The 41,901-nt window shown below is 74.0% G+C and carries 48 protein-coding genes, 1 tRNA gene and 1 pseudogene (1 of these 50 cut by a window edge); 39 read left to right on the top strand and 11 right to left on the bottom strand.

The genetic code is table 11. The features are described 5' to 3' along the window. The 36 genes and pseudogenes from AC067J_RS07670 to AC067J_RS07845 form a co-directional block, all read left to right on the top strand. Positions 1 to 23 carry the final stretch of a hypothetical protein gene (locus AC067J_RS07670; protein ID WP_478297035.1) on the top strand. Its footprint begins 454 nt before the window's first position, so 23 of the gene's 477 nt are visible here — the last part of the coding sequence; its start codon lies off the left edge, out of view; its stop codon occupies positions 21 to 23. Further along, positions 20 to 694, top strand: a complete 675-nt coding sequence (locus tag AC067J_RS07675; RefSeq protein WP_478297036.1) for a hypothetical protein — start codon at positions 20 to 22, stop codon at positions 692 to 694. The genes AC067J_RS07670 and AC067J_RS07675 overlap by 4 nt, the downstream gene beginning before the upstream one ends. Then, a complete protein-coding gene (locus AC067J_RS07680; protein ID WP_401002324.1) occupies positions 691 to 1,530 on the top strand; it encodes a hypothetical protein in 840 nt (279 codons plus the stop codon). The genes AC067J_RS07675 and AC067J_RS07680 overlap by 4 nt, the downstream gene beginning before the upstream one ends. Before the next feature lie 17 nt (positions 1,531 to 1,547). Further along, a complete protein-coding gene (locus AC067J_RS07685; protein WP_401002325.1) occupies positions 1,548 to 1,949 on the top strand; it encodes a hypothetical protein in 402 nt (133 codons plus the stop codon). Positions 1,950 to 2,042: 93 nt separating this feature from the next. Then, positions 2,043 to 2,597, top strand: coding sequence for a hypothetical protein (locus AC067J_RS07690; RefSeq protein WP_401002326.1), 555 nt, complete (start codon positions 2,043 to 2,045; stop codon positions 2,595 to 2,597). A 139-nt stretch (positions 2,598 to 2,736) separates the two neighbouring features. Beyond that, positions 2,737 to 4,503 (top strand): type IV secretory system conjugative DNA transfer family protein, encoded by a 1,767-nt coding sequence (locus AC067J_RS07695; protein ID WP_478297375.1) that lies wholly within the window; start codon positions 2,737 to 2,739, stop codon positions 4,501 to 4,503. Next, positions 4,500 to 4,910 carry an XF1762 family protein gene (locus tag AC067J_RS07700; RefSeq protein ID WP_401002327.1) on the top strand — a complete coding sequence of 137 codons (411 nt, stop codon included), beginning with the start codon at positions 4,500 to 4,502 and terminating at the stop codon, positions 4,908 to 4,910. The genes AC067J_RS07695 and AC067J_RS07700 overlap by 4 nt, the downstream gene beginning before the upstream one ends. Positions 4,911 to 4,975: 65 nt before the next feature. Next, complete coding sequence (locus tag AC067J_RS07705; protein WP_401002370.1) at positions 4,976 to 5,809, top strand: adenine nucleotide alpha hydrolase family protein; 834 nt, start codon at positions 4,976 to 4,978, stop codon at positions 5,807 to 5,809. Between the two features lie 238 nt (positions 5,810 to 6,047). Further along, a complete protein-coding gene (locus AC067J_RS07710; protein ID WP_478297037.1) occupies positions 6,048 to 7,406 on the top strand; it encodes a DNA cytosine methyltransferase in 1,359 nt (452 codons plus the stop codon). Between the two features lie 74 nt (positions 7,407 to 7,480). Continuing rightward, complete coding sequence (locus AC067J_RS07715) at positions 7,481 to 8,305, top strand: hypothetical protein (protein WP_401002330.1); 825 nt, start codon at positions 7,481 to 7,483, stop codon at positions 8,303 to 8,305. Between the two features lie 4 nt (positions 8,306 to 8,309). After that, positions 8,310 to 9,467: a DnaB-like helicase N-terminal domain-containing protein gene (locus AC067J_RS07720; protein WP_478297038.1), complete on the top strand. Its 1,158-nt coding sequence runs from the start codon at positions 8,310 to 8,312 to the stop codon at positions 9,465 to 9,467. 43 nt (positions 9,468 to 9,510) lie between these two features. Next, positions 9,511 to 10,116, top strand: coding sequence for a hypothetical protein (locus tag AC067J_RS07725; protein WP_478297039.1), 606 nt, complete (start codon positions 9,511 to 9,513; stop codon positions 10,114 to 10,116). Positions 10,117 to 10,184: 68 nt separating this feature from the next. Beyond that, positions 10,185 to 10,721 carry a hypothetical protein gene (locus AC067J_RS07730; protein WP_478297040.1) on the top strand — a complete coding sequence of 179 codons (537 nt, stop codon included), beginning with the start codon at positions 10,185 to 10,187 and terminating at the stop codon, positions 10,719 to 10,721. Beyond that, entirely contained in the window at positions 10,718 to 11,410 is a 693-nt protein-coding gene (locus tag AC067J_RS07735; RefSeq protein WP_478297041.1) for a hypothetical protein, read from the top strand. Before AC067J_RS07730 ends, AC067J_RS07735 begins: the two co-directional genes overlap by 4 nt. After that, positions 11,407 to 11,994, top strand: coding sequence for a hypothetical protein (locus AC067J_RS07740; RefSeq protein ID WP_478297042.1), 588 nt, complete (start codon positions 11,407 to 11,409; stop codon positions 11,992 to 11,994). The genes AC067J_RS07735 and AC067J_RS07740 overlap by 4 nt, the downstream gene beginning before the upstream one ends. A 64-nt stretch (positions 11,995 to 12,058) precedes the next feature. Next, positions 12,059 to 12,598, top strand: coding sequence for a hypothetical protein (locus AC067J_RS07745; RefSeq protein ID WP_401002336.1), 540 nt, complete (start codon positions 12,059 to 12,061; stop codon positions 12,596 to 12,598). Positions 12,599 to 12,780: 182 nt separating this feature from the next. Continuing rightward, positions 12,781 to 13,296, top strand: a pseudogene (locus tag AC067J_RS07750) (DNA cytosine methyltransferase); the annotation flags it as partial. Between the two features lie 124 nt (positions 13,297 to 13,420). Then, positions 13,421 to 13,753, top strand: coding sequence for a hypothetical protein (locus tag AC067J_RS07755; protein ID WP_401002371.1), 333 nt, complete (start codon positions 13,421 to 13,423; stop codon positions 13,751 to 13,753). 381 nt (positions 13,754 to 14,134) lie between these two features. Next, positions 14,135 to 14,743 (top strand): DUF4913 domain-containing protein, encoded by a 609-nt coding sequence (locus tag AC067J_RS07760; protein WP_478297043.1) that lies wholly within the window; start codon positions 14,135 to 14,137, stop codon positions 14,741 to 14,743. A gap of 17 nt (positions 14,744 to 14,760) precedes the next feature. Further along, positions 14,761 to 15,120 carry a hypothetical protein gene (locus AC067J_RS07765; RefSeq protein WP_401002338.1) on the top strand — a complete coding sequence of 120 codons (360 nt, stop codon included), beginning with the start codon at positions 14,761 to 14,763 and terminating at the stop codon, positions 15,118 to 15,120. Positions 15,121 to 15,169: 49 nt separating this feature from the next. Further along, positions 15,170 to 16,096: a winged helix-turn-helix transcriptional regulator gene (locus tag AC067J_RS07770; RefSeq protein ID WP_478297044.1), complete on the top strand. Its 927-nt coding sequence runs from the start codon at positions 15,170 to 15,172 to the stop codon at positions 16,094 to 16,096. A gap of 8 nt (positions 16,097 to 16,104) precedes the next feature. Further along, on the top strand, positions 16,105 to 16,953 hold the full coding sequence (locus AC067J_RS07775; RefSeq protein ID WP_478297045.1) for a hypothetical protein: 849 nt from the start codon (positions 16,105 to 16,107) through the stop codon (positions 16,951 to 16,953). Further along, on the top strand, positions 16,950 to 17,399 hold the full coding sequence (locus AC067J_RS07780) for a hypothetical protein (RefSeq protein WP_401002341.1): 450 nt from the start codon (positions 16,950 to 16,952) through the stop codon (positions 17,397 to 17,399). The genes AC067J_RS07775 and AC067J_RS07780 overlap by 4 nt, the downstream gene beginning before the upstream one ends. Positions 17,400 to 17,444: 45 nt before the next feature. Next, positions 17,445 to 18,668, top strand: a complete 1,224-nt coding sequence (locus AC067J_RS07785) for an MFS transporter (RefSeq protein WP_478297046.1) — start codon at positions 17,445 to 17,447, stop codon at positions 18,666 to 18,668. Further along, positions 18,665 to 19,354, top strand: a complete 690-nt coding sequence (locus AC067J_RS07790; RefSeq protein WP_478297047.1) for an HAD family hydrolase — start codon at positions 18,665 to 18,667, stop codon at positions 19,352 to 19,354. The genes AC067J_RS07785 and AC067J_RS07790 overlap by 4 nt, the downstream gene beginning before the upstream one ends. A 68-nt stretch (positions 19,355 to 19,422) precedes the next feature. Further along, positions 19,423 to 20,154 carry a hypothetical protein gene (locus AC067J_RS07795; protein WP_478297048.1) on the top strand — a complete coding sequence of 244 codons (732 nt, stop codon included), beginning with the start codon at positions 19,423 to 19,425 and terminating at the stop codon, positions 20,152 to 20,154. Next, entirely contained in the window at positions 20,151 to 20,693 is a 543-nt protein-coding gene (locus tag AC067J_RS07800) for a hypothetical protein (protein ID WP_478297049.1), read from the top strand. The genes AC067J_RS07795 and AC067J_RS07800 overlap by 4 nt, the downstream gene beginning before the upstream one ends. A gap of 34 nt (positions 20,694 to 20,727) precedes the next feature. Further along, positions 20,728 to 21,657, top strand: coding sequence for a DUF4259 domain-containing protein (locus AC067J_RS07805; protein WP_478297050.1), 930 nt, complete (start codon positions 20,728 to 20,730; stop codon positions 21,655 to 21,657). A 218-nt stretch (positions 21,658 to 21,875) separates the two neighbouring features. After that, on the top strand, positions 21,876 to 22,430 hold the full coding sequence (locus AC067J_RS07810; RefSeq protein ID WP_478297051.1) for a hypothetical protein: 555 nt from the start codon (positions 21,876 to 21,878) through the stop codon (positions 22,428 to 22,430). Further along, positions 22,427 to 22,834, top strand: coding sequence for a hypothetical protein (locus AC067J_RS07815; RefSeq protein WP_478297052.1), 408 nt, complete (start codon positions 22,427 to 22,429; stop codon positions 22,832 to 22,834). Before AC067J_RS07810 ends, AC067J_RS07815 begins: the two co-directional genes overlap by 4 nt. Before the next feature lie 209 nt (positions 22,835 to 23,043). Then, entirely contained in the window at positions 23,044 to 23,634 is a 591-nt protein-coding gene (locus AC067J_RS07820) for a hypothetical protein (RefSeq protein WP_478297053.1), read from the top strand. Between the two features lie 39 nt (positions 23,635 to 23,673). After that, a complete protein-coding gene (locus AC067J_RS07825; protein ID WP_478297054.1) occupies positions 23,674 to 24,594 on the top strand; it encodes a hypothetical protein in 921 nt (306 codons plus the stop codon). A 29-nt stretch (positions 24,595 to 24,623) separates the two neighbouring features. Beyond that, positions 24,624 to 26,099, top strand: coding sequence for a DUF317 domain-containing protein (locus AC067J_RS07830; protein WP_478297055.1), 1,476 nt, complete (start codon positions 24,624 to 24,626; stop codon positions 26,097 to 26,099). 373 nt (positions 26,100 to 26,472) lie between these two features. Beyond that, on the top strand, positions 26,473 to 27,258 hold the full coding sequence (locus tag AC067J_RS07835) for a DUF317 domain-containing protein (RefSeq protein ID WP_401002352.1): 786 nt from the start codon (positions 26,473 to 26,475) through the stop codon (positions 27,256 to 27,258). Positions 27,259 to 27,285: 27 nt separating this feature from the next. Next, on the top strand, positions 27,286 to 27,858 hold the full coding sequence (locus AC067J_RS07840) for a hypothetical protein (RefSeq protein WP_478297056.1): 573 nt from the start codon (positions 27,286 to 27,288) through the stop codon (positions 27,856 to 27,858). A 38-nt stretch (positions 27,859 to 27,896) separates the two neighbouring features. Then, positions 27,897 to 28,715, top strand: coding sequence for an SPDY domain-containing protein (locus AC067J_RS07845; RefSeq protein ID WP_478297057.1), 819 nt, complete (start codon positions 27,897 to 27,899; stop codon positions 28,713 to 28,715). A 104-nt stretch (positions 28,716 to 28,819) separates the two neighbouring features. On the opposite strand, the gene AC067J_RS07850 is transcribed toward AC067J_RS07845, so the two are convergent. Continuing rightward, positions 28,820 to 29,842 carry an HNH endonuclease gene (locus AC067J_RS07850; RefSeq protein WP_478297058.1) on the bottom strand — a complete coding sequence of 341 codons (1,023 nt, stop codon included), beginning with the start codon at positions 29,840 to 29,842 and terminating at the stop codon, positions 28,820 to 28,822. A 211-nt stretch (positions 29,843 to 30,053) separates the two neighbouring features. Here AC067J_RS07850 and AC067J_RS07855 point away from each other — a divergent pair, with 211 nt between their 5' ends. Beyond that, the gene (locus AC067J_RS07855; RefSeq protein ID WP_401002356.1) at positions 30,054 to 30,431 is read left to right on the top strand and encodes an SPDY domain-containing protein; all 378 of its coding nucleotides are present in this window, start codon (positions 30,054 to 30,056) and stop codon (positions 30,429 to 30,431) included. Positions 30,432 to 30,801: 370 nt separating this feature from the next. Next, positions 30,802 to 31,197, top strand: a complete 396-nt coding sequence (locus tag AC067J_RS07860) for a hypothetical protein (protein ID WP_401002357.1) — start codon at positions 30,802 to 30,804, stop codon at positions 31,195 to 31,197. A gap of 96 nt (positions 31,198 to 31,293) precedes the next feature. On the opposite strand, the gene AC067J_RS07865 is transcribed toward AC067J_RS07860, so the two are convergent. From AC067J_RS07865 to AC067J_RS07875, 3 genes are all read right to left on the bottom strand, one after another. Then, on the bottom strand, positions 31,294 to 31,473 hold the full coding sequence (locus tag AC067J_RS07865; protein WP_401002358.1) for a hypothetical protein: 180 nt from the start codon (positions 31,471 to 31,473) through the stop codon (positions 31,294 to 31,296). A 238-nt stretch (positions 31,474 to 31,711) separates the two neighbouring features. After that, positions 31,712 to 32,266 carry a hypothetical protein gene (locus AC067J_RS07870; RefSeq protein WP_401002359.1) on the bottom strand — a complete coding sequence of 185 codons (555 nt, stop codon included), beginning with the start codon at positions 32,264 to 32,266 and terminating at the stop codon, positions 31,712 to 31,714. A 343-nt stretch (positions 32,267 to 32,609) separates the two neighbouring features. Beyond that, positions 32,610 to 32,975, bottom strand: a complete 366-nt coding sequence (locus AC067J_RS07875; protein WP_401002360.1) for a hypothetical protein — start codon at positions 32,973 to 32,975, stop codon at positions 32,610 to 32,612. A 592-nt stretch (positions 32,976 to 33,567) separates the two neighbouring features. Here AC067J_RS07875 and AC067J_RS07880 point away from each other — a divergent pair. Continuing rightward, positions 33,568 to 33,641: transfer RNA gene (locus tag AC067J_RS07880), tRNA-Met, on the top strand. 54 nt (positions 33,642 to 33,695) lie between these two features. Here AC067J_RS07880 and AC067J_RS07885 read toward each other — a convergent pair. The 7 genes from AC067J_RS07885 to AC067J_RS07915 all read right to left on the bottom strand — a co-directional run bounded on the left by AC067J_RS07885 (position 33,696) and on the right by AC067J_RS07915 (position 41,559). Beyond that, the gene (locus tag AC067J_RS07885) at positions 33,696 to 34,817 is read right to left on the bottom strand and encodes an ATP-grasp domain-containing protein (protein ID WP_401002361.1); all 1,122 of its coding nucleotides are present in this window, start codon (positions 34,815 to 34,817) and stop codon (positions 33,696 to 33,698) included. A 150-nt stretch (positions 34,818 to 34,967) separates the two neighbouring features. After that, positions 34,968 to 35,891, bottom strand: a complete 924-nt coding sequence (locus AC067J_RS07890; RefSeq protein ID WP_401002362.1) for a GNAT family N-acetyltransferase — start codon at positions 35,889 to 35,891, stop codon at positions 34,968 to 34,970. A 264-nt stretch (positions 35,892 to 36,155) separates the two neighbouring features. Beyond that, positions 36,156 to 37,442 carry an MFS transporter gene (locus tag AC067J_RS07895; protein WP_478297059.1) on the bottom strand — a complete coding sequence of 429 codons (1,287 nt, stop codon included), beginning with the start codon at positions 37,440 to 37,442 and terminating at the stop codon, positions 36,156 to 36,158. A gap of 171 nt (positions 37,443 to 37,613) precedes the next feature. Further along, positions 37,614 to 38,819: a hypothetical protein gene (locus AC067J_RS07900; RefSeq protein ID WP_478297060.1), complete on the bottom strand. Its 1,206-nt coding sequence runs from the start codon at positions 38,817 to 38,819 to the stop codon at positions 37,614 to 37,616. A 115-nt stretch (positions 38,820 to 38,934) separates the two neighbouring features. Then, positions 38,935 to 40,659 (bottom strand): relaxase/mobilization nuclease domain-containing protein, encoded by a 1,725-nt coding sequence (locus AC067J_RS07905; protein WP_478297061.1) that lies wholly within the window; start codon positions 40,657 to 40,659, stop codon positions 38,935 to 38,937. A gap of 4 nt (positions 40,660 to 40,663) precedes the next feature. Beyond that, positions 40,664 to 41,086, bottom strand: a complete 423-nt coding sequence (gene mobC / locus AC067J_RS07910) for a plasmid mobilization relaxosome protein MobC (protein WP_478297062.1) — start codon at positions 41,084 to 41,086, stop codon at positions 40,664 to 40,666. A 242-nt stretch (positions 41,087 to 41,328) separates the two neighbouring features. Next, positions 41,329 to 41,559 carry a hypothetical protein gene (locus AC067J_RS07915; RefSeq protein WP_401002367.1) on the bottom strand — a complete coding sequence of 77 codons (231 nt, stop codon included), beginning with the start codon at positions 41,557 to 41,559 and terminating at the stop codon, positions 41,329 to 41,331. Between the last annotated feature and the right edge of the window lie 342 nt (positions 41,560 to 41,901).

The following is a 41,901-nucleotide window of genomic DNA, read 5'->3' on the forward strand; positions in this document are numbered from 1 at the left end:
CGGTCCGCGCCGTTGCCCGTTGAGCGAGCCGGTCCGCATCGCACCGGGCTCCTTCGGCGCCGCCGAGGCGACCGGAGCCGACCAGCGGGCCCGTAACGTCCTGGCCCGGCTCGGCTTCGCCCCGCCGCACGACGCCGAGCACCCTCTCGCCCTGCAGGGCACGGACGGGCCGCTCGTGCTGCGGGCGTTGGTGGGCGAAGGCGCGCGGCTGCTGGAGCGCGCCGGCTACCGGGTCGAGGTCGACCCCGAGCTCCGACTGGCCCCCGCAGGCGAGCAGGCCCTGGAGGTCCTGGCCGAGATCGCCGCCCGCCTGGGGGAGCTGACCGCCCTCGTCGAGTCCATGGACGACGTGCGCGACCTCGCCGACGTCGGCGCGCAGATGGTCACCGGCCCGTACAGCACGACGGACGCACTGCACGCCCTGTTCACCTCCGGGGCCCGGACTTCCCTGCGCGCCGGCGGCTCCCTGCACGAGCGGGCCGACCTTCAGGCCTGGCATCTGGACGGCGCCGCCCACACGCGCGCCATCGCGACGGCGGCAGCTGCCACCGGATATCCCTCGCCCGCCGCGACGGAGCCGCGGGTGCGCGCCGCGCGGACCCGCTCGCCCGCCGCCCGCGCCTCCACCGCCGTCCCCGTCACCTCGGCGACGGCCACCGAACCCGCCCCCAGCCCACGAAGGACCCGCGTATGAGCAAGCCCACCACCGTCGCCTCCTACGCCCAGCGGCTGCGCGCCCTCGCCGACCAGCTGGACTCCCAGCAGCGCACTCCCAGCCAGGCCCTGCTCCAGACCCTCCTCGCCGACAAGGGCCTGCTGGCACTCGCCTCCTCCATGGCCGTCACCGTCCGTGCCGATCTCGACGGCCTGGAGCACACCCACCGCTCCGACCCAGCGGCCGAGGACCTGTACGAACTCGGCCACCTCGCCGCCGACGCCGGGGAGGCCATCGACGAAGCGCTGGGGAAGTCCGGCCCCCACCTCGCGGCCTCGCTGAAACTTCTCACCCAGGACCTCAGCCCGGCCGAAGCCGCGGCCAACCGCCACGCCATCGAGCAGGCCCTGTGGACCGGACCCGCAACGGCCGACGGCGAACGGGTCTACCTGTTCTGGCCGGAAGGCTCCACCCACCTCCCGGTCCCGGCCCTCGCCACCCCCAGCGCCGGCTACGTCGACCCGTACGGCAACGCACTGTTCACCCGCAGCGGAGCCGAGCAGATCGTCGCCGACCTGCTCAAGGACGACTGCGGGATGACCGCCGCGTTCGAGGCCGACGGCACCCTGCAGTTCTCCTGGCCCAAGGAGTACGACGGCGAGGGCGGTCACGAGCAGGTCGCCGCCGACGCGCGCGGCCTGTACGCCATCGGCGGCCACTGGCCGTGGGACTACCGCAGGCCCCTCGCGTCCGACCTGAGTACCCGCGCGCAGGCCGCCCGGGTGGCCACCCTCCCGTCCACGGCGCCGTCCGCGACCTCCTCCGAGCCGGCGCACCACCCCGTTCCGCAGCCCTCGGCGGGCAAGGCCCGCTGACCGCCCCGAAGGAGACCATGCCCCCCACGACCCAGCCGTCCCCCGCGGTCCGGGCCACCGAGGCGCTGCGGCTCGTCTGCGAGCACCTGCGCAACGCCTCCGGTCCCGCCGAGGTCGCCGACCTGGTCGAGGCGATCACCCGCGACGGCGGCACCCTCGAAGCGCTCTCCGACGCCCTCGCCACCGCCAGCCGATGGGTCAAGGACGCGCCCGGCGGCAACTACCTGTGGCAGCCGCTCGCCCTCGCCGCCGACGAGATCTGGCAGGCCGGTACCGACATCACCGACACACCCGAGCGCCTGCGCTCCGCGGCCGCCCGCCCCGCCCGGATCCGTTCGAGCGCCGCACGGCCCGTGGCCCCGCCGGCACCGGCCCCGACCCAGCCGCCCGGCACAGGACCCGCCCCGCGCAGACGCTGAACCACCCACCCCTGGAGAAACGTTTCCCTGATCCCGTCCATCACCCGCTACGCCAGCACCCGCGACCTGCTCGTCGCCGCCCAGCACCACGCCGTGCGCCTGCCGGGCACCCCCCGGGTCACCGTCCTCGACGCCTGGCGGCCGATCGCCGGACTGCCTGCTCCCGGCAGCGCGGAACTGGACTCCCTCGCAGCCGAACTGGACGCCCACCTGCGCACGCGGCGGCCCGAGCGGGACCTGCGGCCGGGCCGCAGCCGGGACGTGTGGCACTGCACCGTCCGCGCCCATCCCGACAGTGCCCCGCTCCCGGACGAACGGTGGGCCTCGACCGCCCGCCGGATCCTGGCCGCCACCGGCATCGTGCCCATCGACGATCCCTCGGCCTGCCGGTGGATCGCCCTGCGGATCGGCGGCCACGAGGCGCGCATCGTCGCCCCGCTGATGCGCGCCGACGGCTCGGCCCCGCACCTGGAGCGCGACCTCTCCCTCGCCCACGCGGCCTGCCAGCTCGCCTCGTTCGACCGCGCCGGCCGCCTGCGCGCCTCCACCGCCCGCACCGCGCCCGCACCGGCCCGTCCGGCGTCCGCCCTGCGCAGCAGCGCCACGTCATGGAGCGGGACGCCCGCCCCGGCGGCACCGCACCGCTGAGCATCCTCCCCCTCTCCCCGGCCCCGGTCCCCGGCGCGTGAACACACCGCGCCCGGCGCCCGGCCGTCTCCCGCCCCGCGCCCGCGGCCCCTGAGGGCCTGCCGTCCCGTGCGCCCGGGCCATCCCCGCAAGGACGACCCTGCCCCCCGCTTCCTCCCCCAAGTCACCCTCCGCATCCCCCGGCACCGACGCCCTCCTCTACGCCCTGATCGGCGCCGGCCTCCTCCTCATCGCCTTCGGCTCGATCGCCTGGGCCCTCGGCAACACCACCGACCACTTCTTCGGGCAGGGCCCGTGGGCGGCCTACCAGCCGACCACGGCCGCCCTCCACCCCCAGCGGCTGTGGCCGGGACTCGGTCCCCTCGCCCTGCTCGTCGGCGCCAGGCTCCTGCCCGCCGCCGTCACCCTCGGCGTCGCCGCCGTGGGCCTGCGGATCTACCTGAAGGTCCGTAAGAAGAGCAGCGGCCTGGCCACCAGCCGCGACCTCGCCGTCCTCCTGCCCAAGGAGATCACTACCAAGGCCCGGAGCCTGCGCCCCAGCCTCGCCTCCGCCAAGCCCGGCACGATCCGCCCCGAGGACACCGGCATCCTGCTCGGCACCCTGGGCGAGAGGGGCCCCGAGGTCCGCACCTCGTGGGAGGACGTGGCCGTCGCCATCATGGCGCCGCGCTCCGGCAAGACGACCAGCCTCGCGGTCCCCTCGATCCTCAGCGCCCCCGGCCCAGTCCTGCTCACCAGCAACAAGGCGGCGGGCGACGCCTACACCGTCACCCTGGACGCCCGTGCCGAGGCCGGCCGGGTCTGGGTGATGGACCCCCAGCAGATCGCCCACACCGAGCAGGCGATGTGGTGGGATCCGCTCGCCGACGCCGGCGACCTCCCCGGAGCCCGGCGCCTGGCCCAGCACTTCGTGACCGCCGCCGTCGACGAGGGCGAGCAGGGCGACTTCTGGTCCACCGCGGCTGCCAACACCTTGACGGCCCTTTTCCTGGCGGCCGGCGCCGACGGGCGCCCGATCACCGATGTCCTGGCCTGGCTCGCCCAGCCCGCCGACCGCACCCCGATCGACATCCTCAAGTCCAACCAACTGTCCGCCATTGCAGCCCAGTTGCAGGGCACGGTGTCCGGTGCGGTCGAGACCAGGGACGGCATCTACGAGACCGCGCGCCAGTACGCCGCATGCCTGCTCGACCCGAAGATCGCCGCCTGGGTCACCCCCAACAGCGAGCTGCCGGAGTTCAAGCCCGCCGACTTCGTCACCCGCACGGACACCCTCTACCTGCTCAGCAAGGACGGCGGCGGCAGCGCGTCCGCACTGATCGCCGCCGCGGCCGACAGCGTGATGCGCACCGCGGTCGTCCAGGCCGAACGTGACGGCGGACGCCTCGACCCGCCGCTGCTGTGCATCCTGGACGAGGCCGCGAATGTGTGCAAGATCGGCGATCTGCCCGATCTGTACTCGCACCTGGGCTCCCGCGGGGTCATCCCGATCACGATCCTGCAGTCCTACCGGCAGGGCCAGCGGGTGTGGGGCGAGGTCGGCATGGACGCCCTGTGGTCCGCCGCGACGATCAAGCTCGTCGGGTCCGGCATCGACGACGCGGACTTCGCCGACAAGCTCTCCAGGCTCGTCGGCGAGCACGACGTCGAGACCGTCTCGCACTCCACCAGCGAGTCCGGGCGCTCCACCTCCGTGTCGATGCGCCAGGAACGGATCCTGCCCGCCGACCAGATCCGCGCGCTCGCGAAGGGCTCCGCGCTCTTGTTCGCCACTGGGGTCAAACCGGCACTGATCCGGTTGCGGCCCTGGTACAAGGAGCGCGGCGCCGACGTGATCGGCAAGGCCTCCGCCCGGCAGACCGCGGCGATCACCGAGCGTGCCCGCGCCAAGGCGGTGGCCGCATGAGCCTCCACCTCGTGCCCGTCCGCGACCGCGACGCCGTCCGCACCGTCCGCCTGCGCCATCGCCGAACACCGCGAGGACGGGTGTTCGCCGTGGCCGGCGCCGACGACGACGGGAGGGTTCGCACTGTCGCCGTCGCCCACCGGCCGACCGCCGGACTGCTCGACGACGGCACCACGCTGGAGGTCACCTTCGCCGACGTCGGCACCGGCGCCCCGGTCGAGGACTCCCCGCTGTACACCGCCTGCCGCCGTGCTGCCGAATCCCTCGGTTACACCCGGCTCGTCACCTACGCCCGTGACGACGAGAGCGCCGCGCGCGCCCGACGCGCGGGATGGCGAGCCAGCGCCCGCCGCAGGGCGCGGCCGGGCGAAGGTCCCGTTGTCGTCTCGCTGTGGCAGGCGCCGTGACCGACACCGGCACCGCGCCCACCGTACGCACTCTGTCCCTGGGGGCAGGTGTGCAGTCGACCACCCTGTTGCTCCTGTCCGCGATCGGCGAGCTGCCGAAGCTGGATTTCGCTGTCTTCGCGGACACGGGCTGGGAGCCGAAGGCGGTCTATTCCCATCTCGACCGGGTCGAGCGGGAGATAGCCCAGCCCGCCGGAATCCCCATTCTCCGGGTCTCCTCCGGCAATATCAGAAATGATGCCCTGGACCCCGCTCACCGCTTCGCCAGCATGCCGCTCTACATCCTCAACAAGGACGGCTCACCTGGGATGACGCGGCGCCAGTGCACCGGCGAATACAAAATCAAGCCGATCAAGCGGCAGGTTCGGGAAATCCTCGGGTATCCGTATCCGGCGCGAATACCGGCCGAGGTGTTCGCCGAGCAGTGGATCGGCATTTCCACCGACGAGTTCCATCGGGCCAAGGATGCCGACGTCAAATACACGCGCAACAGGTTTCCGCTGATCGAGCTGGGCCTGTCGCGCGGTGACTGCCTGGGCCTGCTCGCCGAGCACGGTCTGGAGAGCACTCCGAAGAGCAGTTGCCTGGGGTGTCCGTTCCACGGCAATGCCCAGTGGCGGGCGATCCGCGACGGAGACCCGGCCGAGTGGGCGGACGTCGTCGACTTCGACGCGCAGATCCGCGCCGGGAACGCCCGGGCGAACGCGGACGGCCGGCCCCTGCTCGGCCAGGCCTACCTTCACCGCTCCCGTGTCCCGCTGTCCGAGGCGCCGATCGACCGCCTCACCCGCCGCGAGCAGCTCGCCCTGGAGGAACAGCTCGCTGCCGACGAGGCCGAGTTCGGCCCCGCCGACGGCTGCTCGCCCTACTCCTGCCGCTCCGGCAGCCCAGTCGCATGAACGCCGTCGGCACGGTCGCGCCGGACCGCACGCGCGAACAAGCCTCTGCCCGTCACCTGCCCACCCCGGGCGACCAGACCCGTGGCGGTGCGCGTCCCGCACGGCGGGGCGCCCGGCCCCGCGGTTCCTCCGCCCGGCCGGAGCACCGCCCTTGACCCCGGACAGTGCGTTCCCGCGAGGCGGCTACCGTCCGCTGTCCACGGCCGGTGAACCGGCGTGGTTCGGTCCCGACCACCGAATGGGGCCGTGGTCCTACGGCGAGCTGATCGCCCGTGCTCATCCCTGGCCGGTCCGCTGGCTCTACCCTCCGCGCAGCGGTGACCCGCCCAGAATCGTCAACCTCTTCGCTGGTCCGGCCGGCTGGGAGCAGGGCCTGCGGATCCTCGATCCCCGCCCCGGCGCGTTCGACGTGATCGGCGTCGACCTGTCCGCGAACGCCTCGGCGACCGCGGTGGCGGCCGGTCACCGCCGGATCGTCTGCGATGTCCGCTCCCTCGACCCCACGAACCCGGCCCTTCGCCACGTCGAAGGGCTGATCGTCAGCGCCCCCTGCCAGGTCTGGACGCCGGCCGGCAGCCGCGAGGGCCACGAGGGGCGCAACCTCCGGCTCCTAAACGAAGTCCTGTCGCGGGCCGTCGAGGGAAGCTTCGGCCACTGGCACGACGAGGGCGAGTGCGGAGAGGGCGACACCTGCCTGATCTGCGGCGACCCCCACTGGGACGGCAACGCCGGCTGGACCGGACCGCTCCTGTCCAGGGCCGGCGTGCGGGAGCCGGTTGCCGAGATGACCAGACCGGACATCGGCCTGATCGCCGAGACCCTGATCTGGTCGCTGACGCTCACCGCGAAGTTCGACTCGCTTCGCTGGTTGGCGATGGAGCAGTCCAGCGCCCTGCCCACCGACGTGCTCGACGCCCTCGCCGACGCCCTTGAGCTCGCGGACTGGTACACCAGCGACTACGAGACGCTGGACGCCGCCGATGTCGGCCTCGCCTCCCACCGGCGCCGCACCTACTTCGTCGCCGGACGCCACCAGATGGTGAGTCTGCGCACCGCCCAGCCCAGCGACCCGACACCGGCCCGCACCGCCGCGCAGGCCCTCGGCTGGCAGAAGGGCGTGCGGGTGAACACCCGCGGGAACCGGGCGACGCCCGGGGGCAACGAGTGGAGCGCGGACGCGACCGCCACCGCCATCACCGGGCGCAGCCGCAGCTGGTACTGGGCCGGCGACCCGCAGCGGCGGATCACCACCGGCGAGGCCTCCCTGCTCGTCGGTATGCCCGCCGGCCACCCCTGGGACGGCTCGGACACCGCCCGGTTCCGGCAGATCGGCGACGTCGTCGCCCCCACCGAGGCCGCACGCGTCCTCGGCCCGCTCCTCGGCCGGCCATGGCGGGAGGCGGTGCGCGGCTATCTGGAGGACCTGTACGGACCGCGTTCACAGGCCCGCGCCGCCTCCGCCAATCCGCGCCCTGTCTCCCGCCGCGCCGTAGCCGCCAGTACCGCGCCGGTCCTTCCGGGCCTGGACGCCCTGGGGGCCCCTGCGGAACTCCCGCCTCCGGCCCCGGACAACCGTCGTCCGCAGCGCTCGCGCTGACCGCCCCGGCAGCCCGGCCCCGGGCTGCCGGGCGCCGGACGCCGAGCCCACGCCCCTACTCCTTCAGGAAGTCCATGGAAGAAGCCGTCCACGCACTGCGTGGCTGGACACCCGGCGATCGCGCCAGCGCCACAGCCCTTCACCGGCTCGACGCCGAGCCCGCTCTCTACGAGGTCGTCGCCTCCCAGCAGAGCGCCACCGAACAGTTTCTGGTAGCCGCCGACCGCGGCGCGCCCTCGATGATGACCGGCACCAACAGGGCCGCCGGCATCCATCTGCGGCTCGACCCGTCCGCCCGGACCTTCCACCTGCGCATGTCCTCGGCGGTCACCTACGCCTGGGCCGGCCACTGGCTCGTCGGGCGCGGGGCGGGCCCCGACGCCCTCGCCGCCTACCACCCTGTTCCGCCGGACCCGTACGGCCTCGGCTCCCCGCACGAGTTCAACGGGCTGCTGGACGGCGGAGACTACGCGTTCGCCCGCCCCGGCGACGACGCCACCCTGCGCGTCGAGCACCGGATCCGCCGATCCGGCCCGCGCTACACGCTCCTCGGCCGGCAGATGGCCTACTCGTGCGGCTCCAGCGGCGGCGAGCGCGAGGCCAACTGGGCACTGCTGCTCGACCGCCACCCCCACGCGGCCGGCCGCCGATTCCTGCTCCAACTGGAGACCATCCACCTGCGCAGCGCGACCTACAGCATCACCGAGGGCGGCTTCCCCACCAAACAGCAGGCGGAAGACGTCCTGCGCCGGATCGACCCGCGCGCCCCCGCCCCAATGCCCGCCACCGACCCCGTCACGGGCCTCGCGCCAGCCAGGCAGCCGCTCCCGCCCAGAACGGCGGGCCAGGCGTTGCAGCCCCAGGCCGCCACAAGCCCTCCCCGCCGCGCGCGGAGGTGACGCGGTGAATCCCCAGACGGAGGCCGAGCAGGCGGTCCTCGGCGCAATCCTGCTGGCGCCGGAGCGGCTGCGCGACGTGGCCGGCTGGCTGCGGCCGGAGCACTTCTACCGGCCCGCCCACGCCGACCTTTTCGAAGTGCTGCTCGCCCAGGACGCGGCCGGGTACCCCGTTCCTCCCCCGGACGCCGACGGGGCGAGTTCCGCGTGGGCGACGCGGGCCATGGCCTCGGCGGCCGAGGCCAGCCCCGGCTTCACACCCGGGTACGGGCACACGCTGATCGCGGCGTGCCCCGTGACCGGCCACGCCGCCGCGTACGGCCGGATGGTACTGGAGACCGCGGTCCGCAGGCAGGTGCACGAACATGCCCACCGGCTGCTGGCCGCCGCCCGCACCGGCGCCATGGACGACACGCTCCGCCTCACCGGCGACCTGCGGGCCGTCATCGGTCAACTCGCCGACGCCTGGGGGTCGCTGGACGAGAGCCCGCGGCCCCTTCCCGGTCCATGGCCGCTCGAACTTCCCCCACCCGCCGTCGAGGAGACCCTGCAGCACGAGAGGGCGCTGCTCGCGTCCCTGACCGCCCTCCCGCGCGAGATCCGGGACATGTCCCCCTGGCTGCACCCGGCGGACTTCCTGGACCGCGGGCACCGCGCCGTCTACCGGGCCGTCGCCGCACTTGCCCACCGCGGCGAGCCGGTCGACCCGCTGACCGTCCTGTGGGAGGTCCAGCACCACGGAGACCTGGCCTCGGGCGCGACCACCGCCGACGCCGTGCGCGCCGTCACCCGGGCCGGCTTCAGCGGCGATCCGGGCTACTGGGCCGAACAGGTCCTCCAGTCCTCCGTCCTGCGCTCTGCCCACACTGCGGCGGGAACGGTGCGCATGCTGTCCCTCGACGCCTCGCTGCCCGCCGCCCGCCTCCTCGGATCGGCCCTGCGCACCCTGCGCGGCACCGAGGCGGTGCAGAAGCGCTGGCGTGCCGCCACCGGCACCGCCGACGCCGACGGGAACCCCGTCGGCGAACCCGGCGAGCCGGAGCACCGCCGCGACGCCGCCCGCGCCCGCTCACTCGCCCCCGTCCCCGACACCGGGACGAGGGGCCCTGCGTCGCCCGCGCAGCAGGCGGCCTGCGCCCGCGCGCCCATCCGCAGCAGCCACTGAGCCGCTGCCGACCCTCTCCCCTCTCCCAGCCGAAGGACCCCTGATGCCCACCTCCGTCCGGCCGCCAAGTCCCGCCTCCACCCGGCTGCGGGCCGCCGCCACCGCCATCGACGAGCTGACCGCCAACCTTCCCGGCGCCTACCGCGAGCAGGGACCGCCCTCGGTGGCAGAACTCCGGGAGCACGCGGTGCGGATCGGCGAGCAGCACCAGGTGCTGCTGGGGACCGCCGCCGCTCTGACCGGCGCTCCGAACGCCGACACCGCGCAGCGGGCCCTCGCCCGTGCCCTGGCCGATGCCGGCGCCCGCGCCGGCGAGGCCCTCGCCACCGTCGGGCGGGCCGGCGCGATGGCCGCCCGGCTCTACGAGGTCGACGGCCTCGACGGCCCAAGGGCCGTCGACGTGCGCGAGCGGGCCGGGCGCGAGCTGAACCTCGCCCTGTCGCGGACCCGACTCGCCCTGGAGGACGCCGGCGAAGGCCTGCGGCGCGAAGCCCGCTCGGGACGCGACGGCGCCGCGCTGCCCCCCGGCCGCCTCCGAGCCGCCGTCACCCGCAGCACCGCTGCCCACCCGGCAGCCGCGTTCATCGCCGCCCCGTACCCGGCTTCGCCGCCCGCCGTCCTGCCCATCACCGCCGGCCACCGCCGCTGACGCCGCCCTCACCTCCGGAGCCTTCCATCGCCCCACCCACGACCCCCGGGTTCGACACCGAGCTGGTCATGCTCGCGAACGTCATGGCCCATGTCGCCGAGGCCCTCAACGGCGCCGACACGATGCCCGGCCACCCGGGCGTGCCCTCTCCCGCGGCCCTGGCCGACGGAGCCGAGCACATGCTCACCGTGCTGCGGCACTGCTCCACCCGGGCCCAGGCCCTCCAGGCCGGGCCCGCCGACCATGCCCGGACCACGGCCGTCCGCGGCTTCCAGGCGGGCCGTGCCCACGCCGCGCGGGTGAACCGCCACCTCGCCCACGCGCTCGACGCCGCCGTCGCCCTCGAAGCCGGCCCCGAGGACAACGGCACCGGCCGTACAACCGACGTACGCGAGGACGCGCTCGGCTACCAGGTGCTGAACTCGGCGGCCCTGGCCCACAACGCCCTGGTCGCCACCTGGCGGCAGATCACCGAGACCCGCGCCGAACTCCCCTCCCCGGCGCAGCGGCAGGCGTCCACCACTGCCCGCCCGAGGCGCCCAGCCTCCCCGCCGCCTGCCGCCGTTGCGGGCGTTGTCGCCCAGACGGGCGGGCGGCGGCGATGAGCGACATCAGCGCCGACGACGTCCAACCCCTCGCGGACCTCGCCACGAACCTCGCTCAGATCCGCCGCGACCTGCGGCGCACCGCGAAGGCCCCGCCCGCCAGGGTTCCGGACCTGCTGGCCCGGGACATCGGCGCGCTCGCCGACTACGTGGCCGTCGCCTGCCTGCTGCGCGCCCAGTTGTCGCACCGCACCGGGCCCGCTGTGGCGAACGTCGGCGAGGACTGGGGACCCACGTTCGCCGCCACCCGGGCAAGCCCGGTTCTGCACCGGCTCACCGAACTCCTCAACCAGGCCTGCAACCTAGCGAACCAGGTCCGTCCCCGCGGCGAGACCCGCTCGCACTTCTACTCCCCGGGCCTGGCCGACCGCGTGACCCAGCAGTTCGCCGAGGTCGACGGCATGCTCTCCCACACCATCAGCACGATCCGCCGCTTCCGCACCGGCCTGGCCCAGGTCCGCAAGCGCGAACTCGCCCGCGAGCAGGAGGCGCTGGCGGACCCGGACGGCAAGGCCGCGCGCTTCCTCGCCGCGCGCGCCGAGTACCGCAAGCAGCCCCTGGTCATCGTGCCGTCCGGGTTCGCCGAGGAAGCCGCCGCCACCGCCGAGGCGGCGTCCCGCCGTTCCGGTGCCACCCGGATCGTCTCGCAGTCCCCCGCCGCCGCGAAGACTCCCTCCGCCCGACGATGACCCCCGTCCCCCCGGATGATCGGAGTGCCCTGATCGACACCGACCCGTCGGCGGTGATGCGCTCCCTGGCCGACCGGCTGGAGGCCGTGAACCGCACGCTGCTGCCCTCGCCGGCCGGCCACCCCGCCGAGACGGCATGGCCCATGACCCACCTGGTGGCCATCGCCGCCGACGCCAGTGACGAGGTCCTGTTCCGCACCGCCGACCCCGGCGCCGACCGGGCCGCGCTCGCCGCGTTCGCCGCCGCCGTATCCGGCACCGCCCAGGTCCTGGCCGTCGTCGCCGACTCCGCGCACCGCCTGTTGACCGCACCGCCCGCGACCTCCTCCCCGGCCGAGGCCGGCCACGCCCACTCCGTCGCGCGCGCGCTCGTCACGACCACCGCGCGGGAGCTCAGCTCGGCCGCCGACCGCGTGTCCACCGCACCAGTGGCCGCCGTCACCGACCTGTCGAGCCACCGCGGCGCGCAGGCAGGCGCGGCGCTGGCCCGCTCCCGCGTCGTCAGCGTCCAACCCGCCGCCCCGAACACGCCCAACGACGCCGCCCCCGCAGCGCCCGTCATCCCCTTGCGCCGCAACCGCTGACCACCTGGAGCGCTCCCTGCCCGCCCTCGACGACCGCCCCGACCTGATCCTCCTGGCCGACTTCATGGACGAGGCCGCGGCCTCCTGGTCCGAGTCCCAGGACAACGCCGACCTGCCCTCTGCCGGACTGGTGGCCCTGCAACTGATCACGCTGCGCACGATCCGCACCGCGCTGCTCCAGGCCGCCTCCAGACAGCCCGACCCGTACGCCGCCCCGGAGGACGCGGCTGCCGCCCGCCGCAGCATGCTCGCCGTCGCCCGCGCCTCCTCGTCGTCGGCCCTCGCCGACCGCCACCTGTGCGAGGTCATGGAACTGGCCCTCGCCCAGCAGGGTCAGCCGACGACCGAAATCGCCGTCGGCCACGCCAAGTGGCTCTACCGGGACGCCACGAAGGCCCTCTCCTCGGCCTCCCTCCACCTGCGCCAGCACATTCAGCCGCCCCGCGCCGCCCGCACCCGCCCGGCACCGGCCGCCACACCGGACAAGCGCGCAGCCGCCGCCCGACTGCGGACCTCCCTGCGCCTTCCGTTCCGCAAGAACCGCTCCACCGACCCGTCACCCGCCCCCGCGCCCACCGCACCACCGGCCCCGCGGCACCGCTGACCTCCCCCACACACCTCCTATCGGAGCCCTCTCCTGCCCACCTCCTCCCTCTCCGTCGAAGAGCAGTCCTCCCTGCTCCACACCGTCGCCACCGCTCTCGCCGACGCCGCCCAGCACCTCGCGACGAGCGCCGCCCACCGCGACCCGCTCGCCGCCGCAGCCACGACCGCCCGGAAGCCCCGATGACGGGGCCGGACGGTATACGGATCGGCTCCCTGTGCTCGGGCTACGGCGGACTCGACCTCGGCATCCAGTCCGTCGTCGGCGGCAGCATCGCCTGGCACGCCGATCCCGCCCCGGCCGCCGCCGCGATCCTCGAACACCACTGGCCCGATGTCCCGAACCTGGGCGACATCACCAAGGTCGACTTCAGCCAGGTCGAGCCGGTGTGCGTGCTCGTCGCCGGATTCCCTTGCACCGATGTGAGCGTGGCCGGTGCCAGGGCGGGGCTCGCCGAGGGCACCCGCTCGGGCCTGTGGCACACCATCGCCCGCGCCATATCGATCCTCCGACCCTGCCTGGTGATCCTTGAGAACGTCCGCGGTCTGCTGTCCACCCCCGCCAACGCGCCCTCCGACGGCGACGTGGAACCGTGCCCGTGGTGTCTGGGAGACACCGGCGATGAACATCATCTGCGGGCACTCGGTGCCGTACTCGCAGACCTGGCCGACGCGGGGTTCGATGCGAAATGGCAGGTTCTACGCGCCTCCGACGTCGGAGCCCCCCACCGCAGGGAGCGCGTCTTCATCGCCGCCTGGCCTGCCGACCCCACGGGCGAGGGACTTCAAGGGCCCGGACCCCGGCAGGGAGGACCTCGGGCATGTGGTCACGCTGCTGCTCACCCCGACCTCGAACCTCGGCAGCATCGGCGGCTCCCAACACCCGGACCGGCGCAAGGCCGGCGGCCACGGGCCGAACCTCTCGGACCTGGTGGAGCATCTCCTGCCGACGCCGCGGGCCAGCGACGGCACGAAGGGCGGCCCGAACCAGCGAGGGAGCAAGGGCGACCTCACGCTGCCAAGCGCCGCAGCGCGGCTGCGTCCGACACCAACAACCCTGGACCGGACGGTGTTGGGGCGCCGGACCGGCAGCACCCCGATGCCGCTGCCGGGGCAGACACGGCTGCCGATGGACGGCGCGGATCCGCGCGGCTGAGCCGCTGGGGTGCCTACGCCCCTGCCATCGGCCGCTGGGAGGCCGCCACCCGCCCGGCACCCGAACCGGTCGATTCCAAAGGGCGCCTCTCGCCGGTATTCGTGGAATGGGTCATGGGCCTCGAAAAAGGATGGGTGACGCAGATCACAGGCCTTTCCCGGGCATCCCAGCTCACCGCCCTGGGGAATGGCGTGGTCCCCCAACAGGCCTCACTGGCAGCCGAGTTGCTGACCCCTGGAATTCCACTGTGCGGGAATCATCAATTCCATTCCGCCTGAATTCCCGGCGCCCATACACCACCCGATATCTCCCGCACAAGGAGTTGGCCGGCGGGCAGAGTCTTGCCCATCGACGAACCCCCCGATCTTCCCGGAGCCGCCCTTGACGCCCCCCGACCCCGCCGACCTGCCCGGACGCCCCGGCGTCACCCCGGAGACCCTCGCCGAGTGGCGGGCCACCCTGGCCCGGCTCCAGGCCGAACGGGACTCGCTCGCCGTGGTCGCCGACCGGCTCTCCGAGGAGTACGAGCCGCAGGAGACCGACGAGGTGCCCGACGGCGAGGCGTCCGACGACGCCCCGGAGACCGGTCCTCTGACGATCCTGGCCTTCGACGACGACGCGCTCGCCGCCGAAGTCGCCACGATGGTGCCGTGGGTGGACCACATCCTCCTCGCCGTGTACGGACAGGAGATCACCTCCGGCCGGCCGTGGTGCACCCGCTGGCCCGAGCACGACGAGGCCCTCGCCCGCATCCACCACTGCTGGCTGGCCTGGCAGGAGTTGACGGACGCCCGCTCCGGCGCCACTGGTCCGAGCGTGTGGCAGCGCGACCACCTGGAACCACTGCTGCTCAAACTCCGGTCCCCGGACGGCCCGTTCGCGGCGTGCACCACCAACCCCGACCACCTGAGCCACCGCCTGTTGCCCGCACCCGTCTTCACCGACCCCGACTCCCTGCCGCAGCCGGGAGTGCCCCGCCCGCCCGCCTAGACCTAGGACCACGCCCCGTGACCGCCGCCGCGATCCTCGACTTCGACGCCCACCCGGCGGCGCTCACCGACCTCGGCAGCCTCCCCGTCGCTCTCCAGGACGCCGCAGTCCACCACCTGCGCCGCCTGGTGACCTGCCAGCAGCGCGGACCGGCCCTCGGGCGGCGCGGCCTGTGGGACCTGACGGGATGCCGGAAGGTCTACCTCGACGCCGACCGGTGCTGGCGCCTGGTCTACCAGGAGCGCCCGCCCGCCCCGACCTCCCGCTCCGGCGGCGGGATCTACCTCGTGGCCGCCGGCCCCCGCAGCGGCCACCAGGTCTACAACGCCGCGGCCCGCCGCCTGCAACTCCTCGGCGCCACACGCCCCGCGGCCTGACACCCCCGCGCCTGCCCGTCGCACGACCCATCACCGCGAAGGACCACGCATGCCCGCCTCCACCTCCGTCGTACTCACCCGCCCCCAGGCCCAGCGGCTGCAGAACGCCCTGTCGATCCTCGGCCCGCAGAACACGATCTCCGTGCTCCGCCGCCTCAAGCGCAGCGGCGACACCCTCCCGGTCACCGAACTCGCCGAGCAGACGCCGTGGATGAGCGAGGGCCAGCTCGCCTCCAGGCTGGCGGCAATGGAGGAGGACGGGCTGCTCACCCGCAGCAGCGGCGCGGCGGGCACCGCCGTCACTCTCACCCGCGCCGGCCGCGAGGCCCTGTTCGTCCAGATCCCGTTCACCCAGTGGGCCTCCGCCCACCAGCAGGCCCCGCAGACCGGCACGGGCCTGGGCGCGTACACCGAGCAGGCGCTGGCCACGCTCAACCGCACCCACAGCGTGGCCACGATCATGGCGTTGGCGGCGGAGGGCGAGCCGGTGTACCCCTCCGAGATCCTCGACACCACGCTGCCGGCGGGCATGCACCCCGGCAACCTTTACCAGCGCCTCGCGCAGTTGCAGGAGGCCGGGATCGTCGAGCGCACCGGCACTGCGCGCAACTACCTCTATGGGCTCACCCCGGCCGGACAGGCGCTGTCCGAACCCCTGAAGGCCCTGACCAAGTGGGCGCAGCGCCACCTGCCGCCTGCGGACCGCAGCTCCTGGCCGGCGCACAGCACCAGCACCCGCGTCCACGCGCCCGCCGAGCCGGCCCCGAAGGCCGTGCCCGCCCGGTCGGTGGCGGGCACGCCCGCGCCGTTCCACGCGGCGGCGGTGTCGCCGTCCCCGGCCGAGCGGGCATCGGTCCGCGCCCAGGCCGCCTCCTTGCGCTCCGTCGCCGCGGCGCTCGTCTTCAGTCACGAGCCGGCCCCGCAGCCCGCGCCGCCCACTCCCGTCGCCAACTCCACTGCCGCCCAGCGGCGCTGAGGACTCGCATGGAACCCCTCTCCCTTCCCGCTCCCGCGGACAGCGCGGCCCGCAAGCGCCGCGCCGCAACCGCCAAGGGCGTCCCTCCCGGCACCAGGCCCTACGTCCGCCCGGACTGGCAGCGCGGACACCTCGTCGGCGTCCGCCCTGCCTACCTGGCGCTCGCCACCTCCACTCCCACCGCGTCCGCCCGCCGTGTCCTGCGCGACGCGCGGTGGGACCCGCTGCCCGGGGACGGGGCTGAGGGCTTCACCCGGGGCGGCATCCGGATCGTGCTCGCCACCACCGAGGCGTTCCAGCAGCAGGACGTGCTCCACGCCGAAGGGCCCAACTGGCGGGTGGTCCTGAGCGCCGGAGCACCCGACGAGATCACCGCCGCCGTCGCCGAGGCCCTGGTCGAGGCCGCCCAGGTCGCGGTGGACGGAGCGCCCGACCGCGCGGACATCAGCAGTGCCATCGACGACCTCGCCGAAGCCCGCTGGAGCGGCACCGATGCATGGCGCGGCACCGACATCGTGCGAATGGTCTCCCCCGACCGGCTCGCGGAGGTCCTGTGCATGCCCCGCGCCAGTGCGTGGCTGGTCACGGTCGGCATGGACGGAGAGGGCTGGGAGGCGGCGATGGCGGGCGACTGCCCGGACATCCTCGTCGAGGCGCTCGTCGGCTTCCTCGCCTCCGAGTCCCCCGTCCGACGGCACGTCGGCGACCTGTCCGCCGGGATGCACCGCCACCTCGACATCGGCCCGGACCCCGACCGGGCCGCCCACAGCGCCTCTCCCGCAGCCCGGGCCGCCGGCCCCTGCGCCCCCGTCGTCGCACCCGCCACCCCCCAACCGACCGTCCGGAGAAGCCGTTGACCACCGCCGACCAGCGCGAGGCGACCGCACTGCTCACCGCCGACCTCGCGGAGGAGTCCGAGCAGGTGCAGGCCCTGGCGCGCACCCTCGACCTGCCTCACCGCGCCGAGGACCCGGCACTGCTGCTGAGCCGCAACCTCCTGCACGTCCTGGTGCACCTGGCCACCGTCGCGGCCTCCGCCGCCGCCGTGGTCGACGCCGGCGGGCCGCCGGGCGCGGCGCACCGCACCGCCCTGTCGCGGATCGAGTCCGCCCTGCAGTCGCTGCTCTCCGCCGGCGGGTCGATGACCACCGTCCTCGACCAGCTCGCCGACCGCGACAGCGGGATCACCGACACCGCCGGGCTCGTCCAGGCCGGGCGCCTGCGGGCCGCAGCCCTGCTCACCAGCGCCGCCGCCCACCTCGGCGCCGCCGCCGCCGCGCTGCGCCGGGCCCCAGGCACCTGAGCCACCGCCCGCCGATCCGCCCTGTCAGGAGACACCTCCTCCCGCATGCCCCTCACCCCCGCCCGTTCGTCCCGCCCGCGGATGCGCGACGTTCTCGCCCGACCGCACGTCGCCGCCATGCTCGCCGGCACCCTGGTGGGCCGCCTGCCCACCGCCATGGCGCCGATCGCCCTGCTGCTCGCCGTCCGGGCCGACGGCGGCCCGGTCCTCCTCGGCGGAGCGCTCGCCGCCTGCTACGGCCTTGCCGCCGCGATCGGCCAGCCCCTGCTGGGACGGCTCGTCGACCGCACCCTCCTCGCTCCCGTCGCCGCCGCGTCCGCCGCCGTCGCCGTCGCCGCGTTCACTGCCCTGGCGCTGATCGGCTGCGCCGACCACCCCGTGGCCGCCGCCGCACTCGCCGTCCTCGCGGGCGCCGCGACCCCGCCGCTGGAGGCCGGGCTGCGCGCCCTGTGGCCACGGCTGGTCCCCGACCCCCGCGCCCAGCACGCCGCCTACACGCTGGACTCCGTCAGCCAGGAGACCGTGTTCGTGACCGGCCCGCTCCTGGCCACCGGCCTGTGCCAACTCCTGTCGCCCGCCGCGGCGCTGGCCGCGTGCGCACTGGCCGGTGCCTCCGGGACCCTGGCCGTCGCTCTCCGGGACCCGGCCCGCTGGGCGCCGAACCGGCGGCGCGCCGGCCACTGGGCGGGCCCGCTCCGCTCCCGGGGCCTGCTGCTCCTGCTCGCCTCCATGACGCTGCTCGGCGTGAACCTGGGCGCGTTCAACGTGCTGGGCGTCGCCCTCGCCGACCGGCACGCCAGCGGCTGGCTCACCGGACTGCTGCCCGCCGCCCTCGCCGTCGGCAGCCTGATCGGCGGCCTCGCCTACGCCCGCTCGCCCTGGTCGATGCCGCTCGCGCGACAACTGCTCTGCGCCGCAGGCGGGTACGCGATTCTCTTCGCGCCCCTGGCGTTCACCACGCTGCCCACCGCGCTGGTCGCCCTGAGCGCATGCCCCGGCCTATACCTCGCACCGCTGCTGGCGAACGCGTTCATCCTCTCCGACCGCCTCGCCCCACCAGGCACCGCCACGGAGGCCGCCGCCTGGGTGATCGCGGTCATCGGCGTCGGCCAGGCCCTGGGCACCGCGCTCGCCAGCCGACTCGCCGAACACGGCCCCACCGCGGTCGCCTCCGTCCCAGTCCTCGCCGCGGCCCTCGCCGCCGCCGTCCTACTCGCCCGCACCGACCTGCTCGCGAGCACCGATACCCCTCGGGAGAAGTCCGCTTGACCCACCGCATCACCTCACCGGTCCGCGTCGTCTGGGACTGGAACGGCACGGTACGCGACGACGTCGCCGACCACGTCGCCGCGCTCAACGCCACTCTTCCGGCCCTCGGCGGCCGGCCCGTCACCGTCGAGGACTACCGCGCCAAGCACCGTGTGCCGATCCGCGCGTTCTACGACGAGCTGCTGGGGCGCGCGATCACCGACGCCGAGTGGCAGTCCAACGACGCCGCGTTCCTCGCGGTGCTGGACGCCCGCCCAGTGCGGCTGCGCACGGGCGTACGGCAGTTGATGATGCAACTGCGTGCCCGAGGCATCGGCCAGTCCCTGCTGTCCCTCGCCCCGCACGACCGGCTGGAGCGCGAGGTCCACCGCGTGGGCATCGGCGCGCTGATGGACCGCATCGACGGCCGCCACGGCCCCTCGGTCACCAGCAAGGCGCCGGCGCTGGCAGCACACCTGCGCGCGCTCGGCCCCGACACCGACCCGGCCGGGGTGGTCGTGATCGGCGACAGCTGCGACGACGCCGTCGCAGCCCGCGCCGTGGGTGCCTTCCCCGTGCTGCACACCGGCGGCCTGCACAGCGCGCAGCGGCTCGCCACCGACGGCGCACCGCTCGTGGACACCCTGGAGGAGGCCGTCGAGATCGGCCTGGCCGTCGTGTCCGAGCGTGTCGGGGCGTGCGCGTGACCCGGCCGGACGAACCTGCCCCCGCCGTACCGGCTGCAGACCCCACGGCGGTTGGCACCGCCCTGGCAATGCGGGCACTCGGAGTCGACCGCCTGGTCTCGATACCCGGCTGGCACGACGACGAGGACACCCCGCTCGGCCACCTTGCCGGCAAGGTCCGCAGCACCGCCATCCGCCTCGACCACGTCCAGCGCAACATGGTCACCCTGGCCACCTCCATCCGCCGCGACATGCAACGCGTCATCGACGGCCACGACGTCGACCTGCCGCAGGCCCACGGCCTGATCGGCAGCAGCGCCCTCTCCCTCGACCTGCTCTGCGCCCGGCGCGCCGAGCTCTACCAGCACCTGGACGCCCTCACCCAGCTCCACAAGATCCTTGCTGCCGACCGGCCGCCCGCTCCGCCTGTCCAGCCTGAAGGGCCCGCCACCGCCCGCACCGCCGAGGCGACGCAGCGCAGCGCCAGGCTCAACGAGGCACAGCGCAAGGCCCTGGAAGCCGTCGCCCGGGGCCGGGTCTACCTCCAGACGAGCAGCCTTCGCAGCAGTGCGCGCGTCACGACGTCCGAGCCCGTCAGCGCCGTCTCGGTCACTGCCCTGATCAAGCGCAAGCTCGTCGAGGCCGACACCCGCACCAGCCTCTACCAGGGGCAGAAGCTGCGCCTGACCCCCGCTGGCACCCGCCTCCATACCGCGGTCGTCGGTGCCGCCAGTCAGCAGGCCTCCCCGGTCGCCGCCGCGGAGCGCGCGGCCCTGGTGCCGGTGGCCGGCATCCAGCAGTTCCCCAGGGTGGGGCGATGAGCACCGCTGCGACCCGCGGCCCGGCGCCCGCCCGCCCGGTCGACGGCAGACCCGCCTTCGCCGGCCGGCTCATCGTCCTGGAACGCCTGGGCATCGACACCTACGGGCTGGAAGATCGCCACCCCGAGCCCGGTGAACTGCGCAGCCTGGCACGGGCCCTCGCACGTCACGCACAGCGTGTGGACGATGCCGACGACGAACTTCGCCGCGCTGCCGACCTCGTGGTCAGACGCGTGACCCGCAGCCTGAACGGCGACCACCGCGACGTCGAGTCCTGGGGCCTGCTGCGCAATCTCGGCAACGACATCGAGACGCGTGCCGCGCGCTACCACCTTGCCGTCGAGCAGCTCGGCATGGCCGTCTTCCTCTACCGGGAGGCGGCCGAACGCCCCGACACCGCTGCCGACAACGCGCGCCGCGAGGCCGCGCTGTCGCGCACCGGCGCCGCCCCCGCCGCACCTGCCGCCGACCACCTGCCTTCGCGGTTGCCGGCTTCCGGCCCGCCCGCACCTACCAGCACCGGCGGTGTGCGCCGCTGAGCGCGCGCCGCCCACACCGAGGAGGAGCCACCCGTTGGGCACCTGGGGCATCGGCCCGTTCGACAGCGACCACGCCGAGCAGTTCGGCGACGAGGTCGACCACGCCCTCCCCGAAGAGCGGCACACCGTCATCGAGGGGCGTCTTACCCGCTACCTCGCCGGCGGCCAGGGCTACCGCCTGCGGGACGAGGCCATCGCGGCGGCCTTCCTCGTCGCCGCCCACTACCCGGGTGGTGCGGACGCTGTCTCCTCCGGCTACCGCCCGACGCAGCCGGTCCCCGACCTGCCGCAGCGCCTGCGTCCGATGGCGGCCCGGGCCCTGGACCGCGTGCTCGCCGCCGTGCAGTTCGACATGGACGCGTGGAACCGCGCCGGGCAGCGAGAGGTCGGCGAGCAGTGGTTGGAAGGCCTGGAGCGCCTGCGGACCGTCCTCGACCCGGACACCCCGTATACCGTCGCCTATACGCCGGGCCCGCTCCTGCGGCACGAGATCGGAACCGGCAGAGCCCTCCGGGAGCTCGGGGTCGACCGGATCCGCGCGCTTCCGGGCTACGGCGCCGACGGCGCCGCCGGACAGCTCGTGCGCCGGATCACCGAGGCCGCCGCCGAGCTGGACCAGGCACACAAGGACGTGCAGGCCGCCGCGCACCTCTCGCTCCAGGCCCTGGACGCCGTGCGCAGCCAGCTCCACGTCGTGGCCCTCGGCGCCAGCGGCGAGTTCCACCCGCGCGACGTGCCCGCCTATTCGGTCTCCCCGGCCCTCGGCCCGGCCATGGCCCAACGTGCCGACCGCCACCGCCACCTGACCGCCCTGCTCGACCTGTACCGGGCGACGACCGCCCCGGCGCGGGAGAGTCCGCGGACCGTCGCCGCCCGCACACGCACCACCGCCGCGGCAGAAAGCCCCTCCGCCGCCTCCCCTCCGCCCCCGACCGTCGAACCGCGAGCAGCACGGAGCCGATGAGCCCGGCGCCGCAACCGGTCGCTGAGGCCCGGCTTCGGCCCCATCCTGCCTCCGCCCGGCCCGATCCTTGGAGACCCCACCTGGCCAGCAAGCCCACTCACCACGCCCAGCAGGCCCTGCAGCTGCTGGCGCCGCCCGGCACCGTCCGGGTCCTGCTCGCAGTGAACTATCACGCGGACCCCGCTGCCCGGGCCGCCGGCCCGCCCGCCACGGACAGCATGGACGACACCGAAGTCCGCCGGCACCTGCAGCGGCTGCAGGACGCACGGCTGCTCGCCCACACCGGTGAATACGACATCAGCCGGCAGTCCACGACCACGGCTGCCCGCGAGCTGTGGCCGGTCTGGCTCTCAGCCCTCCGAATCTCCTACGCCACCGCTCCCGAACTCGCGCAGGATCATGTCGGGATCACCCTCGAGCGGGCGCTGGAGATCGCCGGTCGTCCGGCTGCCCTGGACGCGGTCTCCACCATGCAGCGGATCCCGGGCCCGCTCAGGGCTGCTTCCCACGGCTTCGCCCGCCTGCTGGACACCTTCAGCCGGACGAATTGGGACGGGGATCAGCCCGACAACCGGACATTGGTCGAGTTCCTCGGGCACCTGACCGACCTGCACACCGTCCTCGGCGACTGGCACCGGACCTACTTCCCCGCCGACCGGGTGGCTGCCTCCACTGCGCGGAGCCTCTCCCCGGCCAACACCGACCACCCCTTGCCGCCGTCGAGCAGCTCCCCTGCTCCCGGGACCGCTCAGTCCCGACGCACCGGCCGGTGAACGGCCCCGAGCACGGCGGGGCCGACTTCGGCTTGGCGGGCCTGGAGGCGGCCGGTGTCGACGACCTTGCGAACGCCCGGATCCTGCTCGCCAGCGACCTCGTCTTCGCCCAGGAGCACGAGCACGGCCTCGCCGCGAGCAACTTCCTGGGCACCGGCCCGCACAGGGTCCTGGCCGCCCGCATCACCCGCGACCAACAGGCCGGCACCTACACCGTGCGCCTGCACCGCGCCGACGACGCCTGGGAGGCCCTGGCCTGGCTGCGCCGGGCAGCGGACCTGCCGGCCACGACCGCCAGACGCTCCGCCGCCCTCGCCCGCGGCCGGCGCACCGCGCCGGCCCCCCTGGCGGCAGCGCCCCGCTCCGCGACTGACCAGCCCCGGACCCCCGTCCGGCGGCGCTGACCGACCACCACCGGAAGACCCCCGCCATCCCGACGCACCCCAGCAGCACTGCAGCCGACTTCGGCATCGGCGACCTGGAACCCGGCAACTCGGCCAGCGAGCACACCGCCGACTATCTCTGCGTCATCGCCACCGAACTGATCACCCTGTCCGACCAGCACACCGCCGAGCAGAGCAGCAGCTTCTACGTCGCGTTCGACACCGCCAGCGTGTGGGAGGACGTCCCGGGCCTCGCGTCCCTGCGGGCCGTCCACGTCGAACGCGACCGGACCGCAGGCGTGTTCACCATCGAATCCGCCCCCTTCCCGCTGGTGGCGATGGCCGAGGGCTGGCTCGTCGACCGCGGGGCCGAATCCGACAGGTTCACCTCCCGCACCCCCATCGGGCCCGCCGACCGGGAGACCCGGCGCATCGAGAACCTGCTGCGCGAGACCGGCTCCGAGCGCTTCACCGTCCACGACGACTACACGTACACCACCGAGCCGTACGACATCTGGGTCATCGCCACCGACACCCGCACCGACGACCCGCAGCTGCCGGTACGGGTCTTCCACGAGCGGCGCCAGGTCGACGACGACACGTACACCCTGCGCGAAGGCCACTTCCCCACCGTCGAAGCCGCCCGCACCTGGACCCAGGACCCCGACGCACCGCTCCCGCAGCCGCGCACCTCACCGAGCGCCCGCGCCGCAGCAGCCTCCCGCGGCAGCTCCCGCAGTGCCGCGGGGGCCGTCGTCAGCACCGCGCCCACCCTTCGTCCCGCCGCGCCCCCGGTCCCGGACCGCACCCGCACCCGCTGACCCCGCGCCGTCGCCACGATCAGCCCGTAAGGCCACACCATGACCACTTCCCCCACCGCAGCGCCCGGACGGCACAGCCTTGCCGCGTTCACGGAGGCACTCGCGTCCCGGCTGCCCGACCGGTGGACACCGTCCGCCACCCCGCTCACCACCAGCGACGCCCGCAACGACGTGCACGCCAGGCTGTGGGACCTCGCCCACGCCTCCTGGGCTCTTCAGACCGTCGTCTACGACCGCGCCGGGCTCCTGCTCGGCCCCGGCGGGCGCGAGCTGCTCGTCCTGCCCCGGCCCCACCCGCACACCAGCCAGTACATCGTCGCCGCTCTGCTGCCCGAGGCCCTCGGATCCGCCTACGACCACGCGGACCTGGCACCCCACGGCATCGCGGTCGACCCGGACCCCGCCCGCGCGGCCTCCGCCGTCACCGACCGCCTCCTGCCCCGATACGACCAGGCAATCCGGCAACTGCTCGCAGGCATCGACTCCACTGCCGACCTGCCCTTCAGCAGTCACCGCACCGACTCGCCCGTCCTGCGCCACGCCGTGCGCACCCTGCTGCTCGTCGCCGAACTACGCCTCGCGGACGAGTCGTACGACGTGGCGCAGGCCCTGGCCGGTGGCGGCGAGTACGTCTGCGACCGTGTCGAACTCGACTACGACATGGCACCGCTGGTCGAGGCCGCCGCCGTGCAAGCCCTCCTGTCCGCCGCAGGACTTCACGCCGGTTCACTGTTCGACCCCGGTATCCCCGCCCAGCTGCGCCGGCTGTCGGCCCGCTCCCCGGCCGAGCAGTACACCGTGCTCCGCCGTGCCGCAGAGTCCCTCGCCGAACCTGCGCCCTCGCCGAGACCCGGAGCCGCCCGCTCTCGCACCCGGATCCTCTCGGCGAGCCCGGCAGCCGCCGCGCTCCCTGCGCGGCCCACGGCAACCGCTTCCCGCACCTCCGTGCCCGGCCGCTGACCGCCGGGCCGATCACCAGAAAGCCCCGCGTGCCCACTGCCCCCGCCGACCATGTTCTCGTCCGCCCGCTCCACCTGGCCGGCCGCGGCACCCCCGACTTCGGCCTCAACCTCGTCACCCACTTCGGCTGGCGCGTCCCCCCACCCACGGACGACGACGAGGTCCTGCTCGCCAGCCCCGACGGCCAGGCCCATCTCGCCTGGCGACCGGCAACGGGTCAGTGGGACGTCACCGTGCCGAGCCGCCACTGGACCCGATCCGGGTGGAAGGCCACGTTCGACGACCATGCACCGTCCGAGATCGCCGCGGCGGTCCTCTACGCCCTCGCGCACGCCCTGCAGCACCAGCCCCAGGAGGTCCTGTACGCCATGCCCGGCCAGGACGCCGCACTCGGCGTCCTGGGCAGGGCCGGCTGGGCACCGCAGCACCGGGACGGCCACGAGGTCCTGCTGGCCCCCGACCGCCTCGGTGCGCTCACCCGCCCCCTCGGCTCCGACGACGCCCCCACCGTGCTGACCGGCGCGGCCGAACGGGGCACCTGGACCGTCACCTTCAGCTCCCGCACCCCCGCTGTCCTCCTGCAGACCGCCGCCGCCACTCTGCTGCGGCCAGCCGTCCGGCCTCTCGACGAACTGTCCACCGCGCACAGGCTTCGGGTCTCGGCCGACCCAGCACCGTTGTGGACCGCGCACCGCGCTCTCGTCTCGCCACGCCGCCTGGCGGGCGCCGGCACCGGCTCCGCACCCCTTCCGGCAGCCTCCGCGCTGTGGCACCGGACCCGGCCGGGGCGGGTGGAGAGCTCCTGCGGACGGGCACTCGTCACTACTGCTCCCGGCCAGGACCTGAAGGTGTCCGCAGGCCCGCAGGGGCCGGGACACCGGCTGGCCTGGACAACGGAGTTCAGCGGCGCCGTGCCGTCCGAGATCACCACCGCGTGGCTGCGGGACCTCACCGACTCGCTGACCGCCGACATCGACCTCAGCACCGAGGCCACGTTCGTTCCCGGCCCCGGCATGAGCGTCGGCGACGCGATCGAACCACTGACCGCGGCCGGGTGGATCGCCCACGCCGACGACGCCGACCTGCATCTGGTGGCGCCCGACGGGCACGCCACCGCCCGGATCACCCACGGCCTCCTCACGCCCGCGACCACCGTCTCCGACGCTCTGGCGCACACCACCCACTGGGGAGCGTCCATCGATGTCACCGGTGCGCCGGGCCACCACTGGCGTATCGGCCTGTCCTCGCTGACACCCCTGCACCTCGTACGGGCCGCGGCGCTCGCCGTCACCGACCCGGACCCGGTCGTCCGCCGTCCCGACCGGATCCCCGCCCAGTTCCTCGGCGCCGTGCACATCGGCCCACCCGCCACCGCGCGCTCCCCGGCCACCCTGGCCGCCCGAAGCCGCAGCACCGCCCCGGTCTCCGCAGCCCCCCGGGCGTCCACCACGGCCGTTCTCTCATCGCCGACGCCCGACCGCACCGCCCGCCGCCCGGGGCGCTGACAAAAACTCCAACATCCCGCTCTCCCCGGAGGCCACCCTGCACTCGCCACCGGCGCCCGGTCCAAGCCCTGCCCCCGACATCTACACCTACGGACGTGCAGCCGCCCGCGAAGTCCTGCGCGAGGCCATTTCCCAGGCCGACATCCTGGACAACGCGTACCGCCTCGCCGACCACGCCCTGCCGGTGCCGGATCCCGGCGACGGGGACCGGCCCAGGACCAGCACCTCCGTTCGCGCGCGGGCGGCGCTCGCATCCCCGGCCCGGCCAGTCCCGGCCGTCCATCCTGGCGCGGCACCGCCCGCCACCGCTCCCCCCTGCGGCACCGCGAGGCAACGCCCGGTGAGCGGTGACGATCAGCAGCGGGATCGCCGCGTGGCGGTCGCGCCCCGCTACGTCGCAGGCTGGAACTCGAACTACCACCAGCAGCTGCGGCATCTGCGGGAGCAGTACGGCTGGTCCCTGGCTCTGCAGAACCGCGGCGAGGATGCCCGGAGCCCGTGCTCGACCGCGCGGGTCTTCGACTTCCGGTGGGCCACCCGCGGTCCGGCCCTGACCATCGAGGTGACCGCCGACGATCACAGCCCGCTGTGGAACGCGGCCATCAGCCGCAACACCCCGGGCGAGATCCTCCTGCCCGTCCTGACCGCTGTGGCCACCGCCGTGCGCGACGAACCGGCCGGTCACCACGGCCGGCCACGCCCCTGCACCATCGCCCCCGACGCCTTGGAACCCCTGCCGGGTTGGCGGCTCTCCCACGCCGCCGGCTCCTCCTGGATCCACGAAGCCCCGGACTCCCTCGCCTGCCTCGTGGTGCGTTCCACCGCCTCCGGCCCCTCCGACCAGGAGGCCGGATACAGCCTTCACGGCGGTCCCGGAGACAGCCCTCGCAACTGGACGGCCCGGTTCTCGCCCACGACCCCGCCCCGGATCGTCGCGGCGATGTACCAGGCCGTCGCCGCCCCCGAGCCACTGGTCCGCTTCCCCGAGGACGTGCCCCCGCACCACTGGCCCTACGCGGTCGTCACCGCGCTCGCACCGCCCGAACCGGCCCGCTCCGCTGCCGCAGCCCTGCGCAGCAAGGCACCACCGCCGCGCCCCGCCGTGGCCACCACCGCAGCCGGTAGCCCTCCGCCCAAAGCGCGACACCGGACCCGTTGAGCGACAAGGAGACCCGCAATCCCCAGCATGTACCGCGCCATCCAGGCCGCCGTGGCCGTCGCCGTGGTCGAAGAGGCCGCCCGAGGGATCCAGCAGGCCATGGACGCCTGGGACGCCGTCAACGACTCGTTCTGCGACGACAGCGGCGCCATCGTCGACACCGAGGGCTGGGGCGCCCGCATCGTCGAACGCGACCTCGCCGCCTACCAGCACTTCACGCAGATCCTCACGTACGGTGCCGCCTTCCTCTTCCACATTCGTCCCGCGACCGAAGCCCCCGCGCAGGCGGACCTCCTGAAGCACGGCAGGAGCGAGCTGTTCGGCGCCTATGTCTCGGCCCACGCGACCATTCGCGACAACTCGCACCTCCAGCGCTCCCTGTCGCGCGAGGAGACCGCTGCGGAGGTGTGGCACGAGATGACCGTGTGGGCCTCCCACACACCCACCATGATCCGCGCCTACCGCCAGGCCGCCTCCGTGCGGGCCCTCGCCACGCACCCGACAGCGAGGCGGGCAACAGCCGGCCCGCCGACCGCCGCTCCCTCTCCCCGGCCGGCCTCCAGCACACCGACGACACCGCCCTCCAGGAGGCTCCCCTGACCGCCCCGGCCCCCGACCCGTCCTCCCCGCACCACCCGTTGAACGCCTCGCGGGAGTACCACGTCGCCCCGCGCCACCTCGCCCCCGGCGCGGGTATGCCCGACACCGCGTTGCAGCGCCTCGCCACCGCCCGGTGGCTCCACGGTGGCGACGACGTCGCCAACGTCTACCTCGCCAGTCCCGACCTGCGCATCCGCTTCGGGTTCCTCCCCGAGACGCCGGGCCCGCTGTGGAAGGCCACCGCGGCCGGCGACCCGTTCCACGGAGAGGCCGCGTGGCTCGTCACGATGAGCGACCACACGCCGGCCGAGATCGTGGCCGACTTCGCCAGCGCTCTCGCCAGCGTGCACGCAGAGGGCCCTGCGGCCTACCTGACGGACAACCATCCGGTCGCCTTCGGCGAGACCCTGGTCGCCGCGGGCTGGAGCACCGTCGAGGACGAGCGGCTTCCCCACGCATTCTCGCAGTCCCCCGACGGCTACGCCGAGGTTCACCACATCCCCGGCGACCTGGACCGCGCGAGCGAACTGGCGGGAACCAGCGCCCGCTGGATCGTCAACGGCGGTACGGACGAGCAACGCTGGTGGATCACCGCGTCATCCGCCACCCCGACGCGCCTGGTCGTCGGCCTCTACGGCGCCGTCGTGAACCCGGCCCCGGTCCGCCGCGAGGGCAGCGATCTCAGGCATGTTCCGGTGTGCGCCACCGTGACCCCGGTCGCTCCCGTACGCGGCAGCAGCCGTGCACTGGCAGCCCACGCCGGCTCCCCCTTGATCCGCTCGGCCCAACCCTCCGTCTCGGCCCAGTCCGGCCCGGCCTTCGTCCGCGGCGGGATCCGACCGGCGTTCTCGCGGTAGGTGAACCGGGCGTCCTGCCGACGGACTCGGTCGCAGTACTCCGACGACTCTCGCCTCCCCCCGATCAGGGGACCGCCCTCCGCCCGGGCTGCCGTCCCGGTTGATCAGAGCAGGGAGAAGGTGTCGAGCTTCCACTCGTCGATCAGGCAGTCCCCCGCTTCGAGGCCGGACAGCGCAGCGGCGAGGTCCCAGAACATCGAGGTCGAGAAGCTGCCAGCGACCACCACATCACCTTGGAGATCCTCCAGCCCGTCGCCCCGTGAATCGCTGCGCGTCAAGGACGCCGACAGGCTGCCCTCGAAGGCTCCGCGGACGGTGAACTCCACGAACCGGCCTTCCCGCCGGAAGTCGAGCGATTCCACGTCGACGACGAACCAGTCGCTCACGGGCGGGCCGGCGCAGAACGGGTTGTCCTCGTGCAGGGACTGCAGGTCCTTCACGACGCGTGTGTCGACCTCGCGCAGCAGTTGTACGACGGGCCCCCGCAGGGCGGAGCCGAGATCTGCCTCGCAGACTTCCGCGAGCAGAGCTTTGGCCCTCCGGCCCCGCTCGTCGAGGGAGACGTTGACTCCTTGCTCGGAGCCGTACGTGTCGACCTCGATCTCCAGCCGTTCGAACGACAGGTGGTCCGCCGACCCGCCAGCCATCGCCAGGATCTGGACGACCGCGGGGGCGAGTTCCAAGAACTCCTCACGGGCCTCCCGTTGGCTCAGGTCCGTCGTGATGACCTGCAGCAGGTGTTCGGCGACCTTGCCGGATCGGCCGAACCCCTCCACGCGTGCGACGACGGCAGGACGGTACTTGGCCGCCCTGTCCAGCTGGATCAGGACGACCGGCGCGTCGGAGGTGGTGTTGGCCTTGCCGGCCGGCCCGTTGCAGGGGGCGCAGATCGGCGCGAGGTTGTGCGGGTCGTGCAGGTCGAAGCCGTCCGGCAGGCCGAAGTGCCCCTTGAGGTGGCGCAGTCGGCCGTCGGAGACATCCTTCGCGATGATGTGGTCGATCTGGCAGCTGTCGAACTCCACCGGTTTCCTGCACAAGTAGCACTTGCGCTTCCACGCCTCCCACAGCGCGAACCTCAGCGCCGAGTTGTCGCCCGGGCCGTAACGAACGCTGCTCGCCCTTCGCATCAGGCGTTCCCCTCCCTCGGTCGGACCAGCCCCCGTTGTACCGCAGCCCGCCCACAACCACCGCTGCTTTCGGCCCACTCCGCACCCGGCGGAGGGCGCCGTCACGTGCCGCCCCGCAGTGCGACAACTGCCCACGCCCGATGCGCACTTGGTGTTCGCCGGGGGCAGACACGATCGACTACGCAAAGCCCCTGAACCCAAGGAAACATGGATGTCTCCCCGCAAACAGGAAGGCAACCACGTGACCGTGGCGACCACCGCCCCGACCGTTCCCGGCCTCAAGCCGGGCGGTCCGGTCGAGCACCGGACCTGGCTGGTCGGACCCGGCAGCCCGTACCTGATCTCCGACGTCCTCGCGGCCCGAGGCTGGAGCTGGGTCATCGACCCGCGCGGCAGCCTCCATGCGGCCAGCCCCGACACCGGCGTCTACCTCGGCTACGCCCCCGACGACCCGAACGCCGACACCTGGACCATCGCCGTCACCGGCACGGCCCACGCCCCCGGCTGGAAGGCGACCTTCGACCGCGAGGCCCCGGTCGAGCTGGTCATCGACCTGATCACGGCGCTGCACGACCGCCCCGCCCGCTGAGCCTCGCGAAGGAGTCCGCCATCACCTCCAGTTCCACCGCACCCGGGGCCGACCTCGTCCTCCGCTTCGCCTCCGTCCGCTACCTGGCAGTCGTCGGCACCGTCTCCACGGCCGCCACCGCAGCCGTCTGCGCGGTCCTCGACCTCGGGCTCCTGGCCTTCGCGCTCAGCCTGACCTGCGGCCAGCAGATCGCCCTCCAGATCAAGCTCCGGCGGCTCCAGAGCGCCGTGGTCGCCGCGACAACCACCGCCCGGATGCCGCAGCAGCGCGGCCCGTCAGACTAGCGGTGCCGGGACCGGGGATCGCCCGCCCCGTCCTCCCGCTCCGACCGCTCCCGCGCCGACCGCTCCCTCGCCGATCCGGAGTCGCCGTGAAGTCCTCCACCCGCCCCCGCCCGTACAACTTCGCCGTCAGGGCAGCCGTGCTCACCTGGGTCTGCACAAGCGCCACGACCGCCGTCGCCTGCGCCGCCGTCGTGATGTACGACGCCGTCCGGTACCACCATGTCGCGTCCGGGCAGTGGACGGTCATGGCCCTCGCCGTCTTCAGCCTCCGATTCGCCTCGTCGTGCTGGGACAAGGTCACCGACGCCGATGTCCTGCACCGTCTTCGCCTCCTCGACGGCCCCTGCGGCGCCGGTGCCCTCGCCCGCCACCTGGGCCGCCGCCGTGGCCCGGTCCACCTGAGCCTGCACCGTCTCTCCCAGGCCGGCCTCGTCGCTCCGGCCGACTCCGTCGACGGCGTAGTCCGTTACACCTCCCGCTGACCGGAAGTCAGAACACGCAGGGCCCGCACCGTGGGTGCGGGCCCTGCGTGTTTGTTCCCGTGGCCGTCCAGGTCCGGCCCTCTCGTCGCGCTCGCCTCAGATGCCGGTGCCGAACGCTCGGTGCGCCGTGCGTCCGATGCGGCGCACCAGGGTGCTCGGCTTGAGGTGGCGCTCGGCGCGCAGGAGGAAGCCGACTGGGGATCCGCCCATCTGCTCCGAGCGAAGCCCGGACGCCGTCTGGCGGGCGGTGACGCCGAGCACCGCGAGGCCGGACACCGCTACCGGCGTGGCTCCCCGCCCCACATGCCGACCACGCCGGTGAGAGCGGGGGCCTGGAAGCCCAGGGGCGCTGGTGAAGACCTTCAGCTCCGGACGGCCGAGGGTCATCACCGGCCCCGCGGGTCGTCGGATCGTCGGACGCTGTCACCTGACGGCACGTCCTCTCTACGCTAGGCATTGTGCCGTAGAGCGGCGAACTGGCGAGACGAACGGGAGTTCGGCGATGGATGTCTCATCAGGCTGCCGGAACGGCCTCTCCGGAATCGTCGCTTGACGGAATCGGGTTCAGGAGCGCGAATAGGCGTTGCCGGTTTTCTGCCAGGTGGCGGACGCGGTGACGCCTGGTGCCGAGGAAGATCCCGTGCACCAACTGGTACACCTCGCTGACCTCGCGGGCCCGCTCGTCCTCCGGCAGCTCGGAGAGCCACAAGCCGCGCGCTCGGACGGACGCTCCGACAAGGAGGCCCGGGAGGTTGAGTGGGCTGGGATAGGTCAGCGCGTACCGCTCGGCGTTGTCGACCAGGTAGATCGTCGATTCCTCGACCTGCATCGACCAGCGCGCGCGCTCGGCCATGATCCGACCGCGCAGCGGCTCCGGGGTATCGCCCACGGGGGTACCGCAGAGACGGGCGGTCGCGCCGATGACGGTGAGGACGTGGCTGGTGAAGGTGTCCCGGTCGGCCCACGCCGCTTTGATCCGGACCGCCCGGGCTTCGAGGCGGGGGCTGAATCGGGAGACGGCGAAGGTGGTGACGAGCACGGTGAGGACGCCGATGATCAGCGTCCGCATCCAGGGGTCAAGCCAGGTGGTCAAGCCCGTGTTCTCCGGACGTCGGGGCCCCGTCGGGCCAGTGGATGGCCCGACGGTATCGCCGGTGGGGCACCGGCCGCCAGGAGCGGGGGAGCCCGTGCTTCAAAGGCTCCCCGCCCCTGGCGTGGTCTGGCGATACCCAAAGGATCGAACCAAGAAAGGGTCTTGGTCCAAGATCCGCAGACTGCACCGGGGCTGTCACGAAGAGGGCCGACAGGTCCTTCTGGCCCCCATGACGAGCCGGGTTGCCCTTCGGCGGTACAGGCAGGACGGCAGCAGACGCCGGTCCTGCCTAACGGACAGCCAGGAGCAGCACCGCCCGTTAGGCGAGATACGCACCTCGGAAAAGTCCGTCGAACCCGAGCGCGGCGTACATGTCCTCGAACGACTCCCACTCCTGCTCGTCGCCACTCTCGTCACGCGAGCCCTCGACGTCCGCGGCCTCCAGGTCCCGCTCGCGCCACTCGTGCGCGCAGCGGCACCGGACGAACACGAGGTCGGGGTGGACGTGGATGAGGAGCCAGTCGCGTTCGCCGCCGCAGTTGGCGCAGGTGATGAGGATCCCACGGGGGTTCAGCGGGCCGGGGTGGGGGACGGCGAGGGTGGCGGGGGCAGACTCGGACGGCTGCGGCTCGTGGCCGAAGCGGAAGTGGGTGTAGCGGTCGTCGCCGGCGTCGGACGTGGTCAAGGAGCCCCCAACTCTCGTGATGTATAGGGTGAAATGCCCAGAGAGCGAATCTTCTTCCACTTTTGTCCAATTTCGCGAGGTGATCCGCATCACCTGGATGCCGGTCAGGGTCGTCGGACGAGAAGGCTCTCGTTCCAGCGAGGCGGTCGGTCACGTCGTTGGCCTAGGGAGAGCCCGGCGGAGGTGAGGGCGGCGACGACACGGGCGGCGAGGTGGTGGCGTGATGGGGAGCTCTCGGTCTGCTGGCCGAGCGCCATGCAGACGCGCTGAAGTCCGTCCTTCTGGAGGGTGGCAGCCGCCAGCACGTTGCGCAGGGCCGTCGCGAGCGTGCGGGCGTCGATCTACTGGGAGTCGAATCCAGGGACCTGGGTGGGCTATTCGTGCATGCGGCGCACCGTCAGCGCGACGGTGGCGTTCCACCAGGTCGCTTCGGAGACGGCGATGGCAAGCGGCTTGTCAGCCGGGGACCAGTCGTCCGGGAGTTCGCTCATGGGGCCTGGTGGCGCGCCAGTCGCTGTGGTGCACGGGTTTTCCTGGGCGGAGTATCGCGTTTCTCCCGTAGCCCGGGGTGGCGTACAGTCGGGTTCACCGACGCGGGGTGGAGCAGCTCGGTAGCTCGCTGGGCTCATAACCCAGAGGTCGCAGGTTCAAATCCTGTCCCCGCTACGACGAAGGCCCGGGGCCGCGCACAGTGTGCGCGGCCCCGGGCCTTGTTTGTTGTCAGTCGATGGTGATGTCGAGGTGGCGTGCGGCGTCTGCGAGGTGCTGGAGGCAGATCTCGGCGGTGGCGGCAGTGGCAACGAGGTGAGCGACACGGGCGGTGCCGAGGTTGCCCGCGGGCGGGAGGAGGACCTGGTCACCGGTCCGGTGCTCCCACACCAGGCGTTCCAGCCAGTGCTGGTGAAGTAGTGCCGGGTGGGCGGCGGCCCGGGTGAGTCGGCCGTCCGCCGGGGCGTAGGCCATGTGGATGGCGGCGGCCCGGCGGCGGGTGGGGGTCACGTCGGGGCGCAGGCCGAGCGCGATATCGGCGGCGGCGAGCGGCAGGTCGATGCCGGTGGCCTCGCGGACGAGGTGCGGGATCAGGTCACCGCCGAGCCTGCCGTTCACTTCGATCAGGCGCGGGCCGCCGCGGTCGGTCAGGCGCATCTCGACGTGGGAGACGCCGTTGGCGAAGCCGACCGCGTGGAGTGCCTGGACGGCGACGGGCCCGACGACGGCGAGGAGCGGGTCGCCGGCTTCGACGCTGTGGCCGGTCTCCTCGAAGTAGGGGGGCGGGCCGAGGCGCTTGCGGGTGACGGCGACCGGGGTGGTCACTCCGCGGACGGTGACGCACTCGACGCTGATCTCCGGGCCGTCGAGGTACTCCTCGACCAGGACTCCGCAGCGGCCGGTGGTGTCCTCGTGGTCGCCCGCCGCCCGGGAGGCGAGGTCGAACGCCGTCCGGAGGTCCTTGGGGGTGGCGGCGAGACTGACGCCGATGCTTCCGGCCGCGGCGGCGGGCTTGAGGACGACGGGGTACCCGATGCCGGCCGCGGCGGCGCGGGCCTGTTCGAGGGTGTCGGCGCGGACGCTGGCGGCGGAGGGGACGTTGAAGGCGGCGAACGCGGCGCGGCCGACCGCCTTGTCGCGGCAGGCGTGGGCGGTGGCGGTGGAGTTCCCGAACGTGGCGAACCGGCAGGCGAGGTGGGCTGCGGTGTGCTGGGCGAACTCGTCCCAGGTCAGGACGCCGTCGATGCGGTGGTCGGCGGCCAGGCGCTCGGCTGCGGCGAGGCTCGCGTCCGGGTCCGTGGTGTCGGCGACTTCGTGGCCGTGGATGTAGGGCGCTTCCCAGGTCGGCTCCACCGGGGTGAGGAGGACGACTCGGTGGTGCTCGGCGATCTGCTCCAGCGCGTAGCGCCTGTACTGCTCGTCGCCGGCGGATACGAGCAGGAGCGTGGGGATGGTGCTGGTCAGGAGGGGTCCTTCCGAAGGCGGGCGGGGACGGGGCAGGTGTCACCAGGGCAGGGTGGGATGGTGGTGCAAGGCCTGTTCGCCGAGGCTGCGGGAGAGGGCGGCGAGCGCCTTCGCGGTGGCGGGGTCGTGGGCGGGCAGGTGCACGACGGTGCGCAGGACGTGCGGCTGGTACCCGAGGCGTCTCTTCGCCTGGTAGTTGGCCCGCCCGGCGTCGATGTGTCGGGCGCCCTGCTCCAGGGCCCAGCGGGGTGCCTCGGTCATCAGCCAGGTGTAGGCCAGGCGGCCGAGGGGGTGCTGGTAGTCGATGCCGGACGCCCAGAGGTACAGGCGGTCGTCGTGGAGCCAGCTGTACAGGCCGCCGACGAGGTGGCCGTCGGTGCGGGCAGCGAGGAGGACGGCCCCTGGCACCTCGGCAAGGCGCTCGAACATGTCCCGGCCGTACAGCGGGCAGCCGTGGCGCTCGGCGGTGCCGACGGCGAGTCGGGTGAACTCCTCCAGGTGGGGCAGCATCCGCTTCCCGGCCAGAGGATGGAGTGCGAGTCCGGCCTCGGTGCCGCGCCGCCACTGGCGGCGGATGTCCCGCCGGTGGCTGGCGGGGGTGTTCGCCCACCAGTGGTCGAGCCCCACGCCGGGGTCGAGGTCGCGGACGTGGGCGACGTCGGTGGCCAGGTCGAGGACGTGCGCGGTGCCCTGGCGCCGACCGGCGGCGGCGAGCCGCTTCGCCTGGTCAGTGTCGAGACCGGGGTAGACGACGGCGCGGGCGCCGAGCTCCGCGGCGAGGTCGAGGCCCGCGCGGGCGGCCACCGCGGCCGTCCGGTCGGTGGCGGCTCCGGCACCGCCGTACTGGCCGTGGGGACTGCCGGAGTACAGGACGGGCCCGGGCCACACGGGTGCAACCCCCGCGTCGACTTCCTGGCTGGTCCAGTACGGGCAGCCGTCGGCGCCGACGAGGAAGTACGGCACGGTCTCGGTGACGGCGGCGTCGAGGTCGGTGACGTGCAGGTGGCGGTGGGCGTCGATCTGCTCGGTGCTGACGTGCTCCCAGGCGGCGGTCCACTGCCGGGTCCGGGAGGGGTGGGAGGCGCGGTGGTCGTCGCCGGGGGCGTCGTCGATGGTGTCGTACCAGACGCCGAGGGCGCGGGTGCGCTCGTAGCCGTGGTCGGTGGGGGTGTGGGTGATGTGTCGCTCCGAGGGTCGGCGTACGGGTTGGCCTGGAGGCTGTGCTGGTCAGGCGGCCTTCAGGTGCTGTTCGGCGTCGTCGTGGTGCTCCCAGGCGGTGCGGTGGGCGCGAAGTCCCCGGAAGCAGGCCCAGGTGCCGGCCGCGACGACCAGTCCGGCGGTCGCGATGAGCACGCGCAGGTGGTCGGCGGGCCAGAGCGCGACCAGCAGCCCGGCCAGTGGGAGCGGGGCGAGGATGAGCAGGACGGTGGTGGCGAGTGTGGCGGCGAAGTCCCGTTCGGGGATGAGCCGGGTGCGGGCGGTGCGCAGGACGACGGTGACCGCGCCCTCGCCGGCCATCAGCAGTGCGACGGTGGTGGTGTAGAGGGCCAGGTTGGGTGCGAGGGCGCTGGCGATGGTGGCGGCGCACATGGCGGCGGCCGAGGCGGTGCCGACGGCGAGCAGGCCCCACCGGTCGATGGCGCGGTGGGCGGTGGCGACGGCGGCCAGCGAGAGGGCGGCGGCGATGCTCCACACCAGGCCGACTGCCGCGCTGGTGTGGTCCAGGGTGCGGGTGACGGTGATCGGTGCGGACACCTGCAGGAGCCCGCTGGCGAGGTTGACGCAGGCGAGCGCGCCGACCAGCCAGGCCAGCGCAGGGGCGCGGCGCAGGGTGCCGAGGCCGGTGGCGAGGGCGGCGAGCGGGTGCCGGGCCGCGGGTTCGGCGGTGACGAGGTGCAGGCGCGGGTGGTGGGTGCGCACGGTGGCGGCGACGGTCGCGGTGACGGTGGACAGGACGGCGACGGCGGCCAGCAGCAGGGCGGGTCCGGCAAGCAGGAGAAATCCGCCGATCAGCGGGCCGATCAGGAGCGCGGCCTGGTCGGTGCCGGTGAGGACGGCCTGCACCCGGTGGGCGCGGTCGCTGGCGCGGCGGCTGGCCTCGGCGCCGACGGCCTCGTTCGCCAGGAAGCTCGCCTCGGCCAGCATGCCCGCGGTGACGCCGAAGGCCAGCACCAGCCAGGGGCCTGCTCCGGCGGCCAGGCCGGCGATGGTGGCGAGGGCGGCGCCCGCCCGCAGCAGGCTGGTCGTCAGGACGGCGACGCGCGGGCTTCGGCGGTCGATGATCGGGCCCGCGCCCGCGATGGCGAGCAGGCGCGGCAGCCACTCCAGGAGGAACGCGAGCCCGGCCCAGGCTGGGGAGTGGGTGAGGGTGAGGACGAGCAGCGGCACGGCGTACATCACGACGGCTGCGGCGAGGGAGTCGGTGGCGCGCAGGAGGTAGCAGCGCAGCAGCCAGTCGCGCTCGGCCGCGCCGGCTGGGCGGTAGCGGCGGGTTGCGGCGGTCGGACGGGGCAAGGCGGTCTCCCTGGTCGGGCGCGGTGGGGTGGTGGGCCGGAGGCCGGCGAAGCCGTCGGTGGCCGGGTCCTCGGCGCCGTCGTGGTCCGGCGGGGGTGACCGGGCTGGTCGGTGGCGGCGTGTGGGCCTCGCCCTGGTGGTGGGCGGTGCGCGCTGTCGGCGCGTAGCGGTTCAGCGGGTGGGGCGCCGTGGGCCGGGTTGCGGCGTGGTGGCCGGGGCGGCCCCGGTCGGCGGGGAGGTGGGGGCGGGGCTGCGGGTGGAGCGGGCGCGCGCCGCCCTGGCTGTCGCGTCCGGGTCCGGGACGGGTGCGCCGATCCTCGCGGTGACGTGCGCGGCCAGGTCCGGCAGCGGTCCGTTCGCGAGCTGCAGGGCGTAGGGCCTGGCCTGGTGGTCGCGCAGCTCTTCGAGGCGGCGCCGCTCCGGGGCGGACTCGGCGCCGGTCCCGGGGGGCGTGGCCTCCTCCCAGGTGGTCCGGATCTCCTGGAGGCGGGTGAGAGCGTCCGCCGTGGTGTGCAGTGTTGGCAGCTGCGGTCCGACGGCCGGGTCGAGGTGGTCGTCGGCGACGGTGGCGGCCCGGATGCCGGCGAGCAGGTGTGGTCCGTTGGCCAGAAGGACCTCGACGTGGCTCCACAGTCCCCGGGTGCGGGTGGCGCCCAGGTCCCGGATGTCCTCGGCGGCGAAGCCCAGCACGACGGTCCGGGCCTCCCACAGCGCCCGCCGGTACTGCGGTGCGAGGGTGTCGTTGATCGCGGCGGAAAGGGCGGTCGGGGTCGCGCCCGAGGGGACGGACACGGTGCCGGGGCGCCGGACGGAGCCGAGGTTGTACCCGCCCAGGCCTTCGGGGACCGCGGCTCCCACGGTGAGCGGGGAGTCCTCGCCCATCTGCACGGCGAGGAGCCGTTCGCCGCCCGGTCCGGTGAGGAGGGCGGCGTCGTGCGGGGCGACCGTGGTGGTCCACGGCGCCCTCCAACCCCAGGTCTGGTCCTGGAGGTCGGCGAGATCGCGGCCGGGGGCGAGATGGCACGGTTCGGCGGACCAGGTCGGCAGGCGATCGGTCAGATGGGTGGCGAGCGGGGAATCGGGTGCCGGGCCGCGGGGCCGGTCGGGCAGGGCCCGGCCGTCCTCGTCGAAGTACACCAGCGCGGACTTCGCCCCGGCCGACGCCGCCCACGCGAAGGAACGGCGCGACGGCGTGAACAGGGCGTTCGGCTCGTGCCACTTTCCGTCGCTGACGTGGCCGGCGAACATGACCGATTCCCAGTCGGGGTCCGTCCAGGGGATGCGGTCGCGGTGGGCGGCGAGCAGCTTCTCGAACGCGGTGAAGTCTTCGCTGCGCAGGTCGGCGTGGTCGATGTAGAGGTCGGTGTCGTCGGGCATAAGTCCGCTTCCTGGTCGGGTGTCGTCGGGGAACTGGCCACAGGGCTGGGCGGCCGGGCCGGGGGTGGTGGATCGGCCGCCGACGGAGCCCTGGTGGCGTCCGTCGGCGGCCGGGTCAGCGGCGCCGTCGAGGGTCGGCGGGGGCGGCGGGCGCCGTGCGGGCGCCGACCGGGCCGGGCCGGGCTCCGTCTGCGCCGGCGGGGTGGGGCAGCTTGGCGATGTGCCGCACCCGCCAGGTGAGCACCGCGGTCTCCGAGTCGGCGCTGTCCAGCTCCCGCCATGAGCGGGCACGCTCCAGCAGCGTCTTCGGGTCGTGCCCGGCCGCCTCGGCCTCGGCGAGCGCGGCGGCGAGCGCGTCGAACTCCGGCGCGGCCAGCAGGCGGTGCGCGCCCTCGCCCGGCACCGCCCGGCGAACGGCTTGTTCCTGGCGCTCGCGCACCCGGGGCGGCAGGGCCCGGCCGCGTTCCTGCAGGACGGCCATCGGCCGGGCAGCGGCCTGCCGGTAGGCGGCGCGCAGGTGGTCGGCCGTCTGCCGTGCGGCGGCGGCCTGCTGGAGGTGGCCGCGCTCGGCGTGCCACCGGCCGGCGGCGATGACGAGCAGGACCAGCACCGACAGCAGGGTGGCCGCGGCCGAGCCGTCCGGACCTCGGTTGCCGCTGTAGCCGCCGGACAGCACGGCGCGGGCGGCGCTGCGCACCGAGCGGGCGGAGGAGTTGGCCGCGCGCACGTGCGACCGGGAGGCCCGCTCGAAGGCGCGGGCGGCGGCGAGCAGTTGCTGTTTCTGCCCGGGCAGGGCGGTGGCGGCGAGCGCGTCGAGGACCTCTCCGGTCGCCTCGGTCACCGCGGCGGCATCGGCCGGTGTCTCGCCGTCGAGCACGTCGAGGGCGTCGGCGGCCGCGTCGGCCGCCCGCAGTCGCGCGGTCGCGGCCGGGGAGCGGCGTCCGGTGGGCGTCCGTCCGCCGCCCGCCGGGGCGGTGCTCTGGTCGTCGGCCGTGCGGTCGTCGAGCGGCACCTGGAGGCGGCGGCGGATCCTGGGCAGCGTCAGGTCCGGGGCGAGCCGGTACCCGCCGAAGAACACCGGCTCTCCCGCGCTGTCGCGCTCGCCGACCAGGGCGACGCTGTATCCGAGGGTGTCGCCGGACGGCCCGGTCTTCCGGTTGACCAGCACGCCTGTGGCCTCCAGCCGGGCGAAGAACTCCTCCTCGCCGCGTGCGCCGGCCAGCGCCTGGCGGACGGCGTCGCGCAGCCGCTGGCGGCTCGTGTCCTCCTCGCCCAGGCGTTGGGCCTTGTGCTTCTCGCGGTTCGTCGGTTCCTTGGCCGCTGTGCCGTCGCCGGGGTTGAGCTGCCGCAGCCCCCACTCCTTCTCGATCTTGCGGCATTCGGCCTGGGCCCGGGGATAGTCCTTGCGCAGGCGGGCCTGGGTGAGGTTCCCGCGGACCGTGGTGGCGACGATGTGGATGTGGTCGGCGGCGTGACGGACCGCCACCCACCGACAGCCCTCCGGATCGCCGTCCGCGGCTATGCCGGTGGCGGCGACGACCCGGCGGGCGACCTCGGCCCACTCCTCCTCGGTCAGGAGCCGGTCGTCCGGGGCGGTGCGCACCGAGCAGTGCCAGACGTGCTGGGCGGGCCTGCGGGCGCGGCCGAGCTGGTCGACCCGCATGTCGAGCACGGACTGCAGCTGCTTGAGCGAGGCGTCTGCGTCTCGGCCGGGGTCGGGGGCGAAGCCGTCGAAGGAGGCGACCAGGTGCGGATCGGTGTGCTCGTCGCGGCGGCCCGGCCCGTAGAGGTAGGCGAGCAGTCCGTAGGTCTTCGAGCCCATGACGATGTTCGGCACCATGCGGTCAGCGGTCCTTCAGGAGCTTGGCCGAGGCGGTGTCGATGGCGGTGACCGTCGTGCGTACGGCGGCGAGGGCGGCGACCAGGTCGGCCGGGTTCGGCAGGCCGCCGGAGTTCAGCTCGCGGGCGATCTGGTTCAAGTTGTTGCCGACGCGGGCGGTCTGCCGGCGCGCGGCGGCGAGCTCGTCGAGCGATCGGTCGAGACGGTCGTCGGGGTCGAGGACGGTGCTGCGGCGGGCAGCGGCGAGTGCTGCGGCGGCGACGAAGCGGGCGGCGGTCTGCGCGCGCTCGACGGCGGCGCTCTTGATCTCGGACTCTTCGGACAGGCTCAGACGGACGGTCAGCTTGCGCTGGCGCTGCTGCGGCTCGTGGAAGCGGCGGCGCGGGCGGCGAACGGTGCTCGGCTCGTCGTCGGCAGCGGCTGTCATCGGTGGTCTTCCTGTCAGTTGGTCCTGTTTGCCGATGCCCCCTGGCTTCGGCGAGTCGAAGTCGAGTCGAGCGCCCCCGCTCGGCCCGGCTTCGGCTTCCCCGCCCCCTTGGGCGGGGCGTGCGCCGTGGACCGTCCGATAGGACGGTCCACGGCACTAGCTCGCTCCGCCGTAGGTGGCAACCCGTCCGGGCGAGGGCTTCGTCGTGCTCGGGCCAGCGGTGTCGGCCCATGGTGGGGCCGCTAGAAGTCGTCGTTGGCCAGGCCCCGAGCAGCGAACGCGACGGCCAGGTGGTCCATCACCAGCTCCTCCACCTGGTCGCTGGTGAGCTGCTGGGCCTGGCTGTTGGCCGTACGGCGGACGGTCCAACGGCCGTCGCCCGCCGGCGTGGCGCTGTGGAGGTGGCCGCGGCTGGCGAGAACGGTCAGGAAGTCGGCGACGAGGTCGGTGTCGGCGAGGACGGCGTTGCTCATGAGGTGTCTCCAGGGGGTTGGGGTGGGGTTGATGAGGCTGTGGGGTCCGCGGTCACCGATGCGGTGGCGGGGGTTTGTCGCTGCGCAGCTGCTGGACGAGTTCGCCGGCCACCTGGTTGGACACAGGCAACCCGCTCTCGCGAATGGCGGTGGCCACGACTGCGCGGGTGATCCGTCCGGCCCTCGCTGCGGCTTCACGGCCGATCCGCAACATCTCCTCCGGGTCGGAACCGCCGGACCGAGAGCCCGGACCGTCCACGCCCGGACCGCCGGACCGAGAGCCCGGACCGTCCACGCCCGGACCGCCGGACCGAGAGCCCGGACCGTCCACGCCCGGACCGC

It is taken from the genome of Kitasatospora sp. NPDC042419 (assembly GCF_056437345.1).

What these genes read in the sequence shown, in the direction of transcription:
- AC067J_RS07680 (WP_401002324.1), top strand. Translation starts at nt 691, where the DNA reads ATGAGCAAGCCCACCACCGTCGCCTCCTACGCCCAGCGGCTGCGCGCC.
- AC067J_RS07685 (WP_401002325.1), top strand. Translation starts at nt 1,548, where the DNA reads ATGCCCCCCACGACCCAGCCGTCCCCCGCGGTCCGGGCCACCGAGGCG.
- AC067J_RS07700 (WP_401002327.1), top strand. Translation starts at nt 4,500, where the DNA reads ATGAGCCTCCACCTCGTGCCCGTCCGCGACCGCGACGCCGTCCGCACC.
- AC067J_RS07710 (WP_478297037.1), top strand. Translation starts at nt 6,048, where the DNA reads ATGGGGCCGTGGTCCTACGGCGAGCTGATCGCCCGTGCTCATCCCTGG.
- AC067J_RS07715 (WP_401002330.1), top strand. Translation starts at nt 7,481, where the DNA reads ATGGAAGAAGCCGTCCACGCACTGCGTGGCTGGACACCCGGCGATCGC.
- AC067J_RS07725 (WP_478297039.1), top strand. Translation starts at nt 9,511, where the DNA reads ATGCCCACCTCCGTCCGGCCGCCAAGTCCCGCCTCCACCCGGCTGCGG.
- AC067J_RS07730 (WP_478297040.1), top strand. Translation starts at nt 10,185, where the DNA reads ATGCTCGCGAACGTCATGGCCCATGTCGCCGAGGCCCTCAACGGCGCC.
- AC067J_RS07735 (WP_478297041.1), top strand. Translation starts at nt 10,718, where the DNA reads ATGAGCGACATCAGCGCCGACGACGTCCAACCCCTCGCGGACCTCGCC.
- AC067J_RS07740 (WP_478297042.1), top strand. Translation starts at nt 11,407, where the DNA reads ATGACCCCCGTCCCCCCGGATGATCGGAGTGCCCTGATCGACACCGAC.
- AC067J_RS07745 (WP_401002336.1), top strand. Translation starts at nt 12,059, where the DNA reads ATGGACGAGGCCGCGGCCTCCTGGTCCGAGTCCCAGGACAACGCCGAC.
- AC067J_RS07770 (WP_478297044.1), top strand. Translation starts at nt 15,170, where the DNA reads ATGCCCGCCTCCACCTCCGTCGTACTCACCCGCCCCCAGGCCCAGCGG.
- AC067J_RS07775 (WP_478297045.1), top strand. Translation starts at nt 16,105, where the DNA reads ATGGAACCCCTCTCCCTTCCCGCTCCCGCGGACAGCGCGGCCCGCAAG.
- AC067J_RS07785 (WP_478297046.1), top strand. Translation starts at nt 17,445, where the DNA reads ATGCCCCTCACCCCCGCCCGTTCGTCCCGCCCGCGGATGCGCGACGTT.
- AC067J_RS07795 (WP_478297048.1), top strand. Translation starts at nt 19,423, where the DNA reads ATGCGGGCACTCGGAGTCGACCGCCTGGTCTCGATACCCGGCTGGCAC.
- AC067J_RS07800 (WP_478297049.1), top strand. Translation starts at nt 20,151, where the DNA reads ATGAGCACCGCTGCGACCCGCGGCCCGGCGCCCGCCCGCCCGGTCGAC.
- AC067J_RS07810 (WP_478297051.1), top strand. Translation starts at nt 21,876, where the DNA reads ATGGACGACACCGAAGTCCGCCGGCACCTGCAGCGGCTGCAGGACGCA.
- AC067J_RS07825 (WP_478297054.1), top strand. Translation starts at nt 23,674, where the DNA reads ATGACCACTTCCCCCACCGCAGCGCCCGGACGGCACAGCCTTGCCGCG.
- AC067J_RS07840 (WP_478297056.1), top strand. Translation starts at nt 27,286, where the DNA reads ATGTACCGCGCCATCCAGGCCGCCGTGGCCGTCGCCGTGGTCGAAGAG.
- AC067J_RS07850 (WP_478297058.1), bottom strand. Translation starts at nt 29,842, where the DNA reads ATGCGAAGGGCGAGCAGCGTTCGTTACGGCCCGGGCGACAACTCGGCG.
- AC067J_RS07855 (WP_401002356.1), top strand. Translation starts at nt 30,054, where the DNA reads ATGTCTCCCCGCAAACAGGAAGGCAACCACGTGACCGTGGCGACCACC.
- AC067J_RS07870 (WP_401002359.1), bottom strand. Translation starts at nt 32,266, where the DNA reads ATGCGGACGCTGATCATCGGCGTCCTCACCGTGCTCGTCACCACCTTC.
- AC067J_RS07900 (WP_478297060.1), bottom strand. Translation starts at nt 38,819, where the DNA reads ATGCCCGACGACACCGACCTCTACATCGACCACGCCGACCTGCGCAGC.
- AC067J_RS07905 (WP_478297061.1), bottom strand. Translation starts at nt 40,659, where the DNA reads ATGGTGCCGAACATCGTCATGGGCTCGAAGACCTACGGACTGCTCGCC.
- mobC (WP_478297062.1), bottom strand. Translation starts at nt 41,086, where the DNA reads ATGACAGCCGCTGCCGACGACGAGCCGAGCACCGTTCGCCGCCCGCGC.
- AC067J_RS07915 (WP_401002367.1), bottom strand. Translation starts at nt 41,559, where the DNA reads ATGAGCAACGCCGTCCTCGCCGACACCGACCTCGTCGCCGACTTCCTG.